Here is a 57,446-nt window from a genome sequence, read left to right as displayed (position 1 = left end):
CTCGCAGCGCCCCGATCATCAGGTCGGTGTCCCGGCTGCGCAGCGCCCCGGTGAGGGTGGACGGCTGATCCGCCAGCGCGGCGAGGATCAGCGCCCGGTTGGTAATGGATTTGGACCCGGGCAGGGTCACGGTCGCGTGGACGGGAACTCGGACATGGGGCGCGGGCCAGAAAGTCACCCCCCTATCCTCTCATTTCCGCCCAGCTGGCCTGCCGCTCCGACGGCGAATGCCGGTCCTTCTCGTCGAAGAACCGGCATTCGGAGTCGAGCTGCGGGGTGGGTTTCTCTACTTGGCGCGCCCGTGGATGAACGGGACGATCTTGCGCAGCAGCCCCATGGTGCGGTCGGTGCGGCTGTAGGACAGCAGCGCCATGCCGGGAATCGTGAAGCGCTGCACCGCGATCGAGTGCGGACGCGAGAATTCCATCAGGCCGGGGGCGCCGTGGATGCGGCCGATGCCGGAGTCCTTCACGCCGCCGAACGGCAGTCCGGAGATGGCCGCGTAGGACAGCACCGAGTTGACCGAGGTGCAGCCGACATCCAGGCGGCGGGCGATCTCGAGACCCTGCTTCTTGGAGTAGACCGCCGAACCCAGGCCGTACTTGCCCTTGTTGGCCAGCTCCACGGCCTCGTCCACGCCGTTCACGGTGCGGATGGTGACCGTCGGGCCGAAGGTCTCCTCGCACACCGCGTCCGAGGACTCGTCGGTGTCGACCAGGATGACCGGCTCGATGTACGGGCCCTTGACCGACTCGGGACCGCCGAGCACGGCCTTGCCGCCGTTCTTGATCGCGTCCTCGATGTGGCGGCGCACGATGTCGATCTGGCTGGGCATGGTCATCGGGCCGTAGGAGGCCTTCTCACCCGAACCCGGCTTGATGTCGGTGAGGATGCGCTTGACCTCGGCGATGAACTCGTCGGCGACCGACTTGTCCACGTACACCCGCTCCACTCCGGCGCAGGTCTGGCCCGAGTTGGAGGTGGCGCCCCAGGCGACCGCGTCGGCGGCGGCCTTGATGTCGGCGTCGGCGGCCACGATCACCGCGTCCTTGCCGCCGCACTCCAGCAGCACCGGGGTGAGCGTCTCGGCGGCCGAGGCCATGATCTTCTTGCCGGTCGCGGTGGAACCGGTGAACGCCAGCTTGTCCACACCGGACTTCACCAGCGCGGCACCTGTCGCACCGAAGCCGTTGATCGAGACGAACACGCCGTCGGGCAGTTCCGGGTTCGCCTCGGCGAACGCCTTGGCCACGAAATTGCCGATGCCCGTGGAGAATTCGCTCGGCTTGAACACCACGGTGTTGCCCGCGGCGAGCGCGTATGCGATCGACCCGTTCGGGGTGTAGATGGGGTAGTTCCACGGCCCGATCACGCCGACCACGCCCAGCGGGCGGTGCTCGAGGTGCGCGGCGAAGTTGGCCATGAACATGCCCGGCGCGACCTTCTGCGGCTTGAGCACCTTCTCGGCGTTGGAGGCCGCCCACTTGATGTGCTCGAGGGCGAGCATCAGCTCGAGGAAGGCGTCGTCGAGGGGCTTGCCGTTCTCGGCGTGGATGAGGGCGCTGAGCTCGTCGGACTTCTCGACCAGTTTCGCGCCCCAGCGCAGCAGGTGTTTCTTGCGCTCGGCGTAGGTCAGCGCACCCCAGGTGGCCGCGGCTACCCGGGCCTTGGCGACGGCCGCGCGCACCGCCTGCTCATCGTCGATCCGGTAGGTGGCGAGCGTCTCGCCGGTTGCTGGGTTGACCGATGTCAGCGTTTCGGCCTGGTCGGTCGAGGCGGTTTCGGTGGCAGTCATGGTTGGCGGCGATCCCTTGGTGAGAGTGTGATGAGACGAACGTCTCACACCGCCCAACTGAAGTCAATTGCCATCAGTCGTGTGCGAGCGATCCGGAAGCCCGACCCACAGCGCCGATGCCTCGAAACTGTCGGTCAGCGATGGCAGCATGGCAGACATGTGCGGTAGGTATGCGACGACGACGAATCCCGCCACGCTGGCCGTCGAGCTCGATGCCATCGACGAGACCGACGACAAGGGCTTCGACCCCAACTACAACGTGGCGCCCACCAACCGGGTGCTCACCGTGGTCGAGCGGCACGACCGCGACCACCCCGAGGACCCGGCCGCCCTGCGGGTGCGCGCCATGCGCTGGGGCCTGATCCCGACCTGGACCAAGGCCGCCGAACCGGGCGTCCCGGTGAAGGGCAAACCCCTGTTCAACGCCCGTGCCGACAAGGCCGCGACCACCGCCTCCTTCCGGGACGCGGTCAAGAAGCGGCGCTGCCTGGTCCCGATGGACGGCTGGTACGAATGGGTCACCGAGACCGACGGACTCGGAAAGGCCGTCAAGAAGCCGTATTTCATGGCTCGCGCCGACGGCGGCCGCCTCTACATGGCGGGCCTGTGGTCGGTCTGGCGCGACCGCGAGCAGGGTGGCGATGCCAAACCTTTGCTGTCGTGCACCATCCTCACCACCGACGCGGTCGGCGACCTGACGAAGGTCCACGACCGCATGCCGCTGCCGATGCCGCGTGAACACTGGGCGGCCTGGCTCGACCCGGACCATCCGGCCCCGGAGGAACTGCTGGAAACCCCTGGTGCGGAGGCGGTTTCGGACATCGTGCTGCGCGAGGTGCCGTCGCTGGTGAACAGCGTGAAGAACAACGGTCCCGAACTTTTGAGCAAGGTGACTGAACAGTCCGGTCAGATCACGCTGATCTGAACCGATCGGGCAGGGCCGAATCCGACTGGCGGCCAGGGTCTTTCATCCCCCGCCGGGTGAATACTGTCTGCCTCTTGCAACCGGGCCCCGCTGTGGAAAACGGCGGGGCCCGGGATCTACCAGAGTTTGTTCCTAGCCGCACTTCACCGAAGGCAGCGCGATGTTCAGCGTGCACTTCAGGGTGTCGGCCATGAAATCGATGATCTTCGAGGTCACCCCGCCGCCGAGCTTGTCGGCCTTGTCGAGGTGCTCGTCCTTCTTGGGCTTCTCGCCCGGTGCGCCCGGGTCGGGGAAGCTCGGGCCGTTCACCGCTGTCACCGGTGCGGCCGTCGCGGTGGTCATTGTCAACGGACCGGAGCCCAGGGCCAGCAGCAGGGCGCCGGTGACGGCGACGGTGCGGGCGGACCGGGGGTTACGCCGATGGCTAGACATGAAACCGCATCACATCCTTTGGGTTCGAACGGATCGGGAGGGACAACGCTGCTTTCGCTATTACTGCCGAGCTCACATTCGATTCACTGCGCGTTCCCAAGTAACTCACAGAAATTCGCCCGAATTGTGAAATGCGTCCGACTCCCGTGTCTCGATCCGCTTTCGAACCCGGCACCGGAACGCGAAGTGCCCCCGCTGCGAAACAGCGGGGGCACTTCGATCGTCACGGTCGGACCGTCACACGGCGGCTGCGGCCGCCTTCACTTCGGCTTCCTTGTTGGCCTGGATGCCGCCCGCACTACGCAGCGGCACTTCCTTCCAGAACAGCACCAGGATGAAGCCCAGCAGCGACACCACGGCCACCGCCAGGAACACCGAGTCCATGGAGTTCGCGAAGCCCTCCTTGAACGGGTGCGCCAGCGTGGGATCCAGCTTCTGGATCACCGAGCTGTCGTTGAGCACCTGGCCCGCGACCGCCGGATCCTTGTGGATCAGACCGGTGGCCACCTGCTTGTCGACCGGGTTGTCGCTCGTCATGGCGGACTGGATGGCCTGCGAGTACGCCGGCTGCGTCGCCGCGTGCTCCAGCGAGGTGGTGATGTTCGGCGCCAGCTGCGTGAACAGCACCGACAGGAACACCGCCACACCCAGGGTGCCGCCGATCTGCCGGAAGAAGGTCGCGGCCGCGGTGGACACGCCCATGTCCTTGGGCGGCAAGGCATTCTGCAGTGCCAGGGTCAGCGGCTGCATCAGGTTGCCGAGGCCGAAACCGGTGATGGCCATGAAGATCATGACGACCCACAGCGCGGTGTCCGCGGACACGTAGTGCAGCAGGAACAGACCCGTGGTCAGCAGCGCCGCGCCGATCGGCGGGAAGTACTTGTAGCGTCCGGTCCGCGAGATCAGCTGACCGGCCAGGATGGAACCGGTCATCATGCCCGCCACCAGCGGCAGCATCAGCAGACCGGCCTTGGTCGGGCTCGCACCCTGGACCACCTGCAGGTACTGCGGCAGCAGCGTGATGCCACCGAACATGGCCGCACCGACCACCACCGAAATCACAACGCCCAGAGCGAAAGTCGAGTTCTTGAACATGCGCAGCGGGATCAGCGCGGCATCGCCGAGCTTGGCTTCCACCGCGATGAACGCGGCCACACCGACACCGCCGAGGATGTAGCAGAACAGCGCGTGTCCGCTGGTCCAACCCCATTCGCGGCCCTGCTCGGCGACCACCAGCAGCGGCACCATGCCGACGGCGAGGGCCAGGATGCCCATCCAGTCGACCGCCACCTTCGTGCTCTCGCGCTTGGGCAGCTTCAGCACGCGGGTCACCACGGCCAGCGCGACCAGGCCGACGGGCACGTTCACCAGGAACACCCAGCGCCAGCCGGTGACACCGGCGATGCTGTCGGCGCCCGACAGGATGCCGCCGATGACCGGGCCGATGACACTCGAGGTGCCGAACACGGCCAGGAAGTAGCCCTGGTAGCGAGCACGCTCACGGGGCGAAACGATGTCGCCCATGATGGTCAGCGCCAGCGACATCAGACCGCCCGCGCCCAGGCCCTGGAAGGCGCGGAAACCGGCGAGCTGGTACATCGAGGTCGCCATCGAACAGGCCAGCGAGCCGACGATGAAGATCGAGATGGCCGCCAGGAAGAACGGCTTGCGGCCGTACATGTCCGACAGCTTGCCGTAGAGCGGCGTGGCCAGCGTCGAGGTGATCAGGTAGGCGGTGGTCACCCACGCCTGCGCCGAATAGCCGTGCAGCTCATCGGCGATGGTGCGGATCGAGGTCGAGACGATGGTCTGATCGAGGGCCGCCAGCAGCATGCCCAGCATCAGGCCGCTCATGATGACCAGGATCTGCTTGTGGGTGAATCCGGCCGAATTGACTTCCGGCTTCACCACTTCCGTTTGCGTTGTCACGAGTTGTTCTCCGGGGGTGCGTAATACGATTGGAGGTCTTTGTGGCCGGAGAGGTCGTTCAGCATGTGCTGACGATTGACCTCGTAGCCGTCGATGAAGCGGACCAGCAGTTGCGAGAAGGTGTCCCGTTCGGCGGGCGTCCAGTCGCGCATCACCTGGCCCAGCGCCTCGTTGCGCCGGATCCGGATCTGGGTGGCGACCGCGCGGCCCGCGTCGGTGATCGCCAGCACGCTGACCCGTCCGTCGGCCGGATCGGCCCGGCGTTCGATGAGTCCGCGCTTGACGAGCCCGGCGACCTGCCGGCTGATGGTGGAGGCGTCGGAGTAGAGCGCCTCGGCGAGCACACCCGAGCGGATGGGCCCGCAGTGGATCAGCTGGAACAGGATGGCGAACGCGGCCGGTTCGATCTCGCCGTTGGTGGCGGCGGCGATCTGGACGTTGGTGCGGTCGCGCAGCTTGCTCAGGCGGCCGATCTGGAAGCCGATGGTGTCGAGGAGTTCGTCGGCGAGGTCGTCTTTCGCCGGGTCATCGGTCATGGTCGGTCACACCTCCTTGCGTGGATCAACTGCTTGTAGTCATCAACTAGTTGTACCGCGCAAGTATTCCGATTTACTTGCCCTGTGGCAAGTTATTTCCGGAGGATGTGTCTCCGCTCACCTCGAGTGCGCTCACTCATACCTGAAACCGCAGGTCAGGACACTGCAACCGGGGCGGTCACGGCAGCCGTGAGGCGTACCAGATCGGCCGGGGCGAGCTCGATCTCCAGCCCGCGCTTGCCCGCACTGCACAGCACCCGGTCCCACTCCAGCGCCGAAACGTCCACCACCGTCGGCAATCGCTTCTTCTGCCCCAGCGGCGAAATCCCGCCCAGCACATAGCCGGTCGTACGCTCGGCCTTCGCCTTGTCGGCCATCGCGGCCTTGCCGCCGCCCAGCGCCGCGGCCGCCGCCTTCAACGACAGCGTGGTCGGCACCGGCAGAACCGCCACCGCCAGCGCACCCGAACCGAGCTCGATGACGAGGGTCTTGAAGATCTGCCCGGCGCTCACCCCGAGAGCGTCGCCGAGCGCCGCCACCGCCTCCGCGCCGTACGAATCATGGCGTGGGTCATGGGAATACGCGTGCACCCGATGCTCGACCCGCGCCTGCACCAGAGCCTTGATCGCGGGGGTGGAAGCAGCAGCCATGGGCTCACACTAACCAGCCCGCGCAACCGATTTCCGCCACCTCGCGACCGTCGCGCCCGCGACCGGGAACAGGGTGACCGCCCGCCCTGTTGCACCGCTTACACACCTGACAGCAACCGCAGGGCCCACGGTTGCCGGGCAGAGACATTCATTCACGAAGGAGGAGTCGGGTGACCGTGTTGGTCGAAGAGCCCCCGGTGCGGACCGGGCCGCTCCAGTTGCGCAGGGGAGCCGTATACGTCGCGCCCCCGGCCGGTTTCCTGGCCGAATCCCTGTTCGCGGTAGATTCGAATGCTACGGCGATCGAAGGGATTAGCGTGACGAGCGACGACGATACGGTCGATCGCCTGCGCGATGACGACTCGGAGACGGGTCAGGGCATCGGCGCCGGGGACGACCAGGCGGTCGACTACGACGACGGGGATGGCGAACCCGGGGTGCGCAGCACCGAATCCACCGCTGAACTGGCCGCGCGATTCGAGCGTGACGCCCTGCCGCTGCTGGATCAGCTCTACGGCGCGGCACTGCGGATGACGCGCAATCCGGCCGACGCCGAGGATCTCGTGCAGGAGACCTTCGCCAAGGCCTACCAGGGCTTCAAGTCCTTCCGGGAGGGCACCAACCTGCGGGCGTGGCTGTACCGGATCCTCACCAACACCTACATCAACTCGTATCGGAAGAAGCAGCGCCAACCCGCGCAGTACCCGACCGACGAGATCACCGACTGGCAGCTCGCCGCCACCGCCGAACACACCTCCCAGGGCCTGCGCTCGGCGGAGATGGAGGCGCTGGAGGCACTGCCCGACGACGACATCAAGACGGCGCTGCAGTCGCTGCCCGAGGAATTCCGGATGGCGGTGTACTACGCCGACGTGGAGGGCTTCCCCTACAAGGAGATCGCCGAGATCATGGGTACGCCCATCGGCACCGTCATGTCCCGGTTGCACCGCGGGCGTAAGCAACTCAAGGGCCTGCTCGCGGATGTGGCGCGCGAGCGTGGCTTCAACCGATCGGGTAGTGACGCGCGCCAGGAGGTAACCCAGTGAGCACCGGTGGGCAGGAGCGGGGCGAAAAGAGCCACGACTCCGAGATGGATCTGGACTGCTCGGCGGTGCTCGCCGATGTCTGGCTGCTGCTGGACAACGAGTGCGACGACACCGCCAAGGCTCGCCTGCGCGAGCACATCGACCGGTGCTCTCCGTGCATCGAGGCCTACGGTCTCGAGGAGAAGCTCAAGTCGCTGCTCAACCGCAAGTGCGGTGGCGACCGGGCCCCGGACTCGTTGCGGCAGCGGTTGACCCTGGAGATCCGCACCAGCTACACGCAGGTCGCCGAAACCGGCGAATAGGACAATATATATACAGCTGAGCGGCACCCTTTCCCGATGGGAAGTGGTGCCGCTCAGCAGGTTTCGAGCTAGGAACCGCAGCTCAAGCGTTAGGCCGCTTGCCGTGGTTCGCACCGTTCTTACGACGGCTCTTCTTCTTACGTCCACGCTTACCCATAGGTAATCTCCCTTCAGTCGGTCGCCATTCTTTCACGTGTGGTTGGCTGTACCTTCAGGGGCTACAGGCTCACTCGATGCGAGAGGTGTTCATGGCTGAGGAAGTGCGGGCGGAGATGGTGTCGACCGTTCAGGAGATCCTGGTCTCGGTCGGCGACGAGGTGAAGGCCGACGACGCGGTCATCATGCTCGAGTCCATGAAGATGGAGATCCCCGTCATCGTCGAGGGCCCCGGCACCGTCAGCTCCATCAATGTGGCCCCCGGCGACGTGCTCCAGCCCGGCGACCTGATCGCCGTCATCGCCTAGAAGCGAGACCTGCCCACCGCGCGTGGGAACATACACCCGACGTGGGAACAGAGGAGCGTGGGTGAATGTCGACACTGAGCGAGCTACTGGCCGAACACACCGATCTACCGGGTGCGGCCGTGGATCATCTGCAGCGGGTGGTGGGCGATTGGCAGCTGCTGGCGGACCTTTCGTTCGCTGATCTGCTGCTGTGGGTGGGTACCGGTCCGGTCAGCGAGGGCGCGGGGGTGGTCTGCGTGGCCCAGGCCCGCCCCACCACGGCCCCGACCGTGCACCAGGAGGACCTGGTCGGCTCGGTGGCCACCAAGGAGGCGCACCCGCAGATCTTCGATGCGCTGCTCACCGCCGAGATCGCGCGTTCGGACGCCGACACCGCACTGACCGGGGTCTACCACCCGCATCCGGTGCACGCCATGCGCGAGGCCATCCCGGTGCGGGTCGGTGATCATGTCATCGCCATCCTCGGCCGCGACACCGATACGCAGCGCCGAAAGATGCGTTCCAGCCTCGAGATCGCCTACATGGCCTGCGCCGACGACCTGTGCCAGATGGTCGCGGACGGCACCTGGCCCGCGCTCGAGGACCGCACCGGCGCGCACTCCAGCCCGCGCGCGGGCGACGGTTTCATCCGCCTCGACACCGAGGGCACCGTCGTCTACGCCAGCCCCAACGCCCTGTCGGCCTATCACCGCATGGGTCTGCAGAACGATCTGGTCGGCCAGGATCTGGCGCTCACCACCCGCTCGCTGATCACCGATCCGTTCGACGCGCAGGAGGTGGTCGGCGACATCCAGGCGGCCCTGGCCGGAAAGGCCGGGCGCCGAATGGAAGTCGAGGCGCGCGGTGCGACCGTGCTGCTGCGCACCCTGGTGCTGCGCCCGCACGGCGAGCTGGCCGGGGCCGCGGTCCTGGTCCGCGACGTGACCGAGGTGAAGCGCCGCGATCGCGCCCTGCTGTCCAAGGACGCCACCATCCGCGAGATCCACCACCGGGTGAAGAACAACCTGCAGACGGTGGCCGCGCTGCTGCGCCTGCAGGCCCGCCGCACCGAGAACGAGGAGGCGCGACTGGCGCTGACCGAATCGGTGCGCCGGGTGACCTCCATCGCGTCGGTGCACGAAATGTTGTCCATGTCGGTTGACGAAGAGGTCGATCTGGACGAGGTGGTGGACCGCCTGCTGCCGATAATGGCCGACGTCGCCACCGTCCACACCGCCCGGATCAAGGTGCGCCGCGCGGGTTCGCTGGGAGTTTTCTCCGCCGAACGCGCAACCCCCCTGGTCATGGTGCTCACCGAACTGGTGCAGAACGCCATCGAGCACGCCTTCGACGCAGGTGAAAACGGTACGGTCACAATCCGTTCCGAGCGTTCGGCGCGCTGGCTCGACGTGATCATCAGCGACGACGGCCGCGGCCTGCCCGACGGTTTCAGCCTGGAGGCCTCCGACCGCCTGGGCCTGCAAATCGTGCGAACCCTGGTGACCGCCGAATTGGGCGGCTCCATCGGTCTGCACCCTGGCGCGGACGTCGGCACCGACGCCGTCCTGCGCGTCCCGCTGGGCCGCCGTTCAGCCCGCTGAATAATTCGCCACGCACATAACTGCGATGAGCATCATCGCTTAACTGCGCGGCGATTTCCGTCACCCGAACTTTCGTTCGAAAAGCCCGAATCTCGTTGAACGGGAATTGGGGGAAGAAAGTTCCGAAAGTTGGTTCAGAGACACAGAAGCCCGGCACCTGTATTGGTGCCGGGCCGAATTGCGTCGCGACCGAGAGGCTGGTTTCGGTCGTGACGCCTGTCGTCTTCTAGCTGGTCAGACGACGGTGCGGGTGCGCGTGCGCGCGTTGCGGCGCTTCAGCGCCCGACGCTCGTCTTCGCTCATACCGCCCCACACGCCGGCGTCCTGGCCCGACTTCAGGGCCCAGGACAGGCAATCGGCAGTGACAGGGCAGCGAGCGCAGACCAGCTTGGCATCGGCAATCTGCGCGAGCGCAGGACCGCTGTTTCCCACCGGGAAGAACAGCTCGGGGTCCTCGTCGCGACAGATGGCCTTGTGGCGCCAGTCCATTCCTCTGCTCCTTTGCTAGGGCGCGCGCATGGCGCTGCCCCTTAGGTTTGTGGTCCGTTCACTTGTGCGACTCGAATGTTTCCGCACGGTTGCTTGTGAATGCTTTCACGAACACCGTAGATGTCAATAGATACCTGGTGCACCGTGGGGAAGCTCACGCTGTAAGACCCCTACATGGGGGTCCGCCGTGTCATTTGTACTCGGTTGAGCGGGTTTTCGCAGCGCAACAGCGATAGTACTCAGGTGTGTCGAACCGGCTAGGGCTTCGGCGCGACCACATCGAGGATATCCGGGACGGCTGTGAAATTCACCATGTTGCGCCGACCGATGAAGTCGCCGTCGATTTGCAACCCGATCGGCTCGTCGGCGGTGACCCGGACGGCCGCAACGTCGTCCTCACGAAACAATTTGTGGCCCTTGGGATCCCCATTGGGGGCCAGCAGCTGCTGGGCGACCAGCAGGGTCGGAACCACGCTCATGGTGCGCATGGCAAACACCCCGAGACCGGATTCGAAGGTGGTCCCGGGGTTGGTGACGACGGGCGTGTTGTCGAGAAAGGTCCAGGGACTGGCGTTGGTCACGAATGCGTAATGCACGTCCGTGACCGGTTCGTGACCCGGAATGTCCAGGCGCACTTGGGGAGCCCGGCGTTTGGCCCGGAAGAACTGATTGATCGTGGTCCGCAGATAGCGGGCCGGAGTGGCGGACTTGCCGTTCGCGCGCTTGGCGTCGATCGCCTCACAGACATCGGCGTCCAGGCCCACGCCCGCGCTGAACAGGAACCAGCGATCATCGGCGACACCCAGGCCGATCCGGCGATCCGCGGCGTCGGCGAGCAGGTCGATGAGCTGATTGGCGGCCGTCACCGGATCCGGTTCGATGCCCAGCGACCGCGCGAACACATTCGCCGAACCACCGGGAATCACACCCAGTCGCGGCAGCCAATCGCGTTGCTGCTGACCGGGCAGCGGCAGAAATCCGTTGATCGTCTCGTTGACGGTCCCGTCCCCGCCGTGCACCACGATCAAATCCATTCGAGTGTCCGCAGCCCAGCGCGCCAATTCGGCGGCGTGCCCGCGATGCTCGGTTTGTCGGACTGTCAGCTGAGTGCGGCTTTCGAGTGCGTGGGCAAGCAGATCGCGAGTTGACCGAGTGGTCGAAGTGGCATTCGGGTTCACGATCAGCAACGTCCGCACGGTGTTTATTTTGCCTCCGCTTCGCTCCGGCGGGTTCGCGGCCCCCATGTCTCGTTCTTCCCTCCTCCGTTCCTCCGCTTCGCTCCCCCACTCGAGAGGCGGAGCCGCAGTCCAGAACGAGACGGGCCGCGAACCTGAAGTGCCAGTTCATAACTGATATCTGGGAATGGTTTCTGCTGGGAAGAGGGGGTTTTGGCTGGTGTTATCACTGTGTCGCACTGAGTGTTAACGGTGCGGAGTGCGCTGGCAACGACGCTCGGTCGTAGGCTGGGCGGGTGGCTGAGCAGAACAGTGGCGGCGAGGATCCGGCTGCCGTGATCGACGAGGTGCCGCGCACCGTGCGGGTGGCCGGATGGCTGGTCGCGTTCGAGGGCGCGCTGGGTCTGGTGGCGGCGATCGTGCTGGTGATCGTGGGCGTGGACGGTGCCGCGCAGAGTCCGAAGAACAGCTATCTGACCGCCGCATACGCCGCCATCGTCGGTGGTGCGGTGCTGGCCGCGGGGATCAGTCTGGTGCGCGGGAAGCGCTGGGGGCGGGCCATCGCGGTGCTGACCCAGCTGCTGCTGCTCGGCGTCGCGTACTTCATGGTGACGTCGGATCGCCCGGATCTGGCGGTGCCGCTGGGTCTGGTGGCGGTGGTGACGCTGGGCGCACTGTTCGCACCGGCGTCGAACCGGTGGATGGCCGCCGGGTACGGGCTGCCGGGGGAGTAGCGCTTACTGCGCGCTGAACGGACCGTGGAGCGATTTTCGCCCGCTCACCGAACTTAGGTGAGCGGGCGCTCGTCCAGGACAATTCAGGTGGTGCTCAGTCGTCGGCGTGGCTCGCGAGCCGTTCCAGGGCGGAACCGCTGAGCCGGTAACCGGTCCACTCGTGCTGATGCTCCGCGCCGATCGACTCGTAGAAATCGATCGACGGCTTGTTCCAGGTCAGCACCGACCAGTCGACCCGCGCGTACCCACGCTCGACTGCCTCGCGTGCCAGCGTCGCCAGCAGATCCCGGCCCAGGCCGCGGCCGCGCGCCTCGGGCTGAACGTAGAGATCCTCGAGGAAGATCCCGTGCACGCCCTTCCAGGTCGAGAAGTTCAGGAACCAGATGGCGCAGCCGACCACGCCGTGATCGGTCTCGGCCACGTGCGCGTAGAGCGCGCGGTCCGGTCCGAACAGCGCGGTCTCCAACTGCGCTGTGGTGAGCAGGCATTCGTCGAGCGCCTGCTCGTATTCGGCGAGATCGCGGACCAGCTGCACCAGCGCGGGTACGTCGGCCGGGGTGGCACGGCGGATCATCGAGCGGCCTCCTGCGGGTCGAGCGGCGGAACCAGGTTGTGCGCGAGCACGGTCCGCGCCTGGTGATCGTGTCCGAGTACGGTAACCGCGGCCGTGGACATGAAGAATCGGCGGCCCTCGACCACCTCGAACTCGGCCCAGCGGGCGATCAGCGCACGGGAGAAGTGACCGTGCCCGACCAGCACCACGTCGCGGGTCGACAGTTCCGGGATGACGGTGGCCAGCACCTGATCGGCGCGCTTGCGGACGTGCTCGGCGGTTTCGCCTTCGGGGGTGACGCCGGTCCAGATGGTCCAGCCGGGATCCATCCGATCGATCTCCACGGTGGTGAGCCCCTCGTAGGAGCCGTAATCCCATTCGACCAGGTCGTCGTCGATGATCACATCGGTCAGCCCGGCCAGTTCCGCGGTGTGCACCGCGCGCCGCCGCGGGCTGCTGAACACCAGCGGATTGCGCAAATCCATGCCCGCCAGCTGTTTTCCGGCCGCCCGGGCCTGCGCCTCACCGATATCGGTGAGCGGAACATCGGTGCGGCCCGTGTGCCGCCGCGCCGCCGACCACGCCGTTTCCCCGTGTCGCAGCAATATCAGCCGGAATTCGCCACCGCTCATGAACCAGAATCATGCCGGACGGTCGGGGATCCGGCGTCACTGCCGGGTCGGTCGCGACGTCAGGAAGTGGAACCGAGAGCGTAGAGGTTGGTGCCGCGCCGTTCCAGCAGGGTGGTGCCGACCGCGGCCAGCGAAATGCCCTGGCCGTGATAGTCGCTGCGCGCCACCGGGATTCGCGAGGTCTGCGCACCGGTGGCGGGATCCAGCACGGCGACGCCGTCAGCTACCGGCACCAGCAGCTGACCCGACACCAGGGCCGGGGTGCCCAGCACCTTCGGGCTGCCCCACAGCGGGTCGAGGGTGGCGGCGTTGAGCGCGATCAGCGAGTCGCCGGTGAACACGAAGAACCCCGTCGACAGGTGGATGACCATCGCCTCGGCCGTGAACGGAGCCGAAAGCTGATGGGTGCCAACGAGATTGCCGTTGACGTCGTAGACCGTCAGCGCGGGCGGCGTGGTCGGCGTCCCGGGCAGGTAGAGGGCGATGCGGCTGTCGGCCACCGCCACCACGCGCGCGCCGTCCACCGCGCCGCCGGGCTCGTTGAGCACATGCGAGCTGTACTCCTCGGGCACGGTGCCGTCCTTGGGCGCCGGATTCAGGATCGAGAGCCGATCGGCATCGTCCTTGGGGCAGCGCTCCAGCACCGCCACCCGGGTGGGCGCGGACGCCGTCGAGAGCAGCTTGCAATCGGGGCGCGGCTGCGTGTGCGGGTTCACCGGGGCGTCGACGTACCCGTATTCCAGGGTGCGCACCAGATCCGACCGCCACACCTCCATCCGGTCGGGTCCCGTCGCCAGCATGTAGGTGCCGTCCGGCGACAGCGTCACCGTGTCGTCCATATAGCTGGAGCGGGCCGCGATCCGCGACCCGGATTCCGCGTTCAACAGCGTGGTCTGACTGCACCCGCGCTGATCGCGGTAGGTGGCGGTCACCGTCCCGAACTGCATGTCGGCCGCGCACAAAGGTATATCCCGCTGGTACTTCCACACCTGCGCGCCGGTCTTCGGATCGCGCCCGGACACGGTCCCGCCGTCCGCGGTGATGGCGACCCCGCCCACCGCCAGCGATCGCGTGGTCGCCCCGTCGGCGGCGCTCCACAACTCCTTGTAGGCGCTTGGCAGTGATTCCGGTGTGGTCGGCGACGCCAGGGTATGCGCGGCAGTCTGCGACTGGGTGCCGCGCACATCGCTGGTCAGCACCACCACGACCGTCACGATCGCCACCACAGCGGCGATCGCGACAGCGGTGAGTAGATCGGCGCGTGTCCGCCGCTCGGGTGCGAGCACGACAGCGAGACTAGCCGATCCGGCCCGCTACGCCGAGGCGGCAACCACGGCGGGACCGAAAACTCTGCCCTGCTGTCCCGGCGGCAGTCGCCGAGACAGCAGGGCAGAGCGTGGAGACCGGTTATGCCGAGGCGGCGACCGCTTCGGCGTCGACGTCGGCCTTGCGGCGGCGCGGACGCTTGACCGGAGCCTCCTCCGCCGCAACCGAAGTCGCGGCCTCACCGTTCGACTCGGTGGCGGCCTTGCGGGTACGGCTCACCGTCTTCTTCGGGGGAGTCGCCTCCGCCACGACCACCTCGGTCTCGACGACCTTGCGGGTCCGCTTGCGCGGGGCGGCCTTCGGCGCTTCGGCCTCGACAGCCTCGGTCGCTTCGGCGGTGACCTCGGCCGCGGCCGCCTTCTTGCGCGGCGCCCGCTTCTTCGGCGCTTCGGTCACTTCGGCGGCCTCGACGACCGGCTCGGCGACGGCCTTGCGGGTCCGCTTGGCCGGAGCCTTCTTCGCGGGCGCCTCGGCCGGAGCCTCGGCGGCGACAGTCGGTTCCGCGGCCTCGACTTCGGCGACCTTCGGCTTGCGGACGCGCTTGGCCGGGGCCTTCAGCACGGCTTCGGCAGGGGTGTCGGCCTCGGAAATGGTTGCGGCCGTACCGGATTCGGCGTCTGCCTCGACCGCTTTGGTGGTGCGACGGGTGCGCTTGGCGGGTGCGCTCGCTTCGACCCCGGCGACAACCTCGGTCGGTGCGACCGCGGTGTCCTCGGTCGCGGCGGTGGTACGACGGGTGCGCTTGCGCGCCACCGGCGCCTCGGCCTCGGCGGCGACGTGCGCGCCATTGCCGTTGCTCGCGACGACGTCAGCGGTGACCACGACATCGTTGTTCGCGACGACGGCGACCGCCGGTGCCTCGGCCGATGCCGAACTCTGCTCGGCGACAGCGCCGTTGCGTCCGCCCCGACGGGTGCGCTTGCGCCCACCTTCGTGACCGGCATCGTCGGTGACGACCGCGGCCGAATCGGCGGCAGCGCCGTTCGAGCTCTCGGCCGACTCGAGGCCCTCGGTCCCGGTGGCGGCGATCTCGACCTGGTTGCCGTTGCGCCCGCCGCGACGGTTGCGCTGGCGAGAGCGGCCGGAGCCGCTGCCGGAATCGGTCGCGTCGGCGTCCTGGGTGTCGGAATCCGTTGCGGTGCTGTGGTTCTCGCTGCCGTTCACCGGCGTGACGGCGTCCGCGCCACCCCGGCCGCGACGGCGGCGACGCTTGCGGCGACCGGACTTCTCGCCCTCGCCCTCGCTCGAATTCGGCTCGGCGGCAACGGTTTCGGTGACGACCGTCGAAACTTCGCCCTCGCCCTGCCCGCCGCGGGTGCGACGGCGGTTGCGATTGCGGGGGGCGCGGCGTTCGCGTTCCACCACGACCGCGTCGTCGTCCTCGCGGGCGGGGGTGTGCTTGCGGATGACGCCGGTGATGCCCTCGGGGATGCCGAGTTCCGCGTACAGGTGCGGGGAGCGCGAGTACGTTTCGACCGGTTCGGCCTTGCCGAGCTCGAGGGCCTTGTCGATGGAGGCCCAGCGGTGCAGCTCGTCCCAGTCGACCAGGGTGACGGCGACGCCGGTCTTGCCCGCCCGGCCGGTGCGGCCGATGCGGTGCACGTAGGTCTTCTCGTCCTCGGGGCACTGGTAGTTGACGACGTGGGTGACGTCGTCGATGTCGATGCCGCGGGCGGCCACGTCGGTGGCGACCAGCACGTCGATCTTGCCCTCGCGGAACTTCTTGAGCGCCTTCTCACGGGCGATCTGCCCCAGGTCGCCGTGTACCGCGCCGACGGCGAAGCCGCGTTCGGCCAGATCGTCGGCGACCTTCTGCGCGGTCCGCTTGGTGCGCGCGAAAATCATGGTGGCGCCGCGGGTTTCGGCCTGCAGAATGCGGGCGACCAGCTCGCTCTTGTCGAGCGCGTGCGCCCGGTACACGAACTGCTCGATGCGGTCGGTTACCGCGGACTCGTGATGCTCCTCGGCCCGAATGTGCGTGGGCCGGTTGAGGAACGTGCGGGCCAGGGTGATGATCGGGCCGGGCATGGTCGCCGAGAACAGCATGGTCTGGCGCTGATCGGGAACCATCCGCAGGATGCGCTCGATATCGGGCAGGAAGCCCAGGTCGAGCATTTCGTCGGCCTCGTCGAGCACCAGCACCTCGACCTTGCCGAGGATCAGATGCTGCTGTTCGGCCAGATCCAGCAGGCGGCCAGGGGTGCCGACGACCACGTCGATGCCGGAGCGCAGCGCTTCGATCTGCGACTCGTAGGGGCGGCCACCGTAGATCGAGGTGATGCGCACCTTGGTGCCGGTGGTGTCGTGCAGGTGCTTGCCGGCGTTCTCGAGGTCCGAGGTGACCTGCATGCAGAGTTCGCGGGTGGGCACGATGACCAGTGCGCGCGGGGTGCCGTCGAGGGCCTTGGTGCCGGAGGTGTCGCTGGCGATGCGGTGCAGCAGCGGCACGCCGAAGCCGAACGTCTTGCCCATGCCGGTGCGGGCCTGGCCGATGAGGTCCTCGCCGGCCAGCGCGAGCGGCAGGGTGAGTTCCTGGATCGCGAAGGTGCGTTCGATGCCGATTTCGGACAGTGCCCGCACGATCTGCGGGTTCACGTTCAATTCGGCGAAGGTGGGCGCGGTGTGGGTGTCGTCGAGTTCCGCGGTGAGCAGCGTGTCGGCCACACCGGGTTCCTGCTCAACAGTGATCTTGCTCAGGTTCTTGCCTTTCCTCGTTTATCGCGTCTCGCGCGCACGAGGCGTGGGGCGGACCCGGACGGCCCGCGACGACCACTTGATCCGGTTTCTCGCCGCTGCGGGATGCCTGTCCGGTGGATGGGCGTCGACCTGGCGCGGCGGTGCAGTGCTGCGGATCGGAGTGCGCGCACATTTTCCATGGACTACGGGCATCGAGCCCGGGTTCACGCGTGATCGGCAAACTCGTTCGGGCGAAATTTCCGCTGTCCGCGGAGATTGTAGCGTGATACGGGCTTCGCCCTGATTTCCGCCACCGCTAATAGCGTACGTTATTGCCCTGGTAGGTGCGCTTATCGGACGCGGGCGTACCGGTGTCGATCGGATTCGCATTGCCGTTAAGGATTGCGCCGCACGGGAATTCGTGTGTAGCGGTGAACCGTACTCGACGGTCCGCAGTTGAGTTGCTCACATGGGTGATACACCGTGTAGCACTATCTGTCACAGTGATCCCGTGAGCTTGGCAGACACCGTGACCCTCGCCGCGCGCAATGCGTGGGCCCTGACCTTCGGCGACGGCATCGCGGCGCCCGAACCGACACCGTCGACGGTACTGTCCGACGCCCCGCACCGCGAACTGCGCCGCTACGACGGCGCGAGCCCCGACGCGCCCGCCGTGCTGCTGGTGCCGCCGCTCGCGGCCCCGGCCTTCTGCTTCGATCTGCGCCCCGATCAGAGCCTGGCCCGCTTCCTGGTGGACAGCGGCCGCGCCCCCTATCTGGTCGACTACGGCGACATCACCTTCGAGGACCGCCGCATGGGCTTCGAGGACTGGATCGACGACATCCTGCCCGAGGCCGTCCGCCAGGTCTCCGCCGATCGTGGTGGCCGTCCGGTGGATCTGGTCGGCTGGTCGCTGGGTGGCGTGCTCGCCCTGCTGACCGCCGCCGCCGATCAGGCGCTGCCGATCCGCTCGGTGACCGCGGTCGGCGCGCCGCTGAGCTACGACCACATGCTCGGGGTGCGCGAACTGCGCGCGCTGGCCCGCATCGACGGCGGCCGCACCGCCACCACCGCGATCCGCGCGGTCGGCGGCGTGTCGGCGCGGCTGACCCGCGTCGCCTACCGCGCCACCGCGTGGGATCGGGAAATCAAGCGGCCCTACTTCATTGCCAGCAATCTCACGGATACCGCGACGCTTGCCCGAATGGAGACCATCGACCGGTTCCAGAATTCGCTGCCCGGTTATCCGGGGCGTTTCTACAACCAGCTGTGGGGCCGGTTCATGTTGAACAACGACATCGGCAAGGGCGTGGTGCACCTGGGCGCGCGCGAGATCGCGCTGGCCGACGTGACCGCCCCGGTGCTGTTGGTCGGCGGCCCGACCGACGTCATCACCCCGGCCGCCGCGGTGGAGCACGGACTGCGGACCCTCACCGGTTCCTCACAGGTTCGCTACGAGACCTCCGCCGGTTCTCACCTGGGCATTCTCACCGCGCGCGACACCACGTGGACCTACCTGGACAAGTTCCTGCGCGACCTCGCCTGACCACGCGAACGACTAGGGTGTGAGCCATGGGAGCACAGTCCACAGAGTCAGTCGCGCGCGCCGAGGCGTCCTCCGAAAACCTCATCGCCGGTGAGCATCCGGGGGTGACCGATCTGTTCGCGGTCCTCGCCTACGGTGAGATCTCCGCCTTCTATCGGTTGGCCGAGGAGGCCAAGCTGTCGCCGACGCTGCGCGGCAAGGTCGCGGTCGCGAAGATGGCCGCCAACGAGATGGACCACTTCGGCACCCTCGAACTGGCGCTGGCCGATCGTGGCGCCGACGTGTTCGACGCGATGGCCCCGTTCGTGCGGGCGCTGGACGCCTATCACGCCTCCACCGACCCCTCCACCTGGCTGGAGTCGATGGTCAAGTTCTACGTCGGTGACGGCATCGCCGCCGACTTCTACACCGAGATCGCCGGCGCCCTGGCTCCCGAGGTCGCCGACGTGGTGCGCGATGTGCTCGCCGAGACCAGCCACTCGGAGTTCGTCATCGAAGAGGTGCGAACCGCGGTGGCGCAGAACCGTTCCGAGCGCGACCGCCTCGCGCTGTGGGGTCGTCGCCTGCTGGGTGAGGCCATCACCCAGGCGCAGTACGTGATGGCGCAGCGCGACGAGCTCACCGAGCTGGTGCTCACCGCGACCGGTGATCTGAACGGCATCGCGACCCTGTTCGAGCACATGCAGAACAGCCATGCCGAGCGCATGCACGTCCTCGGCCTGAGCTGAGCGCCCGCTCCCATCGTCGGCCGGCAGGTGTTCGCTGACAGCGCAGGCGGTCCCCGTCGGGCGGTGTCGCGGCTCCACTAACCTGATCAAGACAGCACAGGACTCTAGGTTCGGAGGTTGGCCGTGGAGGTCAAGATCGGCATTTCGGATAGCCCGCGTGAGCTCGTCATCAACAGCTCGCAGACCCCCGCCGAGGTCGAGGCGCTGGTGACCGGTGCGCTCCAGGGTGATGGCGGCGTGGTTTCGCTGACCGACGAGAAGGGCCGCAAGTTCCTGATCCAGGCCAACAAGGTGGCGTACGTCGAGATCGGCGCCGCATCCTCGGGTCGCGTCGGCTTCGCCGCTGTGTGACTCAGGCTGCCCCGCTGCCTGACCGTACGAAAAAGATTGCCCCGCCGAGTAGCTCGGCGGGGCAATCTTTTTGGTCTTTATGTCTGGTTTGTCATTCCAGCGGATGCAGCGGCACGTGCGACAGTCCACCCCAGCAGAGCTGGACGGTGGTGTCGACGGCGTCGTCCTTGGTGATCGGGCGGTCGGCTTCGAGCCAGTAGCGGGCGCTGAGTTGGCTGGCGCCGACCAGGCCGACCGCGAGCACGCGGGCCCGGTAGGGGTCGAGTCCGGAGTCGTGTGCCACCAGGTCGAAGACGGCGTCGACGCAGGCCTCGGTGGCCTGTTCGACCCGGCGCTGCACCTGCGGCTCGTTGGTCAGATCGGATTCGAAAACCAGTCGGAAGCCCTGGGTTTCGTGATCGACGAAGTCGAAGTAGGCCTGCACCGCGGCGCGGACGCGCTGCTTGTTGTCGGTGGTGGAGCGCAGCGCCTGGCGCACGCTCGACACCAGGGCGTCGACGTAGTTCTGCAGGACGGCGAGGTAGAGCTCCAGCTTGCTCGAGAAGTGCTGGTAGAGCACGGGTTTGCTGACCCCGGCACAGTGAGAGATTTCGTCCATGCCCGAGGCGTGATAGCCACGTAGCACGAATACCTCGCTGGCCGCTGCGAGTAGCTGCGCGCGCCGCGCCTCGCGGGGCAGGCGGGTTCCGCGCTTGCTCGGCATGGCCTCGGAAGACATTCGTTGCGAAGTCATCCGGTCCACGAGGTCAGTCATTTCCTTTTCTCCCAGTTGATTCCCGGCGGGGAGGATGTCGACCGGGTATCCCATGGACGATACTCGCCCACTGGCCCGATGCCGATCCAGGTTCCGAATTCTGATGTGCTCGATGCTTCGATTATGCGAGCCCGATCACAACTGTGTAGCACATGTTCCGATTTGTGAGCTGTGCCGCTTTGGCGTGAGATATCTCGCAGCAATACGGACAGCTGCCACGGCCCGTGAGTGCTGTGCGCCGCACTGTGAGAGTCTGTCAGGCGTGACCGACCTTGGGGGCAGTAATTCCGGCGGACGCGATTCACGCCGCCCCGTGGCGGCCGATGGCCCGAAGGCCGCCGGAAGCACACGCCGGGGGAGACCGACCGGACCGGTTTACGATCCGCTCGGTCTGTACTCCGGCCCCACCACGCCACAAACCGGCCAGTCGGTATCTCCCGCTTCGGAATCGAGCGCGCTGGTGCCCGCCACCATCGTGACCGAGGATCCGATTCCCCTGCCGCACCAGCCATTACGTGCCCGCTGGGACCCCACCGCGCCGCCCGTCGACGCCAAGACCCGCCCGCGCCCGGACCGCGAAACCAAGAAGCAAAGCGCCCTGGGACGTTTCGTTTCCACCTATGGCTGGCGCGCCTACGCCCTGCCCGTGCTGCTGGTGATCACCGTGCTGGTCGGCGTCGACGCGCTGCGCCACACCGGCGGCGACGCCGCGGGCCTGCCCGGTTTCGGCCGTCTCAGCGAGCACAGTGACAAGCCCAGCGGCATCATCGGTGGCGCGCCCCGCGGCGACGGCAAGTTCGCCGAGAATCTGCCCACCGGAGCGGTTCCCGGCGGCGGCCCGTACACCGATACCGGTAAGGGAGTCTGGCACGTGGTGCCCGGCACCACCGCCCAGGTCGGCACCGGCAGCGAGCACGTCTTCAACTACACCGTCGAGATCGAGGACGGGATGGACACCGCGAGCCTCGGCGGCGACGACGCCATCGGCAAGATGATCGACGCCACCCTCGCCAATCCCAAGTCGTGGACCCATGATCCGCGCTTCGCGTTCCGCCGCGTCGACACCGGCAATCCGGACTTCCGCATCTCGCTCACCTCGCGCGACACCACGCGCAAGTCCTGCGGTTTCGAGATCCCGGTCGACTCCTCCTGCTACAACGCCGATCTCGACCGCGTGGTGCTCTCCGAGGTGCGCTGGGTGCGCGGCGCGCTGGCCTTCGAGGGCGACGTCGGTTCCTACCGGCAGTACCAGATCAACCACGAGGTCGGGCACGCCATCGGCTATCACGAGCATCAACCCTGCGAGACCGAGGGCGGCCTGGCCCCGGTGATGATGCAGCAGACCTTCGGCACCAGGAACAACGACATCGCCAAGCTGGATCCCGAGGGCGTGGTCCCGATGGACGGCAAGACCTGCCGCTTCAATCCCTGGCCGTACCCGCGGTCCTGAGCAGGGGCGCGCGGCCCGGAGATCAGCGGTTCCGGGGCCGCGCCTAGGCTTGGGAAGAACGCCCCGATCCGCGGTGTTGCAGCTATGGCCGCGCGAGTATCCGGCGAATTCTTACTGAGGAGTCTGCAAGTCGTGACCGCATCGCATCCCTCCCTGCCGCCCCTGGTGGAGCCGGCCGCGGAGCTGACCCGGGACGAGGTCGCCCGCTACAGCCGTCACCTGATCATTCCGGATCTCGGGATGGACGGGCAGAAACGTCTGAAGAACGCCCGAGTGCTGGTGATCGGCGCCGGTGGCCTGGGTTCGCCCGCCCTGCTGTATCTGGCCGCCGCCGGGGTCGGCACGCTCGGCATCGTGGAGTTCGACGAGGTCGACGCCTCGAACCTGCAGCGGCAGATCATTCACGGCGAGTCCGATATCGGCCGTTCCAAGGCGGACAGCGCCCGCGACTCGATTCTGGAGATCAATTCCGGAATCAACGTGGAGCTGCACAAGATTCGGCTCGAACCCGACAACGCCATCGAGCTTTTCCGTCAATACGACTTGATCGTCGACGGCACCGACAACTTCGCCACCCGCTACCTCGTCAACGACGCGGCGGTGCTGGCGGGCAAACCGTACGTGTGGGGTTCCATCTACCGCTTCGAGGGCCAGGTCTCGGTCTTCTGGGAGGACGCCCCCGACGGTCGCGGCATCAACTACCGCGATCTCTACCCGGAGGCCCCGCCGCCGGGCATGGTCCCGTCCTGCGCCGAGGGCGGCGTGCTGGGCGTGCTGTGCGCGTCCATCGGCTCGATCATGGTGACCGAGGCGATCAAGCTGCTGACCGGCATGGGCGACCCGCTGCTGGGCCGTCTCATGGTCTACGACGCACTGGACATGACCTACCGGACCATCAAGCTGCGCCGCGATCCCGCGCGCGAGCCGATCACCGAGCTCATCGACTACGACGCGTTCTGCGGCGTGGTGTCGGAGGAGGGTCAGGCCGCCGCGATCGGGTCCACCGTCACCGCGCGCGAGCTCAAGGAGATGCTCGACGCGGGCAAGGACGTCGCCATCATCGACGTGCGCGAACCGGTGGAATGGGACATCGTCCGCATCGAGGGCGCGACCCTGATTCCCAAGGACCGCATCCTGTCCGGCGAGGCACTGGCCGAACTGCCGCAGAACACGCCGATCGTGTTGCACTGCAAGACCGGTATCCGTTCCGCGGAAGCCCTCGCGGCGTTGAAGAACGCGGGCTTCTCCGATGCCACCCATCTCCAGGGCGGCATCATCGCCTGGGCCAACCAGGTGGATCCGTCACTGCCGGTGTACTGAGCTATCACGATCCGTGGGTGCGAGCTAACCGCGTCCACGGGTATCGATCGCGAATCGGGTTCGGGGCCAACAGCTCCGAACCCGCTGCTCAACCGCGTCAGCGAGGGCTACACCCGAGTTAATCCCGAGCGGTCGGTTGTCCGGCGCGGCATCCTGAATCGGACATGTTTACAGCGGTACGGTACGCGCGTGACCATGACAGCTGTGGAACCTCCCGAGCACGTGCGCTCGACGTTCGGGTTGCGCGAGGAATCTCCGGCTCCCCTGGGCAACTGGGACGGCGGCTGGCGTTGCGGCGACGTGGTGCTCAGTCCGGTCACCGATCACGCCCGGGCGGCCTGGTCGGCGAAAGTCCGTGAGACGCTGCGCATCGACGGTATTCGCCTGGCCCGTCCGGTGCGCGCCACCGACGGCCGCTACGTCGTCTCCGGCTGGCGTGCCGACACCTATCTGGAGGGTGTGCCCGAACCCCGCCACGACGAGGTGGTCTCGCTGTCGCTGCGCCTACATCAGGTGACCGTGCAATTGGAGAGACCGCGGTTCCTGGCCGCGCAGCCGGTGGCGCCGTGGGTGGACCAGGATGTCTTCGCGACCGCGGATCGCGCGGCGTGGGAAGCGGTTCCGCTGCGCACCCTCAAGATGGGCGGTCTGCTGCCGTCCACCTCGCCGGACGGCGATCGCAGCCTGGTGCTCATCACCCAGCTGTCCACCTTGCGCAAACCGGTGACCACACCGGCGCAGCTGGTGCACGGCGATCTGTTCGGAACCGTGCTGTTCTCAGGCGCTTTCGCGCCGGGCCTCACCGATATCACGCCCTACTGGCGGCCCGCGCCGTGGGCGGCGGCGGTCATCGTGGTGGACGCCCTGTCGTGGGGCGGCGCCGATGACGGCCTGCTGGAGCGCTGGCGGGATCTGCCCGAGTGGCCGCAGATGCTGGTGCGCGCGGTCATGTTCCGGCTCGCGGTGCACGCCCTGCACCCGCGTTCCACCCCCGAGGCGTTCCCGGGTCTGGCCCGCACCGCCGACATGATCCGGCTGCTGCTGTAGCCGCTCGACACGCGAAAACAACACCGCGCCGGGCGAATTCGCCCGGCGCGGTGCGTCTCCTGGAGGGAAGTCGTCAGACGTTGGCGTGTGCCAACGACGGCGCGCGCCCGACCGCGAACGAGCTGCGCAGGTAGAACCACCAGGTGAGCGCGCCCATCGCCAGATAGGCGACGCAGTAGCCCCAGAATGCCGGGTTCATCGAGTGGTAGTGCTCGTTGGACAGGCGCAGCGCCTGCTGCAGCACCCAGCCGCCCGCCGCGCCGACCGCGCCGATGACGCCGATCGCCGCGCCCGCCTGCCGTTTCGCCGAGATCAGCGCGTCGCCGATGTCCTGCCCGGTCTCCGCGGCGCGGCGCCGCGACTCGGCGGTGAAGATCATCGGGATCATCCGGTAGGTGGAGCCGTTGCCGATGCCGCTGCACACGAACAGCAGCAGGAACGAGATCAGGTAGAGCGGAAAGTTCTTGGCGGACAACGACGCCACGATCAGCGCGGTCGCGATCGCCATGCCGCCGAACACGTACAGCGTGATCTTCGCGCCGCTGAGTTTGTCGGAGATCCAGCCGCCGAACGGCCTGCTCATCGAACCCACGAGCGCGCCGAGGAAGGCCAGGTTGCCGAGCGTCCCCATCCAGCCGATCTTGGCCAGGCTCGGGAAGTTGGCCTTGAGCAGGGTCGGGAAGGCGAAGGAGAAGCCGATGAAGGAACCGAAGGTGCCGATGTAGAGGACGGCCATCACCCAGGTGTGCGGGTTGGCCAGGGCCCGCTTGTAGGACGTGCCATCGGATTTCGCGCCGGAGAGCGAATCCATGTACCGCAGGGCGCCGACGAGCGCGACGAGAATGAACGGAATCCACACCAGCACCGCCAGGGTGATGCCGAAGCGGTAGCCCGCGGCGTCCTTGGCCATGATGTGGGTGCCGAGGGTGATGATCAGCGGCACGAACAGCTGGGTCTGCGCGACGCCGAGATTGCCTCCGGCGGCGTTGATTCCGAGCGCGGCGCCCTTCTTGCCCTCGGGGAAGAAGAAGTTGATGTTGGCCATCGAGGAGGAGAAGTTGCCGCCGCCGATGCCGGCGATGGCGGCCAGCACCAGGAACACCCACATCGGGGTGCTGGGCTGGTTGATGAAGTACGCGAGTCCGAGGGTGGGCAGCAGCAGCATGGCCGCGCTGAACGCCGTGAAGGCGCGACCGCCGAAGCGCGGGACGGCGAAGGTGTAGGGCACCCGCAGGGCCGCGCCGACCAGGGTGGGGGTGGAGGTGAGCAGCAGCGCGTTGTTGATGGCGTCGGGATTGTTCTTGCCCAGGAAGGCGAATCCGGCCGATCCCATGGCGGTGACGACGCTGGCCCAGATCACCCAGATGCTGAATCCGAGGTTTTCGGCGAATACCGAGAAGATCAGATTTTTCCGGGCGGTCTGTTTTCCGCCGTTCTCCCAGAATTCATTGTTGTCGGGATCCCAATGGTGTATCCATCGTCCGCGTCGCTGATAGGTGATGGTCTTTTCGGGCGCTTCTACGGTGGCCATGCGCAGCTGTCCTCTCGGCTGATGCGACCGTCCTCATCGTCGGTTCCCGATGGTCGGGGAGCCGATGCGGTCGCGTCAACCGTACGAAGGGCTGTTTACGCGCGAATGTTTTCCAGTGACAGCGGCGGTAATTCGAGCTCACCTCGCGAGGATTCGCGCGGTGACGTTTCGGTTACTCGAAATTCTTGTCGAGGCTGCGGTATTCGGCCATCAGCGAGTTGAGGAAGCAGTTGGCCGTGCGGGCGGCTTCTTCCGGGTCGCCGGCGATGACCGCCTGCACCAGCGCGGCGTGTTCGTCGTGGTAGGTGTCGCCGTCCTTCTCCGAGCGGAATCGGATGCCGGCGGCGATGACGGGCAGCAGCGAATCGTAGAACTCCAGGTATACCGCGTTGTGGCTGGCGACCACGATGGCGCGGTGCAGTTGCACGTCGGCCTCGATGGCGGCGTCGAAGTCGGTGTCCCACAGCCGGGCTCGATCGCCGAGCAGTCGCTGCAGGGCGGCGATGTCGGTCTCGTCGCGGCGGGACGCGGCCAGTCTGGCGGCGGTGGTGTCGAGGGCCTGTCTCAGTTCCAGGACGTCGCGCTGCTGGGCGTCGGCGAAGTACTCGGTGAGCGTGCCGCCGAGGGTGGAGGTGGAGATCACGTAGGTCCCCGAGCCCTGTCTGCGTTCGAGCATGCCCGCGTGGACGAGGGCCTGCACCGCTTCGCGGACCGTATTACGGCCGGTACCGGTGAGTTCGGTGAGTTCGGGCTCGGTGGGGATACGTGAGCCGACGGCCCAACGGCCGGAACGGATTTCGGCACGAAGCTGCTCTGTCACCTGGGCGATGAGGCTCGTGCGCCGGACTGGTTGCACGCAGGACAGCGTACCCTGCCTCACATTCGTTGCATCACATCATGGGGTCATCCTATGATTTGCGGGTGACTGCGACGATTGATGCGATGAGCCCCGCGCGGGGCAGCACCCCGGCCCCATCTCCCAAGGTGGCCGTCCATCCCGCACCGTCCAAGCGCTCCCTGCTCGAGGGCCGCCTCCTGGTCCTCGCCGCGATCATCATGTCCGCGCTCACCCTGCGCGTCGCCGTCACCGCCTTCACCCCGCTGGCCGCCCGCATCGGCGACGACATCGGCTACTCCACCGCGGTCGTCGGCGTGTTCGGCATGCTGCCCACCGCCATGTTCGCCCTCGGCGGCATCCTCACCCCGATCTTCTCGCGCCGCCTCGGCCTGGAAATGACCGTCCTGGTCGCCATGCTGATGACCGGCCTCGGCTCGATCCTGCGGTCCCTGGTCCCCGACACCTGGCAGCTGCTGGTGTTCTCGGCACTGGCCCTGAGCGGCATGGGCATCGGCAACGTGGTGATCCCGCCGCTGGTGAAGCGCTACTTCTCCGACCGCCTGGCGGTGCTGAGCGCGGTCTACATCGTGATGGTGCAGCTGGGCACGGTGCTGCCCGCGTTGATCACGGTGCCGATCGCCGACGCGCACGGCTGGCGGATCTCGCTGGGCATGTGGGCCGCGCTGGCCTTCGCCGCCGCCCTGCCCTGGGTGGGCGTGCTGCGGGTGCGTCGTAACCACGCTCGCGTCGATGTCACCGAAATGCCTTCCGACGCAGTCGAATCCACCGGTAAGGTGTGGCGCTCCCCGCTGGCCTGGGGGATGGCCTTCATGTTCGGCATGACCTCGCTGATCACCTATTCGCTGTTCACCTGGATGCCGACGATCTTCGGTGACGCCGGTGCCAGCGCCTCCTTCGGCGGCAGCATGGTCGGCATCTTCGCGCTGGTCGGTCTGGTGGCGGCATTGAGCGCGCCGATCGTGGTGGGCCGCATCGCCAATCCGTTCCCGGTGGTGATCGGCTGTGCCGTGTTCTTCTTCATCGGTTTCGCGGGCCTGCTGTGGGCCCCGATGAGCGCGCCGCTGGTCTGGGTGATCGCCCTGGGCCTGGGTCCGTCGACCTTCCCGATGGCGCTGACCCTGATCAACCTGCGCACCCGCACCGGCGCCGGTTCGGCCGCCCTGTCCGGTTTCACCCAGGGCGTCGGTTACGCCGTGGCATGCACCGGCCCGCTGCTGTTCGGCGCGCTGCACACGATGACCGGAGGATGGCTGGCCCCGTTCGGCTTCCTGGTGGTGGCGGTGTTCGTGCTGCTGACCGGAGCCTGGCTGGCGTGCAAGCCGCAGATGCTCGAGGACACCTGGGGCTGATCTTCCCCGGGTGACGCCCGGAAAGATTTCACCGCTCGAGTTGCCGAGTCGTGAGGTAGTGCCCATGCTGTGTGGCAGGGCTCTCACCTCACGGCTCGTTTCTCGTTTTTCGGGCACAACGTGACGCGCGGAAACCGTTGTGTCATATGGCCGAAACATAGGGCTACTTCTCACGGCGCATTCGCCGCAAACGTGAGCAACCGTTGATTCAACGGCAATTTCGCGCAGCATCGGCGCAATACCGGTTTTCTACCTTTGGGTCATCCAGATTTCAGGAGGGCCCCCTTGTTGACAGCGCTGACCCGCACACACGACATCGAGCATTGGGATGCCGAGGACGTCGAGGCCTGGGAAGCCGGTGGTAAGGACGTCGCCCGCCGCAATCTGATCTGGTCGGTATTCGCCGAGCACGTCGGATTCTCGGTGTGGTCGATCTGGTCGGTCATGGTGCTGTTCATGCCGACCGACAAGTTCGGCATCGATCCGGCGGGCAAGTTCTTCCTGGGCGCGATGCCGACCCTGGTCGGCGGCTTCATGCGCATTCCGTACACGGTGCTGACCGCCAAGTTCGGCGGCCGCAACTGGACCATCGTGAGCGCGCTGCTGCTGCTGATCCCGACGCTGCTGACGCTGTACTTCATCAACCAGCCGGGCACCTCCTACACGACTTTCCTTGTCGTAGCGGCCTTCGCGGGCCTGGGCGGCGGCAACTTCTCCTCGTCGATGTCCAACATCAACGTCTTCTACCCGCAGCGCCTGAAGGGCTGGGCGCTGGGGATGAACGCGGGCGGCGGCAATATCGGCGTCCCGGTGGTGCAGCTGATCGGGCTCGCGGTCATCGCGACCCTGGGCAACGCCTACGGCAATGCCTCGGTGGTGTGCGCGGTGTACCTGGTGCTGATCGTGGCCGCGGCCATCGGTGCGGCCCTGTACATGGACAACGTCAAGAACCAGAAGGCCGACCTGTCCTACATGCTGACGGCGCTGAAGGTGCCGCAGTCCTGGGCGATCGCGTTCCTCTACATCGGCACCTTCGGTTCGTTCATCGGCTACAGCTTCGCCTTCGGTCAGGTGCTGCAGATCAGCTTCAAGGCGGGCGGCGCGAGCGTCGCCGCGGCCACCCTGCACGCCGCGCAGATCGCCTTCATCGGCCCGCTGCTGGGTTCGCTGGCCCGCCCGTACGGCGGCAAGTGGGCCGACCGCATCGGCGGCAGCCGGGTCACCCTCTACACCTTCACCGCGATGACGGCCGCGGCCGTGCTGGTGGCGGTGGCCAGCACCATGGGCGATCACGCGGGCCACCCCAAGGGCGGGGTGCTGGTGGCGCTGATCATCGGTTTCACCGCGCTGTTCGTCATCTCGGGTTTCGGCAACGGCGCCGTCACCAAGATCATCCCGTCGGTGTTCGACGCGAAATCCCGCAGCCTGGAAGGTGATTCGGCGTCCCGGGCGGCCTGGGCCCGCAACACCTCCGGCGCGCTGATCGGTTTCGTCGGCGCGATCGGCGCCCTCGGCGGCGTCGGCATCAACCTGGTGCTGCGCTCCTCCTACGCCTCCACCAAATCCGCGACCACCGCCTTCTGGGTCTTCATGGCCTTCTACGTGGTGTGCGGCCTGGTCTGCTGGGCGGTCTTCATGCGCCGCCCGAGCGCCCGCGCGCTCACCCCCGAATCCACCGACTCCACCGTTGTGGTCGAGGCCGAAGCCGTCGTTCTCGAGGCTGAGTCCGGTTCTGCCGCAACCGTTTCCCCGTCCACCTCCTCGGCCCGAGTCTGACTCGGCCGACCGCGAAAGGGACCGTCATGACCCAGAGCACCGCACGCAAGACCGCTGTCGTCATCGGCCACGGCATGGTCGGCCACCGCTTCGTGGAGGCCCTGCGCTCCCGCGACGAGGCCGGGACCTGGCAGGTCGTGGTCCTCAGCGAGGAGCGGATGGCCGCCTACGACCGGGTCGGCCTGTCGTCCTACGTGGGCGTCTGGGAAGCCCAGCACCTGGCGCTGCCCGGCAACGAGTACGCCGGTGACACCCTGGTGGACCTGCGCCTCGGCGTCCGCGCCGACGCGATCGACCGCACCGCCCGCAAGGTCACCACCTCCGCCGGCGACGTGATCGGTTACGACGCACTGGTTCTCGCGACCGGTTCCTACGCTTTCGTCCCGCCGGTGCCCGGCCACGACGTCGAGGGTTGCTTCGTCTACCGCACCCTCGACGACCTGGACGGCATCCGCGCCGCCGCCGAGGCGGCCGGTCCGGCCGCGGTCGGTGTGGTGGTCGGCGGTGGTCTGCTGGGCTTGGAGGCCGCCAACGCGCTGCGCCTGCTGGGCATGACCCCGCACGTGGTCGAGTTCAACAAGTGGCTGATGCCCGCTCAGATCGACGAGGGCGGCGGCGCGATCCTGGAGACCCTGGTCACCGAGCTGGGCCTGGTGGTCCACACCGGCGTCGGCACCTCCAGCATCGAAACCGTCGAGGACGCCCCGCTGGCCGAGCGCCTCAAGGTCACCTTCTCCGACGAGTCCGAATTGCGTTCGGCCATCGTGGTTTTCGCGGCCGGTGTGCGTCCTCGTGACGAGATCGCCCGGACCGCCGGACTGGAGGTCGGCGCCCGTGGCGGCATCATGACCGACCTGGCCCTGCGCACCTCCGACCCGGACATCTATGCGATCGGTGAGGTCGCCGCGATCGAGGGTGTCTGCTACGGCCTGGTCGCTCCCGGCTACAACACCGCCGAAGTCGTCGCGGACCGTCTGCTCGGCGGCGAGGGCGAATTCCCCGGCGCGGACCTGTCCACCAAGCTCAAGTTGCTCGGTGTGGACGTCGCCTCTTTCGGTGACGCACACGCTCGCACCGAAGGCGCGCTGTCGGTGGTGTTGCACGATGCCGCGAAGGGCACCTACGCGAAACTCGTTGTCTCCGATGACGCCAAGACCCTGCTCGGCGGTGTCCTCGTCGGTGACGCCACCCAGTACTCGGCGTTGCGCCCGCTCGTCGGTCGCCCGCTGCCCGCCGACCCGGCCGCGCTGATTTCCCCGGCCGGCGCCGAACTCGGTGCCGACGCGTTGCCGGACGACGCGCAGATCTGCTCGTGCAACAACGTCACCAAGGGCGCGATCTGCGGCGCGATCGCCGACGGCGCCTGCGATGTGCCCGCCATCAAGAGCTGCACCAACGCCGGAACCTCCTGCGGCGGTTGCGTTCCCATGCTCAAGAAACTGCTCGAGCAGTCCGGTGTCGCGGTCTCCAAGTCGCTGTGTGAGCACTTCACGCAGTCGCGTGCCGAGCTGTTCCACATCGTGCAGTCCACCGGCATCCGCACCTTCTCGGCGTTGATCACCAAGTACGGCAAGGGAACCGGCTGCGACATCTGCAAGCCGACCGTCGCCTCCATCCTCGCGTCCACCTCGAGCGATCACATCCTCGACGGCGAACAAGCCGCGTTGCAGGACACCAACGATCACTTCCTGGCGAACTTGCAGAAGAACGGCACCTACTCGGTGGTGCCGCGCATGCCCGGCGGCGAGGTCACCGCCGATCAGCTGATCACCATCGGCCAGATCGCCAAGGACTTCGGCCTCTACGTCAAGGTCACCGGCGGCCAGCGCATCGATCTCTTCGGTGCCCGCGTCGAGCAGCTCCCACTGATCTGGCAGCGCCTCGTAGACGTCGGCATGGAATCCGGCCACGCCTACGGCAAGTCACTGCGCACCGTGAAGTCCTGTGTCGGTTCGACCTGGTGCCGCTACGGCCAGCAGGACTCGGTCGGCATGGCCGTTCTGCTCGAGAAGCGCTACCGCGGCCTGCGTTCCCCCCACAAGCTCAAGCTCGCCGTCTCCGGCTGCGCCCGCGAATGCGCCGAAGCCCGCGGCAAGGACGTCGGCGTCATCGCCACCGAGAACGGCTGGAACCTCTACGTCGGCGGCAACGGCGGCCTGACCCCCAAGCACGCGGTGCTGCTGGCCGGTGAGCTCGACGACGAGACCCTGATCAGCTACATCGACCGCTACCTGATGTTCTACATCCGCACCGCCGACCGTCTGCAGCGCACCGCCCCCTGGCAGGAGGCTCTCGAAGGCGGCCTGGACTACCTGAAGGCCGTCGTCTGCGACGACAGTCTCGGCATCGCCGACGAGCTGGAGGCCGCGATGGCCAAGCACGTCGAGGGCTACAAGGACGAGTGGGCCGCGGTGCTCGAGGACGAGGGCAAGCTCTCGCGCTTCGTGTCCTTCGTCAACGCCCCCGAGGAGGCGGACCCGACCATCTCCTTCGACGACAGCGGTGAGCGCAAGGTCCCGGTGCTGCTCGGCATTCCGGAGATCAAGGCCACAGAGTCCGCCACGCACGGGAAATGACTGCTTAACGACTTGGAAACAGGGCGTCGGTACCAATAGGTAAGGCGTTCGGAGGAGAGTACCGATGACCGTGATCGACACACCCGGCACCGCAGTCGCGACCCTTTCGGGTTGGACCCAGGCCTGCCGACTTGACTACCTGATTCCCGGCCGCGGCGTGGCGGTCCTGTTGAAGAGCGGCCGCCAGGCGGCGCTGTTCCGTACCGATGACGGCACCTTGTTCGCCGTCGGCAATATCGACCCGTTCGGCCGGGCCGCGGTGATGTCGCGCGGCATCGTCGGTGATCGCGGCGGTCTGCCGGTGGTGGCGTCGCCGCTGCTGAAGCAGGCGTTCTCGCTGATCGACGGCCGCTGCCTGGACGACGACTCCATGGTGCTGCCGGTGTACGCGGTCCGCGTCGAGGACGGCGTGGTCGCGGTGTCCAACGACCCCCTGGTGTTCCCCGGTGGTACCGCATGACAGAGGTCGACGCCGGCACCCCGCTGGCCGGATTCACCGTCGGGATCACGGCTGCCCGCCGGGCCGACGAGCTCGGTACCCTGCTGGCCCGTCGCGGTGCGAATATCGTTGCCGCCCCGGCCATCCGGATCATTCCCCTGGCCGACGACACCGAGCTGGAGCGGGTGACGCGACAGCTGGTCGCCGATCCGCCGCAGCTCACCGTGGCCACCACCGGCATCGGTTTCCGCGGCTGGATGGAGGCCGCCGAGGGCTGGGGTCTGGCCGAGGAACTGCGCGCCACCCTCTCGTCCACCCGCATGCTGGCCCGCGGCCCGAAGGCCAAGGGCGCGATCCGCGCTGCCGAGCTGCGCGAAGAGTGGTCTCCCGCTTCGGAATCCAGTGCCGAGGTGCTCGATCACCTGTTAGCGGAGGGTGTCGAAGGTGTCCGGATCGCCGTGCAACTGCACGGCGCGACCACCGAGTGGGAGCCGGTCCCCGACTTCTGCGAGGTATTGCGCTGCGCCGGAGCCGATGTGGTTCCGGTCCCCGTCTACCGGTGGATTCCGCCGGAGGACCGCACCCCCATGGACCGCCTGATCGAGGGCATCGTCACCGCCGGACTGGACTGTGTGACCTTCACCAGCGCCCCCGCCGTGGCCTCACTGTTGATGCGCGCCAAGGAAACCGGCCTGCTGGAGGCCGTGCTGCACGCCTTCCGCACCCGCGTGCTCCCGGCCTGCGTCGGCCCGATCACCGCCGCACCCCTGGAAGAACTGGGCGTGCCGACCTCGATGCCCGGCCGCGCCCGCCTGGGCGCCCTGGCCCGCCACGTGGCGGAGGAACTTCCCCGGCGCGCCAACCGAATTCAGGCCGCCGGTCACATTCTGAGCGTGCGCGGCGCTTGCGTCGTCGTCGACGGTCAGGTCCGTCAGCTGGCCCCCGCCCCCATGGCCCTGATGCGTTCACTGGCCCGCCAGCCCGGCCGCGTCGTCTCCCGCGAGGATCTCCTGGCCGCCCTGCCCGGTGGTGGCGACGACACCCACGCCGTGGAAACCGCGATCGCCCGCCTGCGCGCGGGCCTCGGCACCCCGAAGGCCATCCAAACCGTCGTCAAGCGCGGCTACCGCCTGGCCTTGGACCCCGCCGAGTGCACCGACAACTCCCACCCCGAACCCCCGATTCCGGCTGCGCGCCAGCCGATTCCGGCCCGTTCCCCGGGCCTGGGCGCGCGCCCCGCCGAAATCCCCGGCGCCCGCCGCCCGCTGCCTACCGCCGGGGGCGTCGTCCGCCCGCCGGTCCCGCGTCCCGACCCGGCGGCGTCGCCGACCGGAATCACCCGTCCCCCCGTGATTCCCGCAGGGCATCAGGCGCTGACCGCGTTGCAGCGCAGTGCCGCCGCCGCGGCGGCCCGTCGCTCGTCGGGAGCATGGTGAGCACCCCCGCCCTGGTCCTGGTCGCACACGGCACCAGGAGCGCCCGGGGTGTCGAGATGATCGCCGAACTCGCCGAGGCCGTGGCACTCGAACTGGGTGCCTCGCAGACCGGTGCCGGTGCGGCGTTCGGGGCCGCATCGGCACCGTCCGCGCCGCAGGTCCGCACGGCCTTCGTGGACGTGCTGGGCCCGTCGCCGTCCGAGGTGCTCGGCGCCTTGGATCCGGTTCCCACCGTGGTGGTTCCGGCCTTCCTGGCGTCGGGCTACCACGTCTACCAGGACGTGCCGCGAGAGGTGGCCGCGAGTGCGCACGCAGCGGTCGCGGTCACCCACGCGATGGGCCCAGACCCCGCCCTGGCCCACGTCATGCACCTGCGCCTGCGCGCGGCGGGCTGGCAACCCGGCGACGCCGTCGTCTTCGCCGCCGCCGGCTCCTCCGACGCCCGCGCCCGCCGCGACGTCCAACGCGCCGCCACCCTGCTCTCCGACCGCCTCGGCACCCCCGCCCACCTCGCCTACATCGCCACCGGCGAGCCGAAAGTCCCGGAAGTCGTTGCCGCAGTCCGTGATCGCGGCGCACAACGCGTCTTCATCGCCTCCTACCTGCTCGCACACGGCCTGTTCCATCAGCGTCTGCACGACGCGGGCGCCGACGGCGTCGCCGAACCCATCGGCGTACACCCCGCCGTGGTCGCCCTCATCGCCGATCGCTATCGCGTTGCCGCACACCGTCTCTCCACCGTCCGCGCGGCCTGAGCGCCCCATCGCGCTCAGGCGTCCGCGCCACGGTAGGTGTACAGGTCCTCGAGGAACTTGCGCCGCAGCGCCGGAATCTTCGCGGTCAGACTGAAGTACGTCCGAGCCGCGAACAGCGCCAGCCGCCCGACACCCGGCTTGTACAGCGGGTCGTCCCCACTGGTGCCGTTGTTGTCCAGCGAGTCCGCGACCCGCGCGAACCCGTAGGGCAGCATCTCAGCCTCGTAGCCCTCGACCGCCGCCAGCAGTGTCTTGCGCCCCCGGTCGGCGGCGATGATCTCCTGGCACAGCAGCGCCGCGTCCCGCAGCGCGGTATTGGCCCCCACACCCTGCCCGGGAGTCATGGTGTGGATGGCGTCGCCGAGCAGCGTGATATTCGTGCTCTTCCACGGCTCGACCGGCACCGACGTCGAAATCCGCAGCGGGAAGGCGGCTTCCGGATCCGACAGCTCGAACAGGCGCCGCAGATCCGGATGCCAGTTCTCGGTGACCCGCAGGGCGGTCGCGATCAGTTCGGCCCCGCGCTGCTGCTCGATCCCCTCCGGGAAGTGCTCGTGTGAGCTCCACACCGACAGGTTGATGTAGTCGCGGCTGTTGTCGAACTGCAGTCCCGACCAATCCTGGAGCAGCGCAGCGTCTTCCGGGTTCTTGGGGTTGCCGTCGGCATCCCACTTGAACTCCATGACGTGCAGCATGCCGAGCAGCCCCTTGGTCCCGAAGATCAGTGAGATGCCGTTGGCGGTCTCCGCGCTGAGCAGCGCCCGGGTCTCGGGAGTGAGCGCCGTCTTGGTCGCGATGGAGGTGATCCCGGCCTCCTTGATCTCGGCGTGCGGCAGGAACTGGCGGCGCAGCGCCGAGCGGGTCCCGTCGGCGGCGACCAGCAGATCACCGGTGTCGTGCGTGCCGTCCGCGAAATACGCTGTGACGGTGCCGTTCTCGTGCTGCTCGTAGTGGGTGAAGTCCTTGCCGAAGTGGATCACGTCGTCCATGCCGGTGAACAGGATCTGCCGCAGCGTGGACCGCGACACCGAGCGTTCGCTGTTGACGTCGTCCACGTCGTCGCGCAGCGGGATGCTGGCGGTGACGTGCTTGGACTGGGTGAGCACGTTGAAGTGCCGCGGCGTCCGGGCGCAGGTGGCGACGAAGGTGTCGAACAGCCGGGGCGGCAGGCACTGCCGCAGCGCCCGGTTGCCGGTCGGGTCGATGCCGACCCGGTAGCCGTAGAGCCCGTCCCGCCGCGACCCGTAGCGCTCGTGCACGGCGACCTCGATGCCCGCCTGCCGCAACCCGTGAGCCAGGCACATGCCGCCGGTGCCGCCGCCGATGATGATGACCTTCATGCCGTCACTTCCCTTGATTGTCGAGCATCTTGGTGATCAAGACATGCATAGCTTGCACCTCAAGTATCTTGATTGTCAAGATAAATCTGCGCACGGGTTGACCCCGGGGGAGCCGTGGAGGTCGCCACGCAGCTCGGCTAACTATGGGCGAATCGCCGAATTCGACTGGCGCTTGGTGGTTTACATTTCCGCATGGCAATGTGTAGCGGAATTTCGGTCAATGATCTGGAGGACCATCACGTGAAGAAGTTTGTCGCCACCGCCGCACTGGTTGCGGGTTGTGCCGCCGGAAGTTTCGGAACCGCTTCGGCCGATCTCCCGCGCCCGGACATCTACGACCCGTACCAGGCCTGCATGGCCGCGGGGCAGACGTACGACCAGTGCGCGGCGATGGCGAACGGCACGCAGCCCGACCAGCCGAGCGCGGGTTTCGGCTACACCGGTTCGGCCGCGTCGCACTCGTAAACAATTCGATTTCAAATTTTGGGCGGCGGGACTTCGGGGACTCGCCGCCTTTCGCGTTTCCGGGTTTGCGCGACTCCCGCTATCTCGCTCACCGGTATTGATCCCCGCATCGCCGTGACATCCGACGAGGATGGCGGCATGCCCGAACATCCCGCCCGCCGTGCCGGACTCGCCTCGCAAGCCGCGGTCCGTGCCAAGCGCAAGGACGACTGGCTGGCCCTCTTCGCCGCCGACGCCCGGGTCGAGGATCCGATCGGAGTATCCCCGTACGACCCAGCGGGACAGGGTCATTCGGGTCGCGAGGCCATTGCCGCGTTCTGGGACAAGGCGATCGAGCCCAGTCGCATCGAATTCCACTGGACGGATTCCTTCGCCTGCGGTGACGAGGCCGCGTTCACCGGCACCATCCGCAGCGTGCGCCCCGATATCGCGGTGGAGGTCGATCTGGTGGCCGTCTATCGCGTCGATGCGGACGGCGAAATCACCGCGCTGCGGGCATTCTGGGAACTCGCCCGCGCCCGCACCGCCTGACCGCCCTACTTCCCCGGCGTTTGCAGCGCGGGAAACCAGATGTCGGTCAGCACATTCGCCGCTTCCGCCGCCGAAACATCGATGGTCCCCTGCATGGCCCACCGCGTGAAGAACCGCTCCAACTGCGCGACCAGTAGTTCGATCCGCAGTCGTGCCTCTTCCTGCCGGTCATCGGGCCACCGGCTCAAATACGACGTCATGACATTCGGCAGCGCCAGAATTCCCTCGCGCGCCACCTCCCGGAATTCGGGTTCGAGTGCGGTCGCCTCGTCCCAGGCGGGCAGTAGGTCCTTGTATTCCTGGAACCAGTCGATGGCCCGCCGCATCCAGGCCGCGAATTCCTCGCGGGAGCCGCTGTCGAGTACGTGGTCGAGGTCTTCGTAGAAGTGCTGGACGCTGGGCAGCGTGCCCTGTTCGGCGATCGCGCGCAGCACATCGGGTTTGCCGGTGAAGTGCAGGTAGAAGGTGGCGCGACTGCAGCCGACCGCGGCCGCGATGTCGTCGACGCGGACCGTCGCGTAGCCCTGGGTGGTGAACAGCTGGGTCGCGGCCTCGATGAGTCGGCTGCGGGTGAGCCGCTTCTGCTCGTCGCGCAGGGAGGTGCGCTTGGTGGCCGGTGCGTCCGGGGTCTGCTCGGTCTGCATGCCGTTGATAATAGACGCAGATCTACTCACTAGACATGGTGTCTAGTGAGTGTTAGCGTGTGTGGCACGTCACGTCGGGTGGGGAATGTGACCCATCGCCGCACCAGGAGAATGAATTGCCTGCTCTAACTGCACGATCCCGTGAACTGCCCCGCGTCTGCATCATCGGCGCCGGCCCCTCGGGGATCACCGCCGCGAAACGGCTCGCCGAATACGGGATCCCGTTCGACTGCTACGAAGCCTCCGACGAGGTCGGCGGCAACTGGTACTTCAAGAACCCGAACGGGATGTCGGCCTGCTATCAGAGCCTGCACATCGACACCTCGAAGTTCCGCCTGCAATTCGAGGACTACCCCGCTCCCGACGAGTGGCCGGACTTCCCGCATCACAGCCAGCTGCACCGGTACTTCCAGGATTACGTCGACCATTTCGGCATCCGCGACCGAATCATCTTCAACAACAAGGTGATCTCCGCCGAGCGCGATGCCGACGGCCTCTGGGTGGTCACCACCGACAAGGGCCGCACCGAGGTCTACGACGCGCTGCTGGTCGCCAACGGCCACCACTGGGATCCCCGAATGCCGGACTACCCGGGCGAATTCGACGGTGTCGTCATGCATTCGCACGCCTACAACGACCCGTTCGACCCGATCGATATGCGCGGCAAGCGAATCGTCGTGGTGGGCATGGGCAATTCGGGTCTGGACATCGCCACCGAACTCTCGCAGCGCTTCATCGCCTCGAAGTTCTACCTTTCCGCGCGCCGCGGCGTGTGGGTGCTGCCCAAGTACGTCAACGGCAAGGTCGGCGACAAGGCGTCCATGCCCGCCTGGATGCCGCCGAAGCTGGGTCTCAAGCTCAAGCAGCGCTTCGTGGTGAAAAACCGTGGCCTGATGGAGGATTACGGCCTGCCCAAGCCCGATCACCTGCCGTTCGAGGCGCATCCCTCGGCCAGCGAGGAATTCCTGCATCGCGCGGGCTGCGGTGACGTCACCTTCAAACCGGCCATCACCAAACTCGACGGTGAGAAGGTGCATTTCGCCGACGGCAGCGTGGAGGCCGTCGATGTGGTGGTGTGCGCCACCGGATATCACATCAGCTTCCCGTTCTTCGGTGACAAGGCTCTGCTGCCCGACGAGCGCAACAAGTTCCCGCTCTACCGTCAGATGGTGAAGCCCGGCATCGACAATCTGTTCTTCCTGGGCCTCGCGCAGCCGATGCCGACCCTGGTGAATTTCGCCGAACAGCAGTCGAAACTGGTGGCCGCCTACCTGACCGGCAACTACCGGCTGCCCTCGCAGACCGAGATGACCGAAGCGGTGACCGCCGCCGAGGAAGCCCGCACCGGCCGCTACTACGACTCGCCGCGCCACACCATCCAGATCGAATTCGAGCCCTATGTCAGGGATCTGGAGAAGGAGATGGCGCGCGGCGCGAAGCGGGCCGCCACCTACGGTCACACGCTGCCGATTCCGGCACGCGCGGCGGCCCGGGTCTGAGGGAGGCGGAACAGATGAGCAGTGTCGCTGGTTTGTGCGCCGACGAATTCGCCCCGCTGCGTGCGGCTTTCACCGAACAGGTGGAGTCGGGCGCGGAACTGGGCGCGTCGCTGTGCGTGATGGTGGACGGCGAACCGGTGGTGGATCTGTGGGGCGGCTGGGCCGACCCCGACAAAACCCGCCGCTGGGCTCCCGACACCCTGGTCAACACCTTCTCGATCACCAAGACCATGGTGGCGCTGTGCGCGCTGCTGCTGGTCGATCGCGGTGAACTCGACGTGCACCAGAAGGTTTCGCACTATTGGCCGGAGTTCGCGGCCAACGGCAAGGCCGATATCGAAGTGCGGCACCTGCTTTCGCACACTTCGGGCGTCTCCGGGTGGGAAGCGCCGATCGTGCTGTCGGACATCTACGACACCGAGGCCGCCGAGGCCCGCCTGGCCGCGCAGGCCCCGTGGTGGGAGCCGGGCACCGCGTCCGGCTATCACGCCATGAACTACGGGCACCTGCTCGGCGCGGTGATCCGCCGCATCACCGGCCGGCCCCTGGGCGTCTTCTTCGCCGAGGAACTGGCCGGACCGCTGGGCGCGGACTTCCACATCGGCACGGACGCAGACCATTTCGACCGCATCGCCACCCTGGTGCCGCCGGACCTGCCGGAGTTCGATCAGTCGCTGCTGCCGCAGGACAGCATCATGTTCAAGACGCTGTTCCAGCCGCTGCTGGATTTCGCCGAGGTCGGCAGCCCCGCCTGGCGGAGTGCGGAACTCGGTGGCATGGGCGGGCACGGCAATGCCCGCTCCATCGCCCGCCTACAGTCGCTGATCAGTTCCGGAGGGGAGCTCGGCGGCCGGAAGTTCTTGTCGGACAAGACCATCGACCTGATCTTCGAGCCGCAGTCCGACGGCGTGGATCTGGCGATCATGCTGCCGCTGCGTTTCGGCATCGGCTACGGCCTGCCGCAGGCGCAGACCGCCCCGCAGGTGCCGGACGGCCGGGTGTGCTGGTGGGCCGGAATCGGTGGCGCGTTCGTCGTCAACGATCTCGATCACCGGGTCACTTTCGCGTACGCGATGAACCGCATGGAAGCGGGCCTGATCGGCTCGCCTCGTGCGGACGCGTACCTGAAAGCGACCTTCGACACAGTCAGGGGGCGTGCGTGATCGGCCTCACTCGGGCAAGCTGCGAAGGTTCGCGTTATCGGATTCGAGGACTTGATTAATGACTAGTGCAGTTGATCTCCAGGCGCTCGCCGCGCAGGTCGCGGGCAAGTTGACCGGGCCGGGCGGGCCGTTCGAAATGACCGTCGAGCAGGTGCTCGGCGCGCCTCAGCCGGTGTTCCGCAACCGGCACGCCTCCCTGCTGGAGCTGCTGGAGTCCTCCCGCGAACTGGGTGAACGCGACTATCTGGTGTCCGCCCGCACCCGCCTGACCTTCGCCCAGCACTACGCGGCGGCGGGTGCGCTGGCCGCCGCCCTGTCCGAGCGCTACGGCGTCGGCAAGGGCGACCGGGTCGGCATCCTGGCCGCGAACGCCCCCGAATGGGTGCTGACCTTCTGGGCCGCGCAGCGCCTGGGCGCGATCCCGGTCGGCTACAACGCCTGGTGGGCGCCGCGTGAGATCGCCTACGGCCTCGAGCACAGCGCCCCGAAGGTGGTCGTCGCCGACGCCAAGCGGGCCGCGCTGACCGCCGAGACCGGCACCGACATCCCGGTCCTCACCATCGAGACCGACCTGCCCGCGCTGCTCACCGAATTCGCGGGCGGCAACCCGTCGGCGACCGTCACCGAGGACGATCCGGCGATCATCCTCTACACCAGCGGCACCACCGGCCGCCCCAAGGGCGTGGTCCACACCCAGCGCAATATGGTGGCCGTCGCCGACTACCACCGCTTCATGGACGCGCTCGCCGCCGGTTTCCGCGGCCAGGCCTGGGACGGTTCGCCCGCGGGCCGCCGCTACCTGGCGACCATGCCGCTGTTCCACATCGCCAGCCTGCACAACCTGTCGATCCCGCGTCTCACCACCGGCGACGCCGTGGTGTTCCCGACCGCGGGCGAGTTCGACGCCGAATCCCTGCTGGCCCTGGTCGAATCCGAGCGGGTCACCAACTGGGCGGCCGTACCGACCCTGGCGAGTCGCATTCTGGGCGTGGACATCTCACGTTTCGACCTGTCCTCGCTGGCCGCGTTCTCGCTCAACTCGGCCCCGTCCTCCCCGGCGCTGGTGCAGCGGCTGCGTGAGCACTTCCCGGTGGCCTTGCAGGGTCTGACCACCAGCTACGGCTGCACCGAATCCGGCACGGCCGCAACGGTTGCCACCCCGCCGGAGTTGGCGGCCGACAACGAGACGGTCGGCCGCGCGGTCGTCGGCGTCTCCCTCGAGGTCCGGGACCCCGACGGCAAGGTCGTCCCCGAGGGCGAGGAGGGCGAGATCTGCATCCGCAGCCCCTACGTCATGCTCGGCTACTGGAACGACGAGGCCGCCACCGCGTCCGCGATCGACCCGGACCGCTGGCTGCGCACCGGCGACTTCGGCACGCTGCGGGCGGGCAAGCTCTACATCTCGGGCCGTCGATCGGATCTGATCCTGCGTGGCGGCGAGAACGTCTACCCGCAGGAGATCGAGAACATTCTCGACGAGCATGCGGCGGTGCGTGAGTCGGCCGTGATCGGTGTCCCGCACGAGGATCTCGGTCAGGAGGTGGCCGCCATCGTCGTGGTCGACGACCCGGCCACCATCTCCGAGGACGAGCTGCGCGACCACGTCGCCCAGCAGCTGGCCTACTTCAAGGTGCCCGCGCGCTGGCTGGTGACCGCGGATCCGCTGCCGCGCAACGCGACCGGCAAGGTGCTGCGCCGCGAACTGTCCCTGGGGGAGTGAATTCCTGTGTACGACACCATCATCAAGAACGGTCGCTGGTTCGACGGCACCGGCGCGGCCTCGGCCGTCCGTAACCTCGGTATCCGCGACGGCCGGGTGGCGAAGGTTTCGGCCGAACCACTCGACGAAACCGGTTGTGCCCGAGTGATCGACGCGTCCGACCGCTGGGTGATGCCCGGCATGATCGACATCCACACCCACTACGACGTGGAGGTGCTGCTGGATCCGACGCTGTCGGAGTCGCTGCGGCACGGTGTGACCACGCTGGTGCTGGGTTCCTGTTCGCTGTCGACGGTGCACGTCGAGGGTTCGGACGCGGGTGACCTGTTCGGCCGGGTGGAGGCGATCCCGCGCAAGCATGTGGTCGCCGCGGTGGACGGGTTGAAGACCTGGAACAGTGCGCACGGCTATGTGGCGGCGCTGGAGTCGCTGCCGTTGGGCCCGAATATCGCCGCGTTCATCGGACATTCGGATATCCGGGCCGCCCAGATGGGTCTGACCCGGGCGACCGATCCGAAGGTGCAGCCCACCGATGCCGAGCTGAAATCCATGGAGCACAAGCTGCGTGAGGCGCTGGACGCCGGTTTCGTGGGTATGTCGTCGCAGCAGCTGCTGTTCGACAAGCTCGACGGCGAGGTGTGCCGTTCACGCACGCTGCCGTCGACCTATGCGACGACCAAAGAGCGTCGGCGGTTGAATCGCATTCTGCGCGAACGCAAGCGGGCGCTGCAGGGTGGTCCGGATGTGGCGCGTCCACAGAGCCTGGTCGCGATGGCGATCAGCAGTCTGGGCATCGGACGCCCCAACTTGAAGGTGAGCCTGCTGTCGGCGGCCGACATCAAGGCGATTCCCGGTGTGGTGAAGGTCTTCCCGCTGATCGGCAAGATCATCAACGGTTTGGGCGGCGACTTCCGCTGGCAGCATCTGCCGGTCCCGTTCGAGGTGTACTCGGACGGCATCGACCTGCCGGTCTTCGAGGAATTCGGTTCCGGCGCAGCGGCATTGCATCTTTCCAACCAGTTGGAGGAGCGTCGCGACCTGCTCGCCGATGAGGAGTACCGGCGCTGGTTCCGTAAGGACTACGACAAGAAGTGGGGCCCGAGGGTCTGGCATCGGGACTTCTTCGACGCCGAGATCACCGAATGCCCGGACGCCAGTGTCGTCGGCAAGACCTTCGGTCAGGTGGGTGTGGACCGTGGCGGCGTGCACCCGGTCGACGCGTTCCTGGACCTGGTCGTCGAATACGGACCGAAGGTGCGCTGGCGCACCACCATCTCCAACCATCGCCCCGAGGTCCTCGACGCCTTGGCCGCCGATCCCAGTGTGCAACTGGGTTTCTCGGACGCGGGCGCACACCTGCGCAACATGGCCTTCTACAATTTCGGCCTGCGCCTGCTGCGCCGAGTGCACACCGCTCAGGAGGCGGGCCGCCCGTTCATGACGGTCGAACACGCCGTGCACCGGGTCAGCGGTGAACTTGCCGACTGGTACGACCTGGACACCGGGCACCTGCGCGAAGGCGACCGCGCCGACATCCTGATCGTCGACCCGGCCCGCCTGGACGACAGTCTCGACGCCTACGCCGAGAACCCGATCCCCGAGTTCGACAACCTGTCCCGCATGGTCAACCGCAATGACGAGACTGTCACCGCGGTTCTGGTCAACGGCGAATACGTGTTCGGTCTCGGCGAGCGTGCCGCCACTCTCGGCAAGGAACGCACCGGCGAATTCCTGCGCGCTGGCCACCGCTGACCCCGCGCGACCACTGATCCTTCGGGTCTTCCCGAAACTGTTTGAGGAGCAACACCTATGAACGCCCGCAAATTCGATGGCCGCACCGCGGTCGTCACGGGTGCGGCGTCCGGCATCGGCGCGGCCATCACGGCCGCGCTGATCGCCGAGGGCGCCAACGTCGTCGGCCTCGACATCGATGCCACCGGCCTGGACAAGAAGGCCGCCGAACTCGGCGACGCCTTCATTCCGACCATCGCCGACGTCACCGACGAATCCCAGATCGAGGTCGGAATCGCAGTAGCCGCAACCCGTTTCGGCCGCCTCGACGCCGCGTTCAACGTGGCGGGCGGCTCCCGCATCGGCGCGGTCACCGACCTACTGGAACAGGACTGGGATTTCACCATCGACCTGATTCAGAAGAGCGTCTTCCTCTGCACCAAACACGAAGCCCGCCTGATGAAGTCGACCGGCGGCGGCGCGATCGTCAACATCTCGTCCCTGGACGGCCGAGTCCCCATGCCCGGCGGCAGCGCCTACTCCACCGGTAAAGCCGGAGTGGTCATGTTCTCCAAGAACGCCGCTCTCGAACTGGCCCCTTACAACATCCGCGTCAACACCATCCTCCCCGGCCTGGTCGACACTCCCTTGGTGGCAGCGGTGATGGGCTACGAGCCCGCCAAACAGATGTTCCTCGACCGCATTCCCATGGGTGTGGCCGCCCGCGCCGACCAGATCGCGGCCCCGGCGCTGTTCCTTGCCAGCGAGGATGCCTCTTACATCACCGGTACGGAACTGGTTGTTGATGGTGGGTGGGAGATCTCGAACTTTCCCAATCTCGCCAAGCTTGCTGGGTAGCAAGGTGGATGAGGTGATGCTCCCGCAGCGGTGGACGTGATAGTCGCTGGGTGAGGGTTGCCCTCCTACCCCTGGATAAACCCATCACCGGTTCACAATGCAGGCTCAGAGATTTAGTTCAGCGTGGTTACCTCGCCTGCCCTACCGGACGTTGGCTGACGCGACCTGCGAGCCGCCACCCTCGGTCCCAGCCCAGGGACTGCACGCATCACCTTTCAAGACCAAGACCGCCCGGACAAGAACAAGCAAAAACAAGACCCTCGAGACAAGACCCGGAAAGACAAAAGCCCCAGACACTCTCGCCGGGAGATCTCGCGCCTTCGAACCAAGGTCAGGGAGCTCTCGCCGTGGTGAACCGGACACAATTTGACGGTGAGAGCTCCCTGACCTTGATACGGCGGGACGCGGACATGAGCAGTGCCAGGTCGTGCAGCGGGCAGCCTTCAGCACGGTGAATGCCGTGTTGGATGTGGCGGGCCGAGCTGCGGCTGTCCGCTATTCGGGTGCTCGGTGGGCGATGCGCGCTTGATACGCGAGGCGGGCGCGTCGATTCTGGCTGCGTGCCACCGATTGCGCGATCTGCTCCGCCTTGTGATGGCGATGATTCACGTGTGGAGTTTGCGTTGGATCGACGGGCAGGGGAGAAATCCACCCGGTCCGTCCGGCGAATGGGGAATCCTTTCCCATCACCACGGTTTTCCAACCGTTCGGGCCGTCATTCACCAAGGCATGGCAGTGATCGCAGGCCAGCGTCAGGTTCCTCAGGTCGGTGGGTCCGCCTTTGGCCCAGTCGGTGACGTGATGCACCGCGCACATCGAGGGCGGCGCGTCGCATCCCGGTCGGGTGCAACCCTTTTCGGAGGCAATGAGGGCGAGACGCTGCGCGGAGCTTGCCAGGCGGCGAGCGCGACGCAGGTGCAGCGGCATGCCGTGACGGTCGAAGATCGCCAGAATCGGCTTCGTACCCGCCGCCATCTTCAACGCCTCGTTGATCGAAAGCTGGGTACCGGTCGCGGTATTCGCGATACCCGCGGCGTTCTCCAGATCCTCGAGGCTCATGGTGATCACGGCCTGGACCGGAAGGCCACGGTGCTTGCCAAGCTGGGCCGGATCGATATCCGGGTTCAGGATCATCGCCAGAGCATCATGAATACGCATCGCCGTGGTACGCGTGTCACGCCGGGCGGCAGCCTCGAGGACAGCCTTGTCGACCTTGCCGTAGAACAGGTTCGGGCTCTGAGGGTCGTCGAGGTTGCAGACACCGGGGCGGGCGTACTTCGAGATGATGACATCCCAGACGGTGCGGACGGTGGGCATGATCCAGCCCTGTACCCAGGACATGCCGTCGGCGCGCTGGCGTCCGATTGTGAGGCCCCGCATACGCTTACGATCCGCGTCGGTGGTCAAGGAACCATCCGGGTCCAAACGGGCGATGATTTCACGCCCGATACGCGGCAGGTCATCCGGCCAGCCCTCACGCGAGTAGTCCAGCAACTGCGTTTCGACCTCGGTACGGGTTTCCGCATCCACAGCGTCGGGCAGCTGATGCAGGACTTCGATGATGTTGCGGACGTGATCGCGGGAGATCTCACCGATCTCGTAGGCGTGCGCGGTAGCCGCCAACGCAGGCTCGCGCAGATGTCCTGTGGGGTCCCGGAATTCACCGACCTGCTCGGTCACTTTCGCGCGACAAGTGGCGTCGTACTTGGTGAGCCGCAACGTATCCCGCAGGTACCGAACAACTCCTCCCGCACCGGAGGTTTGCGGCATCGACCGATCGGAGACTTCGATGATCAGGCGTGAATCCATCGCCGACAACACGCGCTTGCACATCTCGCACTGCTGCAAGAACTCGGTGAGCTCATCCTCGGAGAAGTGAGTGAAATCGGTGGAGGCCACAACATTCACCGCGGCGACCAGGTCGGCCATACCGCTCATGTTGGATGATTCCCCCGAATTCATACCCCCATTCTACTCCTGAATTCAAACGAAAGACACCGAATTCCCTTGCAGTATAAGGAAATTCGGTGCTTCAGAATGGCTTGTATTCCAGGCCTGTGTAATTCAGCTGTTCGCTGAAGGCGGTAGGTAAAGCGGCCCTGGGTCGAACACCGTCACCAGCACCACGATGTTCCCGTAAGGCGCGGACCCCTGTGCCATTCGGTGCCCGAACCGAGCCAGTGACATCCGCCACCCGTATTTGGCTTCGGTGGCCTGCTGTACATGGACCAGCAAGGTCCCCGCGGTGACGAGTTGGGCGAGCCCTTGGCGTTGGTGGGAGCCGAGGATCGGGCTGCGCCAGTCGCCGGGTTGGACGATGACCCGGTTGTCCAGGGCGAGTTGTTCGGCTTCGGCGGAGTAGGAGGAGACGCGGAACGCTATCTGGTTGTCGCCGATGGGGATGACGAGGCGGGGTGCGGTGACGAGTTGGCGGGGCCCGACCACGCGGGTGACGAGGACGGTTTTCGCCTCCTGCCACATGGCGGCCGCGGCGGACTTTCCGGGGGCGTGGGTGGCGGGGCGGGAGCCGGGTACGGGTTCGGCGATCTCGAAGCCGACGGGTTGGACGTCCGTGAGGGTGCCTGTCATAGCGTTCGGTCCTTTCCGTGACGAAACCACGTGCTGGAACCGGTTGCCGGGCAAGCGAATCGGGCGATCGGGAAGCTCCCGTCGCCGCGACATTGCGATCACCCATCGGGGTGGCGTCACCGTCGACCGCCCAATCGGCCCGTTCCAGCCCTGCGAGTCCGGAATCCCGACGCCCCTTGCGCCTCCGCCTCGCCGACCCGCGCCGACAGCCACACCCCAACACGTCACGGCCGCTGTCGGCCGATCCCCTTCGATAGTGCAGTTATCCGGACCGCCTGGCAACGACACTGGTCAAAGGGGGCGAATCCGTCGGTCCGCGCGCGGTTGCGGAGTTCGCGACGTAATATATCCGGCGGGGGTGGATCATGCGGCGAAGCCGAGCAGCGTGGGGTAGCGCACTTTTCACGATCGTGGTGCCGGGAACGGTTGCGGGACTTATACCGTGGCTGATCAGCGGCTGGCACGTCGAACACGAGCTGTCGCACGTGGTGGTGATTCCCGTCGCCGGAGTGGTGCTGATCGTGGCGGGACTGCCGGTGCTGTTGCAGGCGATCTACCGGTTCGCCGCCGAGGGTTCCGGCACGCCCGCGCCCGTGGCCCCGACGCAGCGGCTGGTGGTCGGCGGCCCGAACCGGTTCGTGCGCAATCCGATGTATCTGGCTGTCGTGTCGATCATCATCGGCCAGGCATTGCTGCTGGGGCAGGCGGCCGTGCTCTGGTACGGGCTGGTGGTCGCCCTGGGGCAGGCGCTGTTCGTGCGGTTCTACGAGGAACCCGCGTTGAGTCGCCGATTCGGCAGTGACTATGACGACTACCGGGCCGCGGTGCCCGCATGGCTCCCCAGGCTCACACCGTGGACCCCGGCCGGGGAGCGCTCGTGATCGGCGAGCTCAGCCTGCGGCCTTGGTGACCAGGTCGGTGATGCGCTGCTCGACACCGGCGTTCCAGGCGGTGAGTGCGAAAGCGGTGGGCCACATTTCGCCGTCGTCGAGGGCGGCCAGGTCGTTGAAGCCGAGGGTGGCGTAGCGGTAACCGAACTTCGCGGCGGTCTGGAAGAACAGGACCACCTTGCCGTCCTTGGCGTAGGAGGGCATGCCGTACCACAGCTTCGGGGACAGTTCGGGGGCGTGCTCCTTGACGATGGCGTGAATGTGCTCGGCCATCGAGCGGTCGGGGTCGATCATCTCGGCGATCTTGGCGAGCACGTCGGCCTCACCGTCCGCCTTGGTTGCCTTCGAGCCGCGGCGAGCCGCCGTCTTCAGTTCTGCCGCATGGTCTTTCATGGCGGCGCGCTCTTCGGCGGTGAAGCCGACGGCGGTCTTGGCGGACTTGGTGGCGGTGGTCTTGGTGGTGGTCATTTCGGTGCCTCCTGTGAGTGTCTCTTGCGATTGATTTCATCGTAGAAACGAGACACCCCTGGAGGCTTCTTCAAAACTGATCGGTTGTGAAAGACCTGTTCAAAGGCTATTTGCGAGGCAGGGCAGGGGTCTCCCAGGCGCGGGCGAAGCGGCGTTTGTCGACCGCGTGGGTCGGCTTGCTGCGGTAGACGACATAGGGCCGAACCAGGTAGCCGACGGGCGCGGAGAACATGTGCACCAGCCGCGTGTAGGGCCAGAAACCGATGAGCGTCAACACGATCAGGCCGTGCACCTGGAACGTCCAGGGGGTGCCGATCATCAGGTCGGGGTGCGGGTGCAGCGTGAAAAGGCTACGGAACCAAGGGGATACGGTCTCGCGGTAGTTGTAGGTGCCCCACAGTAGGTTGCTGCCCAGCGTGTTGAGCAGGCCGGTGATCAGTGCCGCCGCCAGCAGGAGGTACATGAGCTTGTCGTTGGTGGTGGTGGCCTGCCGGACGGCGGAGACGGTGAACCGCCGGTACAGCAGGATGCCGATGCCCGCGATCACGGCGAACCCGGCGATCGATCCGGCCGACACCGCGACCACGTGGTACAGGTGCTCGGAGACGCCGACCGCGTCGGTCCAGGACTGCGGGATGAGCACGCCCAGCACGTGGCCGCCGATCACTCCGAGCATGCCGAAGTGGAACAGCGGGCTGCCCAGACGCAGCAGCCGCGACTCGTACACCTGCGAGGACCGGGTGGTCCAGCCGAACTGGTCGGTGCGGTAGCGCCACAGGTGGCCGAGCAGGAACGAGGTGAAGGCGATGTAGGGCAGCGTCGTCCAGACCGCGGTGGTCATCGGCGTGCCTCCGATCCGGTGAAGGCGAGCGGGTCCGTGGCGAAGGGGTCGAGGCCGACCTCCTCCTCGGGCGGTCCCTCGGCGGCGAGTTCGGCGATGCGCCGGCGGTCGGCGGTGGTGACCGGTGGCAGGGTCGCCACCACCGACGCCAGCACCCCGGCATAGGGAGATCCGCTGTCGGACAGTGACAACCGCAGCAGCTCCAGTACCGGGACATGTTCGCCCAGCAGGCGTTCGCCGCCGACCGGGTCGACCGTGGCGGCGAATTCGAGCAGGACACAGAGATGGTCGGGGAGTTCCTCGTCGCCGAGTTCGACGCCCGCGTGCCGATAGGCGTGCTTGAACCGCAGCAGGGCCATCCCGCGTTTACGGGTGTCGCCGTAGGCGTAGAAGGTGAGGTGCAGGCTGGCGCGGCGGCGCATGTCGAAGGTTTCGACGTACTGCTGGGCCAGGGTGATGGGGTCGGTGGCGCGCAGGTGGGTGAGCAGGGGTGCCAGCTCGGTGCGGATCGGGTCCGGGAGTTGCGTTGCGGCGGAGTCGAATTCGTCGATAATCGCCAGCAGTTCCGGGCCCGGGTAATCGAGCAGGAGCGCGCACAGTCGCCAGGTGAGCAGCCGCGCGGCCTCGGGCATCGCCACCGTGGGTTCGGGGCGGCGGCGCAGTTTCAGCAGGCTCATCGACCGGCTCCGGTGGGTTCGGGTGCGATGGCCAGGTCGGGGTCCGGGGCGTGACCGCCGGCGCCGTTGCCGTCGGTCACGCCATGGCCGGTGGCGCCGCTGCCATCGGCCCCGGTGGGCAGGAGACCCGCTGTGCTCTTGCCGTCCCAGTTCAACAGGTTGACCCGGGTCGACTTGCCTTCCGGCGCGGCATCGTTGGAGTCCGTCAGGTGGAACTTGTCGGCCATGTAGTCGAAGGCGGTCATGCCGGGGCCGCCGTCGGTGTCGAGGCTGCAACCGGTGGCGAGGGAATCCAGTTCGTGCGCACGGGAAGTCGCGCCGGAGGGGATCACGTAACGGTGCTCGTACTTGGCGATGGCGAGCAGGCGGTACATGGCTTCGATCTCTTCGGGTTCCAGGCCGATCGCGTCCGGGATGGACAGGTCGGGCTCCTGGCCGAGGTTGATCGAGCGCATGAACGACCGCATCGCCGCGAGGCGTTGCAGCGAGGCGCGCACGGGGCCGATCTCACCGGCGGTGAAGAGTTCCGCCAGGTATTCCAACGGGATTCGCAGCGCGTCGATCGCGCCGAACAGGTTGTTGTGGTTCTCGCCGTCGTGGCCGGTCTGGGTGAGCGTGTCCACCACCGGTGAGAGCGGCGGCACGTACCAGACCATCGGCATGGTCCGGTATTCCGGATGCAGCGGCAGGGCGATCTGGTAGTCGACGATCAGTTTGTAGACCGGCGAATCCTGTGCGGCCGCAATCCATTCCGGGGAGATACCGGCGCGCTCGGCCTCGGCGACCACGCGCGGGTCGTGCGGGTTGAGGAAGACGCCGAGCTGCGACGGGTACAGGTCCTTGTCGTCGGTGACCGACGCGGCTTCGAGGACCTTGTCGGCGTCGTAGAGCATGATGCCGATGTAGCGCAGCCGTCCCACACAGGTTTCCGAGCAGACCGTCGGAATGCCCACTTCCACACGCGGGTAGCAGAACGTGCATTTCTCGGCTTTGCCGGTCTTGTGGTTGAAGTAGATCTTCTTGTACGGGCAGCCGGTGACGCACTGCCGCCAGCCGCGGCACTTGTCCTGGTCGACCAGGACGATGCCGTCCTCGGCGCGCTTGTAGATCGCGCCGGACGGACAGGAGGCCGCGCACGACGGGTTGAGGCAGTGCTCGCAGATGCGCGGCAGGTAGAACATGAAGGTCTCTTCGAACTCCAGCTTCACCTGCTCGGACAGCTTGGCCAGCAATGGATCCCGGCCCACCTGGTCGGGGCCGGAGCCGAGCGAGTCGTCCCAGTTGGCGCCCCAGGTGATCTTGGTGTCCTCGCCGGTGATCAGCGATTTGGGGCGGGCCACCGGGGTGGTGTCCATCTGCGGGGCGGACAGCAGATTGTCGTAGTCGTAGCTCCACGGTTCGTAGTAGTCCGACACCGTGGGCAGGTCGGGGTTTGCGAAGATGTTGAGCAGCCGCTTCATTCGCGAACCGGACTTCAGGGTGAGGCGGCCCCGCTTGTTGAGGGTCCAGCCGCCCTTCCACTTCTCCTGATCCTCGTACCGGCGCGGATAGCCTTGTCCGGGACGGGTTTCCACATTGTTGAACCAGATGTATTCGGTGCCGCCGCGATTGGTCCACGCCTGCTTGCAGGTGACGCTGCAGGTGTGGCAGCCGATGCACTTGTCCAGGTTCATGACCATGGCCATCTGCGCCATGACGCGCATATCAGTACTCCACTTCCTGCGAGCGCTTACGGATCGTGGTGACCTCGTCGCGCTGATTTCCGGTGGGGCCGTGGTAGTTCAGCGCGAACGATTGCTGCGCGTAGCCGCCGATGAGATGCGAGGGCTTGATCATGATGCGGGTGAGCGCATTGTGGATGCCGCCGCGTTTGCCCTTGCCCGCGGTGGTGTTCGCGTTGCCTTCGATGCGCGGCACGTTCACGGCGCGGTCCTGGGCGTGGTACATGAACACGGTGCCCTCGGGCATCCGGTGCGAGACGATGGCGCGGGCCACGACGATGCCGTTGCGGTTCACCGCCTCGATCCAATCATTGTCCGCGACACCGATTTTCGCGGCGTCGACCTCGGACATCCAGATGGCCTGGCCGCCGCGGGAGAGCGTCAGCATGTGCAGGTTGTCCTGGTAGGCCGAGTGGATGGACCACTTGGAGTGCGGGGTCAGGTAGCGCACGGTGACGCCGTTCTCGCCGACCGAGCCGATGTCCGGTTCGCTGAACAGGGCGGTCATGTCCAGGGGCGGGCGGTAGATGGGGAGTTGTTCGCCGAGTTCCATCATCCAGTCGTGGTCTAGATAGAAGTGCTGGCGGCCGGTGAGGGTGTGCCAGGGCTTGTCTCGTTCGACGTTGATGGTGAAGGGGGAGTAGCGCCGGCCGCCGGTCTCGCTGCCGGACCATTCCGGGGAGGTGATCACCGGGACGGGGCGAGCCTGGGTGTCGGCGAAGGTGATTCGCTTGCCCTCGTGTTCGGCGGCCAGGTCGGCGAGCTTGGTTCCGGTGCGTTTCTCCAGGGCGTGGAAGCCCTCCACCGCGAGTCGGCCGTTGGTGGTGCCCGACAGTGCCAGGATGGCCTCGGCGGCGTGGGTGTCCTTGGCCAGGGACGGACGCCCCTGTGCCACACCGGAAACGATGGTGCCGTTGACGCCCTTGAGGTATTCGACCTCGGCGTCGGGGATGGTGGTCACGCCCTTGGTGGTGAGGCCCAGGGTTTCGACCAGTGGGCCCAGGGCGGCCATCTTCTCCGCGACGCTCGGGTAGTCCCGCTCCACCACAACGATTTTGGGCATGGTCTTACCGGGGATGGGTTCGCATTCGCCCTTCTTCCAGTCCAGCACCCGGCCGCCGACCTGTGCGAGGGCGTCGGCGGTGTCGTGCTGCAACGGCATCGCCACGATGTCCTTGCGCTTGCCGAGGTGCTTCTCGGCCAGCCAGGAGAAGCCGCGCGCGATGCGGTGGAAGGCGTCGAAATCGGTCTTGGTCTCCCACGGCGGGGAGATGGCGGGGGAGAAGGCGTGCACGAAGGGGTGCATGTCGGTGGAGGACAGGTCGTGCTTCTCGTACCAGGTGGCGGCGGGGAACACGATGTCGGAGAACAGGGTGGTGCTGGTCATCCGGAAGTCCAGGGACAGCAGCAGATCCAGCTTCCCGGTGGCGGCCTGGTCACGCCATTCCAGTTCCTGCGGGCGGACGCCGGTGGCCTCGCCGGTCTGCAGGTTCGAGTCCGCGCCGAGCAGGTGCTTGTGGAAGTACTCGTTGCCCTTGCCGGACGAGCCGAGCAGGTTGGCGCGCCACACGGTGAGGACGCGAGGGAAGTTCTCGGGGGCGTCGGGGTCCTCGCAGGCGAAGCGCAGGTCGCCGGATTTCAGGCCGTCGACCACGTAGTCGGCGGCGGATTTGCCCGCCGCCTCGGCCTCGTCGGCCAGGTCGAGGGGGTTGCGGTTGAGGGTGGGGTACGACGGCATCCAGCCCAGACGTGAAGCGAGAGCGATGTTGTCGGCGGCGGTGCGGCCCGCGAACGCGCCCTGCGCCAGCGGGGAGGCGAAGGTTTCGGAGGTGAACGGGTCGTAGCGCCACTGATTGTTGGTCAGGTACCAGAAGACGGTGCCCTGCATCTGGCGCGGCGGGCGCTGCCAGTCCGCGGCGAAAGCCAGTGTGGACCAACCGGTTACAGGGCGGCACTTCTCCTGGCCGACGTAGTGGGCCCAGCCGCCGCCGTTCACGCCCTGGCAGCCGGTGAGCAGGGTGAGGGTGAAGAAGGAGCGGTAGATCTGGTCGGAGTGGAACCAGTGGTTGGTGCCCGCGCCCATCAGGATCATCGAGCGGCCCTTGGAACGGGCCGCGTTGTCGGCGAATTCGCGGCCGATGCGTTCGGCCTGGACGGCGGGGACGCCGGTGATCGATTCCTGCCACGCCGGGGTGTACGGCTCGTTCGCATCGTCGTAGCCGGTCGGCCAGCTGCCGGGCAAGCCGGACCGCGCCACGCCGTACTGGGCGAGCAGGAGATCGAACACCGTCGTCACCGTCCGCCCCGCCACGACGGTGGTCGGCACGCCGCGGGTCACTACCCCCGCGTGCGGCCCGTCGAAGCGGGGAAACTGCACGGCCGCAGCAGCTTTGGTGTGGCCGTGCAGGGTCAGCAGGGGATCGGTGTCCCCCAGGTCCAGGTTCCAGCGGCCCTCGCCCGCCGCGGTGAAGCGGTGGCCGAGAGAACCGTTGGGCACGAAGGGAATTCCGTCGGAGTCCAGCAGCACCGTCTGGTGCTCCGCGCCCTCGGCGATGTCGCCGAGATCGGCGGCGGTGAGGAATTTGCCGGGAGTGGCCAGGTGGCCGAGGTATTCGCCGTCGGCGCTCCAGCCGCCGTCGCGTTCGTCGAGGATCACCAGGTAGGACAGGTCCGTGTACTTCTTCACGTATTCGGTGAAGTACTCGGTGGTCTGGTCGACGAAGAATTCCTTGAGGATGACGTGGCCCATGGCCATGGCGAGGGCGGCGTCGGTGCCGGGGCGGGCGGGCACCCATTCGTCGGCGAACTTGGTGTTGTCGGCGTAGTCGGGGGAGACGACCACGACCTTCTGGCCGCGGTAGCGGGCCTCGGTCATGTAGTGCGCGTCCGGGGTTCGCGTCACCGGGACGTTGGAGCCCCACATGATCAGGTATCCGGCGTCGAACCAGTCGGCGGATTCCGGGACGTCGGTCTGGTCGCCGAACACCTGCGGGGAGGCGACGGGCAGGTCGGCGTACCAGTCGTAGAACGACAGCATGGAGCCGCCGATCAGCGAGATGAAGCGGGCGCCGACCGCGTGCGAGACCATCGACATGGCGGGGATGGGGGAGAAGCCCGCGACCCGGTCGGGGCCGTACTTCTTGATGGTGTGAACGTGTGCGGCAGCGGCGATCTCGGCGGCTTCCCACCATTCGGCGCGCACGAAACCGCCCTTGCCGCGGGCGGACTTGTAGGTCTGCGCGTGCTCGGGGTTCTCGACGATGGACTCCCAGGCCAGCACCGGATCCTTGAGGCGGTCCTTGGCGGCGCGGTAGAGCTCCAGCAGGGCGCCGCGCACGTACGGGTAGCGAATGCGGGCCGGGGAGTAGGTGTACCAGGAGAAGGACGCGCCGCGCGGGCAGCCGCGCGGCTCGTACTCCGGCTTGTCCGCGCCGACGCTGGGATAGTCGGTCTGCTGGGACTCCCAGGTGATGACGCCGTCGGAGACGTAGATCTTCCACGAGCAGGAGCCGGTGCAGTTGACGCCGTGGGTGGAGCGCACCACCTTGTCGTGCGCCCAGCGGTCGCGATAGAACTCGTCGGCCTCGCGGCCGCCGACCTTGTGCAGGGTGCGCATGTCGTCCGACACTTCGCCGCGGTGGAAGTACTTCCCCAGTCGCAGCAGTGCGTCGGCGGACGAGTGTCCGTTCTGCGAGATGGTCATGACGCCCCCTTCGAGCTGGAAAACCGGGCTTGCGGCTCGACTGTAGGGATGTGGCGGGAGCTTGGAAAACGGTTCTCTCACAATGCGCTCCGGGCCGCTGTGAGCTGTGAGATCGCGGCAATGTTCCGGTCACTGCGGGGTTGCGGCACAACCGTGTGGTTTCCGATCTGACCTGCGGAAACCTTCCGTTCGCGAGTGAAACGCGTTCTCGGATAGGGGGTTCGGCAGGTCGGCGGTGATGCTTCGGAAACTGCCGGTTCTCGCCTACTTAATATTTGTTAACACAACGAGCGATTGCTGAACGATCGCTGTCGAGAGGTCCCACATTCGGGGCGAGGGGGCGAATATCGTGCAGCTATGCAGCGATTCGACGGCGTGATCCAGAGTGCGAACGGTGGCGGCGCGATCATCCCGGTACCGGAGGCGATCATCGCGGCACTGGGCGGCGGCGGGCGAATTCCCGTCAAGGCCACTTTCGACGGGGTCCCGTATCGGGGGTCCATCGCCAATATGGGGGCGGGGCCGTGCCTCGGGCTGTTGAAGGGGATCAGGGCCGAACTCGGCAAGGAGCCGGGGGACACGGTCGCGGTGACGGTGGAACGCGACAGTGCCGAGCGGACCGTCGAGGTACCCGAGAAGTTGGCGGCCGCGCTCGAGGCGGCGGGTGCGCGGGGTGCGTTCGACGCACTGTCCTATACGAATCGCAAGGAGCACGCGGCGGCGGTCGCCGAGGCGAAGCGTCCGGAGACCCGGACGCGTCGCATCGCGAAGATCGTCGAATCGTTGGACAGGAAGGCCTGACCCGGTCTATTCGGCGATCAGTTCGGCTTCCGAGTCGAGGGCGCGTTGGTCGTCTTCCGAGACGCCGATGGTGCCGGGGCGGTATTCGACGGCGCGGAGGTCGCCGGTGTAGCGGTAGACGCCGTGGCGGTCGTGCAGTTGCCAGGAGACTGGGCCGCGGGCGTCGAGGCCGACGGAGATGCCGGTCCAGGGGGACATGCCGACCAGTTGGACCTGGTCGGTCAGGTGGGTGGGGTCGTGGGCGTCGATGGTGATGGTGAAGTCCCAGCGGAGGTGGGGGCGGACGGTGGCGGTTACGGTGAGAGTGGTTGCGCCGTCGGGGATTTCGCCCGCATCGACGGTGGCGTAGTTGCCGTAGCCGTTGTAGCCGAAGATCAGGTGGCCGTGTTCGGCGTAGAGGTGGTAGCCGCCGAGGGTGTCGCCGTGGGCTACCAGGACGCCCTCGTCGCCTCGGCGGTAGCCCGCCAGGGTCACCGTGATCGTGAAGTCGCGGTAGGCGATCAGGCGCTGGGAGCGGTAGCGCTCCAGGGTGGGGGTGCCGGGGAGGATGCGGACCGGGTCGGCGAAGCGGGATTCCTCGGGGCGGCGCCGGGCCAGGTCCTGGCGGGTGACGAGGGGGAAAACCGTGTTGTGCCAGGCGGCTT

Annotated in this window: 51 protein-coding genes and 2 pseudogenes (2 of these 53 only partly in view); 27 read left to right on the top strand and 26 right to left on the bottom strand. The window is 67.1% G+C overall.

Translation table 11 applies throughout. The features are described 5' to 3' along the window. Both aroA and OG300_RS24810 read right to left on the bottom strand, forming a co-directional pair. Nucleotides 1-178 carry the start of a 3-phosphoshikimate 1-carboxyvinyltransferase gene (gene aroA / locus OG300_RS24815; protein ID WP_405485441.1) on the bottom strand. The gene continues 1,091 nt to the left of window position 1, outside the view, so only the first 178 of its 1,269 coding nucleotides appear in the window; the start codon lies at nt 176-178; the stop codon falls past the left edge of the window. Nucleotides 179-286: 108 nt separating this feature from the next. Next, nucleotides 287-1,795: an aldehyde dehydrogenase family protein gene (locus OG300_RS24810; RefSeq protein WP_405485439.1), complete on the bottom strand. Its 1,509-nt coding sequence runs from the start codon at nt 1,793-1,795 to the stop codon at nt 287-289. Nucleotides 1,796-1,952: 157 nt separating this feature from the next. Here OG300_RS24810 and OG300_RS24805 point away from each other — a divergent pair, with 157 nt between their 5' ends. Beyond that, the gene (locus OG300_RS24805) at nt 1,953-2,720 is read left to right on the top strand and encodes an SOS response-associated peptidase (RefSeq protein ID WP_405485437.1); all 768 of its coding nucleotides are present in this window, start codon (nt 1,953-1,955) and stop codon (nt 2,718-2,720) included. Nucleotides 2,721-2,852: 132 nt separating this feature from the next. Here the strand turns inward: OG300_RS24805 and OG300_RS24800 are convergent, their stop codons facing one another. The 4 genes from OG300_RS24800 to ybaK form a co-directional block, all read right to left on the bottom strand. Continuing rightward, nucleotides 2,853-3,152, bottom strand: a complete 300-nt coding sequence (locus tag OG300_RS24800) for a hypothetical protein (RefSeq protein WP_405485435.1) — start codon at nt 3,150-3,152, stop codon at nt 2,853-2,855. 237 nt (nt 3,153-3,389) lie between these two features. Then, nucleotides 3,390-5,006 (bottom strand): MDR family MFS transporter, encoded by a 1,617-nt coding sequence (locus OG300_RS24795; RefSeq protein ID WP_405498657.1) that lies wholly within the window; start codon nt 5,004-5,006, stop codon nt 3,390-3,392. Nucleotides 5,007-5,077: 71 nt separating this feature from the next. Continuing rightward, nucleotides 5,078-5,617, bottom strand: a complete 540-nt coding sequence (locus tag OG300_RS24790; protein WP_405485433.1) for a MarR family winged helix-turn-helix transcriptional regulator — start codon at nt 5,615-5,617, stop codon at nt 5,078-5,080. A gap of 155 nt (nt 5,618-5,772) precedes the next feature. Further along, the gene (gene ybaK, locus OG300_RS24785) at nt 5,773-6,267 is read right to left on the bottom strand and encodes a Cys-tRNA(Pro) deacylase (RefSeq protein ID WP_405485430.1); all 495 of its coding nucleotides are present in this window, start codon (nt 6,265-6,267) and stop codon (nt 5,773-5,775) included. 317 nt (nt 6,268-6,584) lie between these two features. Between ybaK and OG300_RS24780 the strand changes: the two genes are divergently transcribed. Beyond that, entirely contained in the window at nt 6,585-7,313 is a 729-nt protein-coding gene (locus tag OG300_RS24780) for a sigma-70 family RNA polymerase sigma factor (protein ID WP_405485428.1), read from the top strand. A 44-nt stretch (nt 7,314-7,357) separates the two neighbouring features. Next, entirely contained in the window at nt 7,358-7,615 is a 258-nt protein-coding gene (rsrA, locus tag OG300_RS24775) for a mycothiol system anti-sigma-R factor (protein ID WP_405498656.1), read from the top strand. Between the two features lie 82 nt (nt 7,616-7,697). Here the strand turns inward: rsrA and OG300_RS24770 are convergent, their stop codons facing one another. Continuing rightward, a complete protein-coding gene (locus OG300_RS24770) occupies nt 7,698-7,772 on the bottom strand; it encodes a 50S ribosomal protein bL37 (protein ID WP_405498655.1) in 75 nt (24 codons plus the stop codon). A gap of 91 nt (nt 7,773-7,863) precedes the next feature. Between OG300_RS24770 and OG300_RS24765 the strand changes: the two genes are divergently transcribed. Together OG300_RS24765 and OG300_RS24760 are read left to right on the top strand one after the other, a co-directional pair. Continuing rightward, the gene (locus tag OG300_RS24765) at nt 7,864-8,079 is read left to right on the top strand and encodes a biotin/lipoyl-binding carrier protein (RefSeq protein ID WP_405485426.1); all 216 of its coding nucleotides are present in this window, start codon (nt 7,864-7,866) and stop codon (nt 8,077-8,079) included. A 65-nt stretch (nt 8,080-8,144) separates the two neighbouring features. After that, complete coding sequence (locus tag OG300_RS24760) at nt 8,145-9,659, top strand: sensor histidine kinase (RefSeq protein WP_405485424.1); 1,515 nt, start codon at nt 8,145-8,147, stop codon at nt 9,657-9,659. 234 nt (nt 9,660-9,893) lie between these two features. Here the strand turns inward: OG300_RS24760 and OG300_RS24755 are convergent, their stop codons facing one another. Then, nucleotides 9,894-10,148: a WhiB family transcriptional regulator gene (locus tag OG300_RS24755; protein ID WP_011211115.1), complete on the bottom strand. Its 255-nt coding sequence runs from the start codon at nt 10,146-10,148 to the stop codon at nt 9,894-9,896. A gap of 257 nt (nt 10,149-10,405) precedes the next feature. Further along, the gene (locus OG300_RS24750) at nt 10,406-11,344 is read right to left on the bottom strand and encodes a diacylglycerol/lipid kinase family protein (protein WP_405485422.1); all 939 of its coding nucleotides are present in this window, start codon (nt 11,342-11,344) and stop codon (nt 10,406-10,408) included. 275 nt (nt 11,345-11,619) lie between these two features. Between OG300_RS24750 and OG300_RS24745 the strand changes: the two genes are divergently transcribed. Continuing rightward, nucleotides 11,620-12,057: a hypothetical protein gene (locus OG300_RS24745; protein ID WP_405485420.1), complete on the top strand. Its 438-nt coding sequence runs from the start codon at nt 11,620-11,622 to the stop codon at nt 12,055-12,057. Between the two features lie 94 nt (nt 12,058-12,151). Here OG300_RS24745 and OG300_RS24740 read toward each other — a convergent pair whose 3' ends face one another. The 4 genes and pseudogenes from OG300_RS24740 to OG300_RS24725 form a co-directional block, all read right to left on the bottom strand. Further along, entirely contained in the window at nt 12,152-12,631 is a 480-nt protein-coding gene (locus OG300_RS24740; protein ID WP_405485418.1) for a GNAT family N-acetyltransferase, read from the bottom strand. Beyond that, complete coding sequence (locus tag OG300_RS24735) at nt 12,628-13,242, bottom strand: acid phosphatase (protein ID WP_405485416.1); 615 nt, start codon at nt 13,240-13,242, stop codon at nt 12,628-12,630. Before OG300_RS24735 ends, OG300_RS24740 begins: the two co-directional genes overlap by 4 nt. Nucleotides 13,243-13,301: 59 nt before the next feature. Next, nucleotides 13,302-14,528 carry a hypothetical protein gene (locus OG300_RS24730; protein ID WP_405485414.1) on the bottom strand — a complete coding sequence of 409 codons (1,227 nt, stop codon included), beginning with the start codon at nt 14,526-14,528 and terminating at the stop codon, nt 13,302-13,304. A gap of 1,198 nt (nt 14,529-15,726) precedes the next feature. Further along, nucleotides 15,727-17,232: pseudogene (locus tag OG300_RS24725) on the bottom strand (DEAD/DEAH box helicase); the annotation flags it as partial. 523 nt (nt 17,233-17,755) lie between these two features. Between OG300_RS24725 and OG300_RS24720 the strand changes: the two are divergent. The 3 genes from OG300_RS24720 (at nt 17,756) to OG300_RS24710 (ending at nt 19,869) form a co-directional block, all read left to right on the top strand. Beyond that, nucleotides 17,756-18,790 carry an alpha/beta fold hydrolase gene (locus OG300_RS24720; RefSeq protein WP_405485412.1) on the top strand — a complete coding sequence of 345 codons (1,035 nt, stop codon included), beginning with the start codon at nt 17,756-17,758 and terminating at the stop codon, nt 18,788-18,790. Between the two features lie 26 nt (nt 18,791-18,816). Next, a complete protein-coding gene (locus OG300_RS24715; protein ID WP_405485410.1) occupies nt 18,817-19,518 on the top strand; it encodes a ferritin-like fold-containing protein in 702 nt (233 codons plus the stop codon). A gap of 123 nt (nt 19,519-19,641) precedes the next feature. Beyond that, nucleotides 19,642-19,869 carry a DUF3107 domain-containing protein gene (locus tag OG300_RS24710; RefSeq protein WP_405485408.1) on the top strand — a complete coding sequence of 76 codons (228 nt, stop codon included), beginning with the start codon at nt 19,642-19,644 and terminating at the stop codon, nt 19,867-19,869. Nucleotides 19,870-19,960: 91 nt separating this feature from the next. Here the strand turns inward: OG300_RS24710 and OG300_RS24705 are convergent, their stop codons facing one another. Beyond that, nucleotides 19,961-20,623, bottom strand: a complete 663-nt coding sequence (locus OG300_RS24705) for a TetR/AcrR family transcriptional regulator (protein WP_405485406.1) — start codon at nt 20,621-20,623, stop codon at nt 19,961-19,963. 262 nt (nt 20,624-20,885) lie between these two features. Here OG300_RS24705 and OG300_RS24700 point away from each other — a divergent pair, with 262 nt between their 5' ends. From OG300_RS24700 to OG300_RS24690, 3 genes are all read left to right on the top strand, one after another. Then, on the top strand, nt 20,886-22,073 hold the full coding sequence (locus OG300_RS24700) for a DUF3152 domain-containing protein (RefSeq protein ID WP_405485404.1): 1,188 nt from the start codon (nt 20,886-20,888) through the stop codon (nt 22,071-22,073). An 84-nt stretch (nt 22,074-22,157) separates the two neighbouring features. Further along, nucleotides 22,158-23,393 (top strand): adenylyltransferase/sulfurtransferase MoeZ, encoded by a 1,236-nt coding sequence (gene moeZ / locus OG300_RS24695; RefSeq protein WP_405485402.1) that lies wholly within the window; start codon nt 22,158-22,160, stop codon nt 23,391-23,393. Nucleotides 23,394-23,588: 195 nt separating this feature from the next. After that, nucleotides 23,589-24,440, top strand: a complete 852-nt coding sequence (locus tag OG300_RS24690) for a TIGR02569 family protein (protein WP_405498654.1) — start codon at nt 23,589-23,591, stop codon at nt 24,438-24,440. Nucleotides 24,441-24,513: 73 nt separating this feature from the next. Here the strand turns inward: OG300_RS24690 and OG300_RS24685 are convergent, their stop codons facing one another. Then, the gene (locus tag OG300_RS24685; protein WP_405485400.1) at nt 24,514-25,971 is read right to left on the bottom strand and encodes an MFS transporter; all 1,458 of its coding nucleotides are present in this window, start codon (nt 25,969-25,971) and stop codon (nt 24,514-24,516) included. A gap of 172 nt (nt 25,972-26,143) precedes the next feature. Then, nucleotides 26,144-26,827 (bottom strand): FadR/GntR family transcriptional regulator, encoded by a 684-nt coding sequence (locus tag OG300_RS24680; protein WP_405485398.1) that lies wholly within the window; start codon nt 26,825-26,827, stop codon nt 26,144-26,146. A 200-nt stretch (nt 26,828-27,027) separates the two neighbouring features. On the opposite strand from OG300_RS24680, the gene OG300_RS24675 reads away from it, so the two are divergent. The 6 genes and pseudogenes from OG300_RS24675 (at nt 27,028) to OG300_RS24650 (ending at nt 35,161) form a co-directional block, all read left to right on the top strand. Beyond that, a complete protein-coding gene (locus OG300_RS24675; RefSeq protein ID WP_405498653.1) occupies nt 27,028-28,179 on the top strand; it encodes an MFS transporter in 1,152 nt (383 codons plus the stop codon). Between the two features lie 285 nt (nt 28,180-28,464). After that, a complete protein-coding gene (locus tag OG300_RS24670) occupies nt 28,465-29,955 on the top strand; it encodes a nitrate/nitrite transporter (protein ID WP_405485396.1) in 1,491 nt (496 codons plus the stop codon). A gap of 26 nt (nt 29,956-29,981) precedes the next feature. Further along, nucleotides 29,982-32,531 carry a nitrite reductase large subunit NirB gene (gene nirB, locus OG300_RS24665; RefSeq protein WP_405485394.1) on the top strand — a complete coding sequence of 850 codons (2,550 nt, stop codon included), beginning with the start codon at nt 29,982-29,984 and terminating at the stop codon, nt 32,529-32,531. 64 nt (nt 32,532-32,595) lie between these two features. After that, on the top strand, nt 32,596-32,991 hold the full coding sequence (gene nirD / locus OG300_RS24660; RefSeq protein WP_405485392.1) for a nitrite reductase small subunit NirD: 396 nt from the start codon (nt 32,596-32,598) through the stop codon (nt 32,989-32,991). Beyond that, a pseudogene (locus OG300_RS24655) lies at nt 32,988-34,133 on the top strand (uroporphyrinogen-III synthase); the annotation flags it as partial. The gene nirD and the pseudogene OG300_RS24655, both read left to right, overlap by 4 nt. Before the next feature lie 266 nt (nt 34,134-34,399). Continuing rightward, nucleotides 34,400-35,161 (top strand): sirohydrochlorin chelatase, encoded by a 762-nt coding sequence (locus OG300_RS24650; RefSeq protein WP_405485390.1) that lies wholly within the window; start codon nt 34,400-34,402, stop codon nt 35,159-35,161. A gap of 14 nt (nt 35,162-35,175) precedes the next feature. Here the strand turns inward: OG300_RS24650 and OG300_RS24645 are convergent, their stop codons facing one another. Then, nucleotides 35,176-36,501 carry an FAD-dependent oxidoreductase gene (locus OG300_RS24645; protein WP_405485388.1) on the bottom strand — a complete coding sequence of 442 codons (1,326 nt, stop codon included), beginning with the start codon at nt 36,499-36,501 and terminating at the stop codon, nt 35,176-35,178. Between the two features lie 240 nt (nt 36,502-36,741). Here OG300_RS24645 and OG300_RS24640 point away from each other — a divergent pair, with 240 nt between their 5' ends. Further along, the gene (locus tag OG300_RS24640) at nt 36,742-36,966 is read left to right on the top strand and encodes a hypothetical protein (RefSeq protein ID WP_405485386.1); all 225 of its coding nucleotides are present in this window, start codon (nt 36,742-36,744) and stop codon (nt 36,964-36,966) included. Nucleotides 36,967-37,104: 138 nt separating this feature from the next. Further along, nucleotides 37,105-37,497, top strand: a complete 393-nt coding sequence (locus OG300_RS24635) for a nuclear transport factor 2 family protein (protein WP_405485384.1) — start codon at nt 37,105-37,107, stop codon at nt 37,495-37,497. Between the two features lie 5 nt (nt 37,498-37,502). Here the strand turns inward: OG300_RS24635 and OG300_RS24630 are convergent, their stop codons facing one another. Continuing rightward, on the bottom strand, nt 37,503-38,141 hold the full coding sequence (locus OG300_RS24630; protein ID WP_405485382.1) for a TetR/AcrR family transcriptional regulator: 639 nt from the start codon (nt 38,139-38,141) through the stop codon (nt 37,503-37,505). Nucleotides 38,142-38,257: 116 nt separating this feature from the next. Here OG300_RS24630 and OG300_RS24625 point away from each other — a divergent pair, with 116 nt between their 5' ends. The 5 genes from OG300_RS24625 to OG300_RS24605 are packed head-to-tail and all read left to right on the top strand — an operon-like array spanning nt 38,258 to nt 45,112. After that, on the top strand, nt 38,258-39,640 hold the full coding sequence (locus OG300_RS24625; RefSeq protein ID WP_405485380.1) for a flavin-containing monooxygenase: 1,383 nt from the start codon (nt 38,258-38,260) through the stop codon (nt 39,638-39,640). A 14-nt stretch (nt 39,641-39,654) separates the two neighbouring features. Continuing rightward, on the top strand, nt 39,655-40,803 hold the full coding sequence (locus OG300_RS24620; RefSeq protein ID WP_405485378.1) for a serine hydrolase domain-containing protein: 1,149 nt from the start codon (nt 39,655-39,657) through the stop codon (nt 40,801-40,803). A gap of 58 nt (nt 40,804-40,861) precedes the next feature. Then, the gene (locus OG300_RS24615) at nt 40,862-42,523 is read left to right on the top strand and encodes a class I adenylate-forming enzyme family protein (protein WP_405485376.1); all 1,662 of its coding nucleotides are present in this window, start codon (nt 40,862-40,864) and stop codon (nt 42,521-42,523) included. Between the two features lie 6 nt (nt 42,524-42,529). Continuing rightward, a complete protein-coding gene (locus tag OG300_RS24610) occupies nt 42,530-44,275 on the top strand; it encodes an amidohydrolase family protein (protein ID WP_405485374.1) in 1,746 nt (581 codons plus the stop codon). Between the two features lie 57 nt (nt 44,276-44,332). Next, a complete protein-coding gene (locus tag OG300_RS24605; RefSeq protein ID WP_405485372.1) occupies nt 44,333-45,112 on the top strand; it encodes an SDR family NAD(P)-dependent oxidoreductase in 780 nt (259 codons plus the stop codon). Between the two features lie 495 nt (nt 45,113-45,607). Here the strand turns inward: OG300_RS24605 and OG300_RS24600 are convergent, their stop codons facing one another. Both OG300_RS24600 and OG300_RS24595 read right to left on the bottom strand, forming a co-directional pair. Next, a complete protein-coding gene (locus OG300_RS24600) occupies nt 45,608-47,041 on the bottom strand; it encodes a DUF222 domain-containing protein (RefSeq protein ID WP_405498652.1) in 1,434 nt (477 codons plus the stop codon). A gap of 135 nt (nt 47,042-47,176) precedes the next feature. Next, a complete protein-coding gene (locus tag OG300_RS24595; protein ID WP_405485370.1) occupies nt 47,177-47,701 on the bottom strand; it encodes a hypothetical protein in 525 nt (174 codons plus the stop codon). 365 nt (nt 47,702-48,066) lie between these two features. Between OG300_RS24595 and OG300_RS24590 the strand changes: the two genes are divergently transcribed. Continuing rightward, complete coding sequence (locus OG300_RS24590) at nt 48,067-48,582, top strand: methyltransferase family protein (RefSeq protein WP_405485368.1); 516 nt, start codon at nt 48,067-48,069, stop codon at nt 48,580-48,582. A 9-nt stretch (nt 48,583-48,591) separates the two neighbouring features. Here OG300_RS24590 and OG300_RS24585 read toward each other — a convergent pair whose 3' ends face one another. The 5 genes from OG300_RS24585 to OG300_RS24565 form a co-directional block, all read right to left on the bottom strand. Continuing rightward, nucleotides 48,592-49,059, bottom strand: a complete 468-nt coding sequence (locus tag OG300_RS24585; RefSeq protein WP_405485366.1) for an iron chaperone — start codon at nt 49,057-49,059, stop codon at nt 48,592-48,594. Nucleotides 49,060-49,165: 106 nt separating this feature from the next. Next, a complete protein-coding gene (gene narI / locus OG300_RS24580; protein ID WP_405485364.1) occupies nt 49,166-49,900 on the bottom strand; it encodes a respiratory nitrate reductase subunit gamma in 735 nt (244 codons plus the stop codon). Then, on the bottom strand, nt 49,897-50,577 hold the full coding sequence (gene narJ / locus OG300_RS24575) for a nitrate reductase molybdenum cofactor assembly chaperone (RefSeq protein WP_405485362.1): 681 nt from the start codon (nt 50,575-50,577) through the stop codon (nt 49,897-49,899). The genes narI and narJ overlap by 4 nt, the downstream gene beginning before the upstream one ends. Next, nucleotides 50,574-52,271, bottom strand: a complete 1,698-nt coding sequence (gene narH, locus OG300_RS24570) for a nitrate reductase subunit beta (RefSeq protein ID WP_405498651.1) — start codon at nt 52,269-52,271, stop codon at nt 50,574-50,576. Before narH ends, narJ begins: the two co-directional genes overlap by 4 nt. Nucleotides 52,272-52,281: 10 nt before the next feature. After that, complete coding sequence (locus OG300_RS24565; protein WP_405485360.1) at nt 52,282-56,001, bottom strand: nitrate reductase subunit alpha; 3,720 nt, start codon at nt 55,999-56,001, stop codon at nt 52,282-52,284. A 357-nt stretch (nt 56,002-56,358) separates the two neighbouring features. Here OG300_RS24565 and OG300_RS24560 point away from each other — a divergent pair, with 357 nt between their 5' ends. Further along, complete coding sequence (locus tag OG300_RS24560) at nt 56,359-56,802, top strand: YdeI/OmpD-associated family protein (protein ID WP_405485358.1); 444 nt, start codon at nt 56,359-56,361, stop codon at nt 56,800-56,802. 6 nt (nt 56,803-56,808) lie between these two features. On the opposite strand, the gene OG300_RS24555 is transcribed toward OG300_RS24560, so the two are convergent. Continuing rightward, nucleotides 56,809-57,446 carry the end of an arylsulfatase gene (locus OG300_RS24555; protein ID WP_405485356.1) on the bottom strand. 1,675 nt of this gene lie beyond the right edge of the window, so only the last 638 of its 2,313 coding nucleotides appear in the window; its start codon lies beyond the right edge, outside the window — the gene reads right to left on this strand; the stop codon is at nt 56,809-56,811.

This window comes from Nocardia sp. NBC_00511, from assembly GCF_045161165.1.
GTDB lineage: Bacteria > Actinomycetota > Actinomycetes > Mycobacteriales > Mycobacteriaceae > Nocardia.
The sequence above is the reverse complement of the archived record's forward strand: the minus strand, read 5'-3'. Positions and strand labels throughout refer to the sequence as shown.

Bases quoted from the DNA above. Each gene is read 5' to 3' on its own strand.
- OG300_RS24810 (WP_405485439.1), bottom strand. From the start codon at position 1,795: ATGACTGCCACCGAAACCGCCTCGACCGACCAGGCCGAAACGCTGACA.
- OG300_RS24805 (WP_405485437.1), top strand. From the start codon at position 1,953: ATGTGCGGTAGGTATGCGACGACGACGAATCCCGCCACGCTGGCCGTC.
- OG300_RS24800 (WP_405485435.1), bottom strand. From the start codon at position 3,152: ATGTCTAGCCATCGGCGTAACCCCCGGTCCGCCCGCACCGTCGCCGTC.
- OG300_RS24795 (WP_405498657.1), bottom strand. From the start codon at position 5,006: ATGAGCGGCCTGATGCTGGGCATGCTGCTGGCGGCCCTCGATCAGACC.
- OG300_RS24790 (WP_405485433.1), bottom strand. From the start codon at position 5,617: ATGACCGATGACCCGGCGAAAGACGACCTCGCCGACGAACTCCTCGAC.
- ybaK (WP_405485430.1), bottom strand. From the start codon at position 6,267: ATGGCTGCTGCTTCCACCCCCGCGATCAAGGCTCTGGTGCAGGCGCGG.
- rsrA (WP_405498656.1), top strand. From the start codon at position 7,358: ATGGATCTGGACTGCTCGGCGGTGCTCGCCGATGTCTGGCTGCTGCTG.
- OG300_RS24765 (WP_405485426.1), top strand. From the start codon at position 7,864: ATGGCTGAGGAAGTGCGGGCGGAGATGGTGTCGACCGTTCAGGAGATC.
- OG300_RS24760 (WP_405485424.1), top strand. From the start codon at position 8,145: ATGTCGACACTGAGCGAGCTACTGGCCGAACACACCGATCTACCGGGT.
- OG300_RS24755 (WP_011211115.1), bottom strand. From the start codon at position 10,148: ATGGACTGGCGCCACAAGGCCATCTGTCGCGACGAGGACCCCGAGCTG.
- OG300_RS24740 (WP_405485418.1), bottom strand. From the start codon at position 12,631: ATGATCCGCCGTGCCACCCCGGCCGACGTACCCGCGCTGGTGCAGCTG.
- OG300_RS24735 (WP_405485416.1), bottom strand. From the start codon at position 13,242: ATGAGCGGTGGCGAATTCCGGCTGATATTGCTGCGACACGGGGAAACG.
- OG300_RS24715 (WP_405485410.1), top strand. From the start codon at position 18,817: ATGGGAGCACAGTCCACAGAGTCAGTCGCGCGCGCCGAGGCGTCCTCC.
- OG300_RS24705 (WP_405485406.1), bottom strand. From the start codon at position 20,623: ATGACTGACCTCGTGGACCGGATGACTTCGCAACGAATGTCTTCCGAG.
- moeZ (WP_405485402.1), top strand. From the start codon at position 22,158: ATGGCCGCGCGAGTATCCGGCGAATTCTTACTGAGGAGTCTGCAAGTC.
- OG300_RS24690 (WP_405498654.1), top strand. From the start codon at position 23,589: ATGACAGCTGTGGAACCTCCCGAGCACGTGCGCTCGACGTTCGGGTTG.
- OG300_RS24685 (WP_405485400.1), bottom strand. From the start codon at position 25,971: ATGGCCACCGTAGAAGCGCCCGAAAAGACCATCACCTATCAGCGACGC.
- OG300_RS24675 (WP_405498653.1), top strand. From the start codon at position 27,028: ATGTCCGCGCTCACCCTGCGCGTCGCCGTCACCGCCTTCACCCCGCTG.
- nirB (WP_405485394.1), top strand. From the start codon at position 29,982: ATGACCCAGAGCACCGCACGCAAGACCGCTGTCGTCATCGGCCACGGC.
- nirD (WP_405485392.1), top strand. From the start codon at position 32,596: ATGACCGTGATCGACACACCCGGCACCGCAGTCGCGACCCTTTCGGGT.
- OG300_RS24650 (WP_405485390.1), top strand. From the start codon at position 34,400: ATGGTGAGCACCCCCGCCCTGGTCCTGGTCGCACACGGCACCAGGAGC.
- OG300_RS24645 (WP_405485388.1), bottom strand. From the start codon at position 36,501: ATGAAGGTCATCATCATCGGCGGCGGCACCGGCGGCATGTGCCTGGCT.
- OG300_RS24635 (WP_405485384.1), top strand. From the start codon at position 37,105: ATGCCCGAACATCCCGCCCGCCGTGCCGGACTCGCCTCGCAAGCCGCG.
- OG300_RS24630 (WP_405485382.1), bottom strand. From the start codon at position 38,141: ATGCAGACCGAGCAGACCCCGGACGCACCGGCCACCAAGCGCACCTCC.
- OG300_RS24620 (WP_405485378.1), top strand. From the start codon at position 39,655: ATGAGCAGTGTCGCTGGTTTGTGCGCCGACGAATTCGCCCCGCTGCGT.
- OG300_RS24615 (WP_405485376.1), top strand. From the start codon at position 40,862: ATGACTAGTGCAGTTGATCTCCAGGCGCTCGCCGCGCAGGTCGCGGGC.
- OG300_RS24605 (WP_405485372.1), top strand. From the start codon at position 44,333: ATGAACGCCCGCAAATTCGATGGCCGCACCGCGGTCGTCACGGGTGCG.
- OG300_RS24600 (WP_405498652.1), bottom strand. From the start codon at position 47,041: ATGGCCGACCTGGTCGCCGCGGTGAATGTTGTGGCCTCCACCGATTTC.
- OG300_RS24595 (WP_405485370.1), bottom strand. From the start codon at position 47,701: ATGACAGGCACCCTCACGGACGTCCAACCCGTCGGCTTCGAGATCGCC.
- OG300_RS24590 (WP_405485368.1), top strand. From the start codon at position 48,067: ATGCGGCGAAGCCGAGCAGCGTGGGGTAGCGCACTTTTCACGATCGTG.
- OG300_RS24585 (WP_405485366.1), bottom strand. From the start codon at position 49,059: ATGACCACCACCAAGACCACCGCCACCAAGTCCGCCAAGACCGCCGTC.
- narI (WP_405485364.1), bottom strand. From the start codon at position 49,900: ATGACCACCGCGGTCTGGACGACGCTGCCCTACATCGCCTTCACCTCG.
- narJ (WP_405485362.1), bottom strand. From the start codon at position 50,577: ATGAGCCTGCTGAAACTGCGCCGCCGCCCCGAACCCACGGTGGCGATG.
- narH (WP_405498651.1), bottom strand. From the start codon at position 52,271: ATGGCGCAGATGGCCATGGTCATGAACCTGGACAAGTGCATCGGCTGC.
- OG300_RS24565 (WP_405485360.1), bottom strand. From the start codon at position 56,001: ATGACCATCTCGCAGAACGGACACTCGTCCGCCGACGCACTGCTGCGA.
- OG300_RS24560 (WP_405485358.1), top strand. From the start codon at position 56,359: ATGCAGCGATTCGACGGCGTGATCCAGAGTGCGAACGGTGGCGGCGCG.